Annotated in this window: 49 protein-coding genes and 1 other annotated feature (1 of these 50 running past the window's edge); of the genes, 31 read left to right on the top strand and 18 right to left on the bottom strand. The window is 40.0% G+C overall.

What is annotated here, in order from left to right; translation table 11 throughout:
• Window positions 1–175, bottom strand: partial view of an inosine/xanthosine triphosphatase gene (yjjX, locus tag PSF31_RS13560; RefSeq protein WP_004914743.1) — the 5' end (the start) only. 362 nt of this gene lie to the left of the window's left edge; the window shows 175 of its 537 coding nt (coding positions 1–175); it begins with the start codon at window positions 173–175; its stop codon lies off the left edge, out of view.
• Between the two features lie 52 nt (window positions 176–227).
• On the opposite strand from yjjX, the gene gpmB reads away from it, so the two are divergent.
• Window positions 228–875 (top strand): 2,3-diphosphoglycerate-dependent phosphoglycerate mutase GpmB, encoded by a 648-nt coding sequence (gene gpmB / locus PSF31_RS13555; RefSeq protein WP_004905690.1) that lies wholly within the window; start codon window positions 228–230, stop codon window positions 873–875.
• Window positions 876–918: 43 nt separating this feature from the next.
• Here the strand turns inward: gpmB and robA are convergent, their stop codons facing one another.
• Window positions 919–1,833 carry an MDR efflux pump AcrAB transcriptional activator RobA gene (robA, locus tag PSF31_RS13550; protein ID WP_096864541.1) on the bottom strand — a complete coding sequence of 305 codons (915 nt, stop codon included), beginning with the start codon at window positions 1,831–1,833 and terminating at the stop codon, window positions 919–921.
• A 185-nt stretch (window positions 1,834–2,018) separates the two neighbouring features.
• On the opposite strand from robA, the gene creA reads away from it, so the two are divergent.
• Window positions 2,019–2,495 carry a protein CreA gene (creA, locus tag PSF31_RS13545; protein WP_004905686.1) on the top strand — a complete coding sequence of 159 codons (477 nt, stop codon included), beginning with the start codon at window positions 2,019–2,021 and terminating at the stop codon, window positions 2,493–2,495.
• A 63-nt stretch (window positions 2,496–2,558) separates the two neighbouring features.
• Here the strand turns inward: creA and arcA are convergent, their stop codons facing one another.
• Window positions 2,559–3,275 (bottom strand): two-component system response regulator ArcA, encoded by a 717-nt coding sequence (gene arcA / locus PSF31_RS13540; RefSeq protein ID WP_004905684.1) that lies wholly within the window; start codon window positions 3,273–3,275, stop codon window positions 2,559–2,561.
• Window positions 3,276–4,364: 1,089 nt separating this feature from the next.
• Here arcA and thrL point away from each other — a divergent pair.
• The 4 genes from thrL to thrC all read left to right on the top strand — a co-directional run bounded on the left by thrL (window position 4,365) and on the right by thrC (window position 9,209).
• On the top strand, window positions 4,365–4,433 hold the full coding sequence (gene thrL / locus PSF31_RS21115) for a thr operon leader peptide (protein WP_071548816.1): 69 nt from the start codon (window positions 4,365–4,367) through the stop codon (window positions 4,431–4,433).
• Window positions 4,372–4,493, top strand: a sequence feature (Thr leader region). It overlaps the preceding gene by 62 nt.
• Before the next feature lie 24 nt (window positions 4,494–4,517).
• On the top strand, window positions 4,518–6,977 hold the full coding sequence (gene thrA / locus PSF31_RS13535) for a bifunctional aspartate kinase/homoserine dehydrogenase I (protein WP_096864560.1): 2,460 nt from the start codon (window positions 4,518–4,520) through the stop codon (window positions 6,975–6,977).
• Between the two features lie 3 nt (window positions 6,978–6,980).
• Entirely contained in the window at window positions 6,981–7,910 is a 930-nt protein-coding gene (gene thrB / locus PSF31_RS13530) for a homoserine kinase (protein WP_004905678.1), read from the top strand.
• Between the two features lie 3 nt (window positions 7,911–7,913).
• Window positions 7,914–9,209, top strand: coding sequence for a threonine synthase (gene thrC, locus PSF31_RS13525; protein WP_096864540.1), 1,296 nt, complete (start codon window positions 7,914–7,916; stop codon window positions 9,207–9,209).
• Between the two features lie 126 nt (window positions 9,210–9,335).
• Here the strand turns inward: thrC and PSF31_RS13520 are convergent, their stop codons facing one another.
• From PSF31_RS13520 to PSF31_RS13500, 5 genes are all read right to left on the bottom strand, one after another.
• On the bottom strand, window positions 9,336–10,004 hold the full coding sequence (locus PSF31_RS13520; protein ID WP_096864539.1) for a hypothetical protein: 669 nt from the start codon (window positions 10,002–10,004) through the stop codon (window positions 9,336–9,338).
• Between the two features lie 61 nt (window positions 10,005–10,065).
• Complete coding sequence (locus PSF31_RS13515) at window positions 10,066–10,305, bottom strand: hypothetical protein (RefSeq protein ID WP_096864538.1); 240 nt, start codon at window positions 10,303–10,305, stop codon at window positions 10,066–10,068.
• A 787-nt stretch (window positions 10,306–11,092) separates the two neighbouring features.
• On the bottom strand, window positions 11,093–11,557 hold the full coding sequence (locus tag PSF31_RS13510; protein WP_164561221.1) for a hypothetical protein: 465 nt from the start codon (window positions 11,555–11,557) through the stop codon (window positions 11,093–11,095).
• A 107-nt stretch (window positions 11,558–11,664) separates the two neighbouring features.
• A complete protein-coding gene (locus PSF31_RS13505; protein WP_004905667.1) occupies window positions 11,665–13,053 on the bottom strand; it encodes a Cu(+)/Ag(+) sensor histidine kinase in 1,389 nt (462 codons plus the stop codon).
• Entirely contained in the window at window positions 13,046–13,729 is a 684-nt protein-coding gene (locus tag PSF31_RS13500; protein WP_004905666.1) for a heavy metal response regulator transcription factor, read from the bottom strand. The genes PSF31_RS13505 and PSF31_RS13500 overlap by 8 nt, the downstream gene beginning before the upstream one ends.
• 154 nt (window positions 13,730–13,883) lie before the next feature.
• Here PSF31_RS13500 and PSF31_RS13495 point away from each other — a divergent pair, with 154 nt between their 5' ends.
• The 5 genes from PSF31_RS13495 to PSF31_RS13475 are packed head-to-tail and all read left to right on the top strand — an operon-like array spanning window position 13,884 to window position 20,523.
• Window positions 13,884–15,278, top strand: coding sequence for an efflux transporter outer membrane subunit (locus tag PSF31_RS13495; protein ID WP_096864536.1), 1,395 nt, complete (start codon window positions 13,884–13,886; stop codon window positions 15,276–15,278).
• Between the two features lie 8 nt (window positions 15,279–15,286).
• Entirely contained in the window at window positions 15,287–15,628 is a 342-nt protein-coding gene (locus PSF31_RS13490; RefSeq protein ID WP_232062915.1) for a copper-binding protein, read from the top strand.
• 17 nt (window positions 15,629–15,645) lie between these two features.
• A complete protein-coding gene (locus tag PSF31_RS13485; protein WP_096864534.1) occupies window positions 15,646–16,914 on the top strand; it encodes an efflux RND transporter periplasmic adaptor subunit in 1,269 nt (422 codons plus the stop codon).
• A 3-nt stretch (window positions 16,915–16,917) separates the two neighbouring features.
• Window positions 16,918–20,055, top strand: a complete 3,138-nt coding sequence (locus PSF31_RS13480) for an efflux RND transporter permease subunit (protein WP_164561220.1) — start codon at window positions 16,918–16,920, stop codon at window positions 20,053–20,055.
• 45 nt (window positions 20,056–20,100) lie between these two features.
• Complete coding sequence (locus PSF31_RS13475; RefSeq protein WP_004905661.1) at window positions 20,101–20,523, top strand: DUF411 domain-containing protein; 423 nt, start codon at window positions 20,101–20,103, stop codon at window positions 20,521–20,523.
• A gap of 48 nt (window positions 20,524–20,571) precedes the next feature.
• Here PSF31_RS13475 and PSF31_RS13470 read toward each other — a convergent pair whose 3' ends face one another.
• On the bottom strand, window positions 20,572–21,564 hold the full coding sequence (locus PSF31_RS13470; protein WP_094961928.1) for an aldo/keto reductase: 993 nt from the start codon (window positions 21,562–21,564) through the stop codon (window positions 20,572–20,574).
• A 191-nt stretch (window positions 21,565–21,755) separates the two neighbouring features.
• Window positions 21,756–22,532 (bottom strand): peroxide stress protein YaaA, encoded by a 777-nt coding sequence (gene yaaA / locus PSF31_RS13465; RefSeq protein WP_004905658.1) that lies wholly within the window; start codon window positions 22,530–22,532, stop codon window positions 21,756–21,758.
• 385 nt (window positions 22,533–22,917) lie between these two features.
• Here yaaA and tal point away from each other — a divergent pair, with 385 nt between their 5' ends.
• Window positions 22,918–23,871: a transaldolase gene (tal, locus tag PSF31_RS13460; protein ID WP_036958561.1), complete on the top strand. Its 954-nt coding sequence runs from the start codon at window positions 22,918–22,920 to the stop codon at window positions 23,869–23,871.
• Window positions 23,872–24,061: 190 nt separating this feature from the next.
• A complete protein-coding gene (gene mog / locus PSF31_RS13455; RefSeq protein WP_004905653.1) occupies window positions 24,062–24,643 on the top strand; it encodes a molybdopterin adenylyltransferase in 582 nt (193 codons plus the stop codon).
• Window positions 24,644–24,721: 78 nt separating this feature from the next.
• Here the strand turns inward: mog and satP are convergent, their stop codons facing one another.
• Window positions 24,722–25,288 (bottom strand): acetate uptake transporter, encoded by a 567-nt coding sequence (gene satP, locus PSF31_RS13450; protein WP_096864559.1) that lies wholly within the window; start codon window positions 25,286–25,288, stop codon window positions 24,722–24,724.
• A 336-nt stretch (window positions 25,289–25,624) separates the two neighbouring features.
• On the opposite strand from satP, the gene dnaK reads away from it, so the two are divergent.
• Together dnaK and dnaJ are read left to right on the top strand one after the other, a co-directional pair.
• Window positions 25,625–27,541, top strand: a complete 1,917-nt coding sequence (gene dnaK, locus PSF31_RS13445) for a molecular chaperone DnaK (protein WP_004905650.1) — start codon at window positions 25,625–25,627, stop codon at window positions 27,539–27,541.
• 111 nt (window positions 27,542–27,652) lie between these two features.
• Window positions 27,653–28,786, top strand: a complete 1,134-nt coding sequence (gene dnaJ / locus PSF31_RS13440; RefSeq protein WP_004905648.1) for a molecular chaperone DnaJ — start codon at window positions 27,653–27,655, stop codon at window positions 28,784–28,786.
• A gap of 67 nt (window positions 28,787–28,853) precedes the next feature.
• Here dnaJ and PSF31_RS13435 read toward each other — a convergent pair whose 3' ends face one another.
• Together PSF31_RS13435 and PSF31_RS13430 are read right to left on the bottom strand one after the other, a co-directional pair.
• The gene (locus PSF31_RS13435; protein WP_094961931.1) at window positions 28,854–30,254 is read right to left on the bottom strand and encodes an amidohydrolase; all 1,401 of its coding nucleotides are present in this window, start codon (window positions 30,252–30,254) and stop codon (window positions 28,854–28,856) included.
• Between the two features lie 121 nt (window positions 30,255–30,375).
• A complete protein-coding gene (locus tag PSF31_RS13430) occupies window positions 30,376–31,224 on the bottom strand; it encodes an EamA family transporter (RefSeq protein ID WP_004905644.1) in 849 nt (282 codons plus the stop codon).
• 389 nt (window positions 31,225–31,613) lie between these two features.
• Between PSF31_RS13430 and nhaA the strand changes: the two genes are divergently transcribed.
• Together nhaA and nhaR are read left to right on the top strand one after the other, a co-directional pair.
• Window positions 31,614–32,789, top strand: coding sequence for a Na+/H+ antiporter NhaA (gene nhaA / locus PSF31_RS13425; protein ID WP_004905642.1), 1,176 nt, complete (start codon window positions 31,614–31,616; stop codon window positions 32,787–32,789).
• A 189-nt stretch (window positions 32,790–32,978) separates the two neighbouring features.
• On the top strand, window positions 32,979–33,899 hold the full coding sequence (gene nhaR, locus PSF31_RS13420; protein ID WP_004914690.1) for a transcriptional activator NhaR: 921 nt from the start codon (window positions 32,979–32,981) through the stop codon (window positions 33,897–33,899).
• Between the two features lie 55 nt (window positions 33,900–33,954).
• Here nhaR and rpsT read toward each other — a convergent pair whose 3' ends face one another.
• A complete protein-coding gene (rpsT, locus tag PSF31_RS13415) occupies window positions 33,955–34,215 on the bottom strand; it encodes a 30S ribosomal protein S20 (protein WP_004914688.1) in 261 nt (86 codons plus the stop codon).
• Window positions 34,216–34,803: 588 nt separating this feature from the next.
• On the opposite strand from rpsT, the gene ribF reads away from it, so the two are divergent.
• The 9 genes from ribF to PSF31_RS13370 all read left to right on the top strand — a co-directional run bounded on the left by ribF (window position 34,804) and on the right by PSF31_RS13370 (window position 47,758).
• Window positions 34,804–35,742 carry a bifunctional riboflavin kinase/FAD synthetase gene (gene ribF / locus PSF31_RS13410; RefSeq protein ID WP_096864532.1) on the top strand — a complete coding sequence of 313 codons (939 nt, stop codon included), beginning with the start codon at window positions 34,804–34,806 and terminating at the stop codon, window positions 35,740–35,742.
• 28 nt (window positions 35,743–35,770) lie between these two features.
• Window positions 35,771–38,581 (top strand): isoleucine--tRNA ligase, encoded by a 2,811-nt coding sequence (gene ileS, locus PSF31_RS13405; protein WP_094961934.1) that lies wholly within the window; start codon window positions 35,771–35,773, stop codon window positions 38,579–38,581.
• The gene (lspA, locus tag PSF31_RS13400; protein ID WP_004905631.1) at window positions 38,581–39,084 is read left to right on the top strand and encodes a signal peptidase II; all 504 of its coding nucleotides are present in this window, start codon (window positions 38,581–38,583) and stop codon (window positions 39,082–39,084) included. Before ileS ends, lspA begins: the two co-directional genes overlap by 1 nt.
• An 82-nt stretch (window positions 39,085–39,166) precedes the next feature.
• A complete protein-coding gene (gene fkpB / locus PSF31_RS13395) occupies window positions 39,167–39,637 on the top strand; it encodes an FKBP-type peptidyl-prolyl cis-trans isomerase (protein ID WP_004905629.1) in 471 nt (156 codons plus the stop codon).
• Entirely contained in the window at window positions 39,618–40,571 is a 954-nt protein-coding gene (ispH, locus tag PSF31_RS13390; RefSeq protein WP_004905626.1) for a 4-hydroxy-3-methylbut-2-enyl diphosphate reductase, read from the top strand. Before fkpB ends, ispH begins: the two co-directional genes overlap by 20 nt.
• A gap of 291 nt (window positions 40,572–40,862) precedes the next feature.
• Entirely contained in the window at window positions 40,863–41,684 is an 822-nt protein-coding gene (gene dapB, locus PSF31_RS13385; protein ID WP_004905622.1) for a 4-hydroxy-tetrahydrodipicolinate reductase, read from the top strand.
• Between the two features lie 445 nt (window positions 41,685–42,129).
• Window positions 42,130–43,293 carry a glutamine-hydrolyzing carbamoyl-phosphate synthase small subunit gene (gene carA, locus PSF31_RS13380; protein WP_153673989.1) on the top strand — a complete coding sequence of 388 codons (1,164 nt, stop codon included), beginning with the start codon at window positions 42,130–42,132 and terminating at the stop codon, window positions 43,291–43,293.
• A 14-nt stretch (window positions 43,294–43,307) separates the two neighbouring features.
• Complete coding sequence (gene carB, locus PSF31_RS13375) at window positions 43,308–46,529, top strand: carbamoyl-phosphate synthase large subunit (protein ID WP_004905617.1); 3,222 nt, start codon at window positions 43,308–43,310, stop codon at window positions 46,527–46,529.
• Window positions 46,530–46,732: 203 nt separating this feature from the next.
• The gene (locus tag PSF31_RS13370) at window positions 46,733–47,758 is read left to right on the top strand and encodes a MerR family transcriptional regulator (RefSeq protein WP_096864531.1); all 1,026 of its coding nucleotides are present in this window, start codon (window positions 46,733–46,735) and stop codon (window positions 47,756–47,758) included.
• A 39-nt stretch (window positions 47,759–47,797) separates the two neighbouring features.
• Here PSF31_RS13370 and PSF31_RS13365 read toward each other — a convergent pair whose 3' ends face one another.
• Both PSF31_RS13365 and metC read right to left on the bottom strand, forming a co-directional pair.
• Window positions 47,798–48,475, bottom strand: coding sequence for a DedA family protein (locus PSF31_RS13365; RefSeq protein WP_004905610.1), 678 nt, complete (start codon window positions 48,473–48,475; stop codon window positions 47,798–47,800).
• A 158-nt stretch (window positions 48,476–48,633) separates the two neighbouring features.
• Window positions 48,634–49,818 (bottom strand): cystathionine beta-lyase, encoded by a 1,185-nt coding sequence (metC, locus tag PSF31_RS13360; protein ID WP_096864530.1) that lies wholly within the window; start codon window positions 49,816–49,818, stop codon window positions 48,634–48,636.
• Between the two features lie 413 nt (window positions 49,819–50,231).
• Here metC and exbB point away from each other — a divergent pair, with 413 nt between their 5' ends.
• The 4 genes from exbB to yedF all read left to right on the top strand — a co-directional run bounded on the left by exbB (window position 50,232) and on the right by yedF (window position 54,591).
• Window positions 50,232–51,176, top strand: a complete 945-nt coding sequence (exbB, locus tag PSF31_RS13355) for a tonB-system energizer ExbB (protein ID WP_004905606.1) — start codon at window positions 50,232–50,234, stop codon at window positions 51,174–51,176.
• Between the two features lie 5 nt (window positions 51,177–51,181).
• Window positions 51,182–51,610, top strand: coding sequence for a TonB system transport protein ExbD (exbD, locus tag PSF31_RS13350; RefSeq protein ID WP_094961939.1), 429 nt, complete (start codon window positions 51,182–51,184; stop codon window positions 51,608–51,610).
• Between the two features lie 1,530 nt (window positions 51,611–53,140).
• A complete protein-coding gene (yedE, locus tag PSF31_RS13345; protein ID WP_096864529.1) occupies window positions 53,141–54,355 on the top strand; it encodes a selenium metabolism membrane protein YedE/FdhT in 1,215 nt (404 codons plus the stop codon).
• Window positions 54,352–54,591 (top strand): sulfurtransferase-like selenium metabolism protein YedF, encoded by a 240-nt coding sequence (gene yedF, locus PSF31_RS13340; protein ID WP_004905598.1) that lies wholly within the window; start codon window positions 54,352–54,354, stop codon window positions 54,589–54,591. Before yedE ends, yedF begins: the two co-directional genes overlap by 4 nt.
• A 304-nt stretch (window positions 54,592–54,895) precedes the next feature.
• On the opposite strand, the gene PSF31_RS13335 is transcribed toward yedF, so the two are convergent.
• On the bottom strand, window positions 54,896–55,411 hold the full coding sequence (locus PSF31_RS13335) for a GNAT family N-acetyltransferase (RefSeq protein WP_096864527.1): 516 nt from the start codon (window positions 55,409–55,411) through the stop codon (window positions 54,896–54,898).
• A gap of 236 nt (window positions 55,412–55,647) precedes the next feature.
• Window positions 55,648–56,553 (bottom strand): recombination-associated protein RdgC, encoded by a 906-nt coding sequence (rdgC, locus tag PSF31_RS13330; protein ID WP_004905595.1) that lies wholly within the window; start codon window positions 56,551–56,553, stop codon window positions 55,648–55,650.
• Between the two features lie 203 nt (window positions 56,554–56,756).
• Here rdgC and mak point away from each other — a divergent pair, with 203 nt between their 5' ends.
• Window positions 56,757–57,662 (top strand): fructokinase, encoded by a 906-nt coding sequence (gene mak / locus PSF31_RS13325; protein WP_096864526.1) that lies wholly within the window; start codon window positions 56,757–56,759, stop codon window positions 57,660–57,662.
• Window positions 57,663–57,671: the final 9 nt, after the last annotated feature.

Below are 57,671 nucleotides of genomic sequence, written 5' to 3'. Positions count from 1 at the left end.
CGCGCTGTCTAGCCCCAGTACGGGTTTCATTATTACCGATAGGTTGCTGTGGAACACTGCTATCGACATTAATATCTTCAATTTGATAACTGCCAGCCCCAAAAACAGCATCGAAAGCAAGATGAATCGCTTTAATTTTGGCAGGATTAGTCGTTGCAGCTATAACTTGGTACATTAATTATTTTCCTTTGAACACATACTTCGAAAAGTAATAACGGAACACATCTATGTTACAGGTTTATCTTGTTCGCCATGGCGAAACTGAATGGAATTTAGCTCGTCGCATCCAGGGACAATCCGATAGCCCCCTGACCGCCACTGGACGACTGCAAGCAAGGCAGGTGGCTGAGAGGATAAAGTCAGAAGGCATTACCCATATTATCACTAGTGATATGGGACGCACACTGGAAACTGCACAAATAATTGCAAGTGTATGCGAGTGTGAAATTACCACAGAACCGCGTCTACGTGAACTAAATATGGGCGTTCTTGAACAAAGAGCAATAGAGTCGTTAACGCCAGAGGAAGAACAGTGGCGCAAAAGCTTAATTGATGGGACTCGTGGAGGACGAATTCCAGAGGGTGAATCAATGGAGGAGCTGTATACACGTATGTTTGCAGCACTAAATAGCTGTTTAGATTTGCCTGAAGGTAGCCGCCCACTGATTGTTAGCCATGGTATTGCGCTAAGTACGTTAATTAGCCGTATTATGGGGGTTCCTGCCTATTCAGAACGCCGTCTACGTTTACGTAACTGTTCGTTATCTCGTGTTGATTACCAAAATAGCCCATGGCTTGCGAATGGTTGGATAGTTGAAACAGCCGGTGAGGTTACACACTTATCGCAGCCAGCTCTCGATGAGCAACAAGGTTAACTATTTAGAAAAAGGAGTTTCAACAAACTGAAACTCCTCTGCTTTAAGGGGTTGCGGTCGAACCTGTTTTGATTGGTACATAATAATCAAAGGTATCGATGTGTGTCTTGGGGTCATCATTTTCTGGGGTGATATGACGTAAGTCGATGTTTTTTAATCGATAATGTTCGATATCATAACCTGGTCGACGCGTTAAATTCAGCTTAGGCAAATATACGCCATAAATTTGGTACAAAAACTCTTGTAATGCATCTCGAGTTGGCGTCCCATTGAACGAAAATTTAACATAATGGCCACTTGGTAGCGTTAAACTCGTGTACTGGTCAGTGTTAAAACTCGCATCCTCAGGTTTTACCGCAGTGGTATAGAATACCGTTTGTTCATCTTCTTTTTCTGGATTATGAATGGCATGGTGCAAGCCAAAAACTTCAGACGCAATAGTCGTCGTATTATCCAAATAGTAGTGCCAAAATGTTTGGCGCATTTGGGAACAAGCGGTCGACCACTCTTCTAGCGCATAAGAGCAACTTTGTTCCAAGCCAACCAGCTCTTGTGCTGGCATTTGTAGGAATTCATGTTCAATATTGGTGTGATTATCTAAAATAATCGGTGGACAAATACCTGCAGCGCACCATTCTTCACTCCGACGATAAAACGCTGGAGTTAGGTTAAATTGCTTTTTAAAGGCTCGAGTAAAAGTTTGTTGCGAATCAAATCGATACTGCAGAGCAATATCAAGAATTGGTCGGCTTGTTAGCCGCAATGCAACCGCTGCACGAGAAAGCCTTCTAGCTCGAATATAAGCCCCAATCGCTTGGTCTGTCACCTCTTTGAACATTCTTTGTAAATGCCACTTAGAGTAGCCCGCTTTTGCGGCAACATTATCTAGCGAGAGTGGTTTATCCAGATTGTCATCTATCCAGCGAAGCAAGTCGCGAATAATATTAGTTTGATCCATGTATATCCCCAGCCAATGCGACTTATAGAACAGATATAATCTATCAATGAATTGCTATTCTATATCAAGTTATCTTTTTCGTTTATAGTAAATGAGTTGTATTTGATAATTAGTTAAGAAAGTGAATAATAAATCTTGTGCTACTACGAGGTTTTATCGATTTTTAGTTGAATAGGAAATTCAGTATGCGTCGTTCCAGATTAAAAAATATCGTACTTGCAGCATTATTATCAGCGTTGCCGAGCATCACATTTGCTGAAGAAATCGGTTCAGTCGATACTGTTTTTAAAATTTTCGGCCCTGATCATAAAATTGTTGTTGAAGCATTTGATGACCCTGATGTTGACAATGTGACTTGTTATTTAAGTCGTTCAAAAACAGGGGGGATCAAAGGGGGTTTAGGTTTAGCAGAAGACACCTCTGATGCAGCCATTTCATGTCAGCAAGTTGGGCCAATTGAGCTAAATGACCGTGTCAAACGCAAACCGACGAAAGGGCAAGTTGTCTTTCAAAAACGAACGTCTTTAGTCTTCAAAAAATTACAAGTTGTACGCTTTTACGATCCAAAACGTAATGCATTAATTTATTTGACTTATTCAGATAAGATGATCGACGGCTCACCAAAAAATGCGTTAAGTGCAGTACCGATTATGCCTTGGTGATTAATTAAGATGATAAAAAAACCGGCTATTTAGCCGGTTTTTTGAATATCAATTCAAAATTGATTATTCGTCTAAATCACCGCAAAAGCGATAGCCTTCACCGTGGATGGTTGCAATGATTTCTGGCGTATCAGGTGTTGATTCAAAATGTTTACGAATACGACGGATCGTTACGTCAACAGTTCTATCATGTGGTTTCAATTCACGGCCTGTCATTTTCTTCAGCAGGTCTGCGCGAGTCTGAATTTTTCCTGGGTTTTCACAGAAATGTAGCATCGCACGGAATTCACTACGTGGTAATTTGTAGTGTTCACCAGCAGGGCTGACTAATGAACGGCTGTTGATGTCTAATTCCCAACCATTAAACTTATAGCTTTCCACTAAACGACGTTCTTCCGTACCACCCGCTAAATTCATAGTACGAGACAGTAGGTTGCGCGCACGAATAGTCAGTTCACGTGGGTTAAATGGTTTAGTGATATAGTCATCAGCACCAATTTCAAGGCCAAGGATTTTATCGACTTCGTTATCACGTCCTGTTAAGAACATTAACGCAATGCTTTCTTGTTCACGAAGTTCGCGAGCAAGTAGTAAACCGTTTTTACCTGGTAAATTAATATCCATGATGACTAAATTGATGTCATGCTCAGAGAGAACATTATTCATCTCTTCGCCATCAGTTGCCTCATGAACCACATAGCCTTCCGCTTCAAATATGCTTTTAAGCGTATTGCGTGTGACAATTTCATCTTCAACAATCAAAATGTGTGGGGTCTGCATAGTTGCTACCTAAAGTATTAAAATAAAAATACTGAACTCACAAGCCGTTTCCAGTTAGGTGGTTATTGATATTTTTCTCTGGAAAAACACGTTTATGAGTATAAATTTGTTTTGAAATTCAATAGTGCCATTATGTTGCCATCTTGGGCAAAAGACTTTAACAACAAGCCAAAATATAAGCACTTTCCCAATATTGTACTGTTAACAGCAATATAACAGCTAATACTGCATTTACCACCTAAAAAACTAACTTTTGTTGATACATATCAAAATCAATTGTAGCACGTTAACAAAAATTGTTAGGTAGATAATTATATAAATTAATGCAGTGTTTAGGAATCAGATAGCGTCTAAAAAAGGGGAATAGTTGATACCCAAGGGGGCTTCGGCTGGGTATTAATGAATATAGTCTTCAATGGGTTAAATATACCATCATAAATAATGTTTAATTTGTGACCTACCTCCAATTTTGAAATGTTATTTTGCTACAAAAAAAGGTGAAAAATTTATCTTGTTAGAGATAACGGGATGTAAATATTTAGTCTGTAATTTTTTGTTTCATTTAATTAGGAAAAATGCTTATTTTGTTTTGATGTGACTAATTTTTAATAACTCCATAACATTTGTTTGTAATTTAAACGAATGAAAAAATCATGAGGCTAAGTATCAATACGTACCTGTGTAATCTGTTGCTATTGGCGCTCATGTATTGATGAGCATGGGGGTAAATGATAAGAAATATAGCTGCTAAATGCATCAATTAACCTGGTCGTTGTTGCTCATCTTCTCATCTTGATTCTCTTCACAGGAAATTACTGAAGGCTATCTCTATTGCCTATTTAATAGTCATTTTGGTTTTTTATTGAGTAAAAAATTATTAATCTTTAAATATTTGTTATCTTGGTTTTTAACACTGAATTTGATGTAATGAGTGTCTTTTTGTGGATGAGTTTTTCGTGCTGGTAGATAATTTATCGAATAAAAAAAGGGAGATAAAAGGGATGTTTTGCAAATAAATTTGACAAAATATACCAATTGCTTTAACCGTATAGAGAGAAACTTAAAGAATCTAAGAGACAGACAGAATCTATGCGTAATATCAGCCTGACTATTATTATTACCACCACCACCGTAACCACAGGAAACGGGGCGGGCTGACGCATCCAAAAAATAAAAATGAAAAAGCCCGCATACTTAACCGATGCGGGCTTTTTTTTGGTGTTAATTCAGGAGAGAAATACCATGCGTGTGCTTAAATTTGGCGGTACTTCGGTTGCAAATGACGAACGAGTACTGAATGTTGCTGACATCGCTGAAAGTAAACTAGCAGATGGACAAGTGGCTTTGGTGCTATCTGCACCAGCAAAAATCACAAACCATCTGGTTGCTATGATTGAAAAAACGGTTGCAGGACAAGATGTCATCACGCATGTTAATGATGCTGAAATGATTTTTGCTAACCTTTTAAAAGGATTAAAAGAAAAACAACCTGGTTTTGAATATGATCGGTTAAAAAAACTGACAGAACAAGAATTCGCACAAATCAAACAAGTACTGCATGGTATTACTCTTCTCGGGCAATGTCCGGACAGCATTAACGCATCAATTATCTGCCGTGGTGAAAAGCTCTCTATCGCCATTATGGAATCAGTGCTAAAAGCACGCGGCCATAATGTGACGGTTATTAACCCAGTTGAGAGCTTACTCGCGAAAGGTCATTATCTTGAATCTACGGTTGATATAAATGAGTCAACTAAACGTATTGCCGATTTAAATATACCGAAAGATCATTTTGTTTTAATGGCAGGTTTCACAGCGGGTAATGAAAAAGGTGAATTAGTAGTATTAGGCCGTAATGGGTCTGATTATTCTGCTGCGGTTTTAGCGGCCTGCTTACGTGCTGATTGTTGTGAAATTTGGACTGATGTTGATGGGGTCTATACTTGTGACCCGCGTTTGGTGCCTGATGCGCGTTTGTTAAAAGGTATGTCATACCAAGAGGCCATGGAGTTATCCTACTTCGGAGCCAAAGTCCTTCACCCTCGTACCATCGCCCCAATTGCTCAATTCCAAATCCCTTGCCTGATAAAAAACACCACTAATTTAAGCGCTCCAGGTACTTTAATTGGTGATGGGCAAACCGATGAGAGCACGCCAGTGAAAGGGATCACCAACCTGAATAACATGGCGATGATCAACGTATCCGGCCCCGGAATGAAGGGGATGGTGGGGATGGCTGCTCGCATTTTCTCCGTCATGTCTCGCAAAGGGATCTCTGTCGTTCTGATCACACAGTCTTCATCGGAATACAGTATTAGTTTTTGTGTTCCGCAAAATGAGTTAGTGAGAGCTCGCGCTGCACTGGAAGAAGAATTTTACTTAGAGCTGAAAGATGGCGTACTTGATCCACTGGATGTGATGGAGCAGTTAGCGATTATTTCAGTTGTGGGGGATGGAATGCGCACTTTGAAGGGCATTTCGGCGCGTTTCTTCTCGGCTTTAACTCGCGGTAACATCAACATTGTCGCTATCGCACAGGGGTCTTCTGAACGTTCTATTTCTGCCGTTATTGCCAATGAGTCTGCCACAACAGCGGTACGCTTATGTCACCAAATGCTATTTAATGCAGAGCAAGTTATCGAAGCCTTTATCATCGGTGTGGGTGGTGTTGGTAATGCATTAATTGAACAAATTCACCGCCAGCAACAATGGTTAAAACAAAAGCATATTGATCTGCGTGTATGCGGTATTGCAAATTCACGCGCAATGTTAACGGATATGCAAGGGATTGATTTAGATAACTGGAAAGCGGAGCTAGCGGAAGCGAAAGAGCCATTTAGTTTAAGCCGTTTAATTCGCTTAGAACGTGAATACCATTTCTTGAACCCTGTCATTATTGATTGCACATCAAATCAGGAAATCGCAGAGCAGTATGTCAATTTCTTGAAAGACGGCTTTAATGTGGTTACACCGAATAAAAAAGCCAATACATTATCGATGGATTACTACCATCAATTACGTGCGGCAAGTGAAACCTCGAAACGTAAATTCCTCTATGACACTAACGTAGGTGCAGGGTTGCCAGTTATTGAAAACCTACAAAACTTACTGAATGCAGGGGATGAACTGGTTCACTTTAGCGGAATTTTATCAGGCTCTTTATCATTCATTTTTGGTAAATTAGACGAAGGTATGTCTTTATCAGAAGCCACAACACTTGCGAAAGAAAAAGGTTTCACAGAACCAGATCCTCGTGATGATTTATCAGGTATGGATGTTGCGCGTAAATTATTAATTTTAGCGCGTGAAGCGGGTTATCATTTAGAATTGCAAGATATTGAAATTGAACCTGTTTTACCTTCGGACTTTGATAGCAGTGGCCCTGTTTCTGAGTTTATGGCACGTTTGCCACAACTGGACGAGCAATTTGCACAGCGTATAAAAGCCGCAGAAGCGGAAGAAAAAGTGTTACGCTATGTTGGGCTGATTGAAGAAGGGCGCTGCCAAGTGAAAATCGTCGCTGTTGATGGCAATGACCCACTCTTCAAGGTTAAAAATGGTGAAAATGCACTGGCTTTCTATACACGCTATTACCAACCAATTCCTTTAGTATTAAGAGGTTATGGCGCAGGTAATGATGTTACTGCTGCTGGTGTATTTGCGGATATGCTGCGTACCCTTTCATGGAAATTGGGAGTTTAATAAGTGATTAAAGTTTATGCACCGGCTTCAATTGGTAATGTGAGCGTCGGGTTTGATGTCCTTGGGGCAGCTGTTTCGCCTGCTGACGGTTCACTATTAGGTGATTGTGTAACAATTGAAGCTGCGGATACTTTTTCCCTGACGAATCAAGGAAAATTCGTTGCTAAGCTGCCGAAAAAAAATGAACACAATATTGTTTACCAGTGCTGGCAGTTGTTTTGTGAGCGCCTTGGTAGGCCATTAAATGTCGCGATGACGCTTGAAAAAAATATGCCAATTGGTTCAGGGCTCGGTTCTAGCGCCTGTTCTGTTGTCGCTGCACTGATGGCGCTTAACGAATTTGCAGAGAAACCATTCGATGATACTCAACTGCTTGGCATGATGGGGGAGCTCGAAGGGCGTATTTCAGGAAGTGTGCACTATGATAACGTCGCACCGTGTTTTTTAGGTGGTTTGCAGCTGATTATCGAACAAAATGGCATTATTTCTCAGCCTGTACCTGCATTTGAAAATTGGTATTGGGTTATGGCTTACCCTGGAATTAAGGTATCGACAGCAGAAGCGCGTGCGATCCTGCCTGATAGCTATCCACGCCACGATATAGTAAACCATGGCCGATACTTATCAGGGTTTATTCATGCATGCCATACAAACCAGCCGTTACTTGCCGCAACGATGATCCAAGATGTTGTCGCAGAACCTTATCGTACACAATTATTACCCGGTTTTGCGGCAGCACGTCAAAATGCAAAAGAAATCGGTGCATTGGCTTGTGGTATCTCTGGCTCAGGGCCAACATTGTTTGCTATTTGCGATGAGAAACATATCGCTGAAAAAATGGCGAGCTACTTGCAACAACATTATATTCAGAATGATGAAGGCTTTGTGCATATCTGCCGTTTGGATCTGGCCGGGGCAAGGACAATAGGGTAAATAATGAAACTGTATAATTTAAAAGATAACAATGAACAAGTAAGTTTTGCACAAGCGGTTAAGCAGGGGTTAGGTAAGCAACAAGGTTTATTTTTTCCTCAAGACTTACCTGAGTTTACAGCGGCTGAAATCGACGAATTATTAAAATTAGATTTCGTCACACGTAGCAGCCGAATTTTAAGTGCCTTTATTGGTGATGAAATTCCACAAGAAGAATTAGCTGCACGTGTTAAAACCGCGTTTGCTTTTCCTGCGCCAGTTTCTAAGGTTGAAGATGATGTAGCAACGTTGGAGTTATATCATGGGCCAACACTCGCATTTAAAGACTTCGGTGGCAGATTTATGGCTCAGGCATTGGGCCAAGTAGCTGGTGAGCAGCCGGTGACCATTTTGACTGCTACTTCTGGGGATACAGGAGCCGCGGTTGCACACGCATTCTATCGTCTTAAAAACGTGCAAGTTGTTATTCTCTATCCAGAAGGAAAAATTAGCCCGCTGCAAGAGAAACTCTTCTGCACGCTGGGTGAAAATATTCATACGGTTGCGATTAAAGATGACTTCGATGCATGCCAGGCATTAGTAAAACAATCATTTGATGATGAAGAGCTGAAAAAGGCGTTGTATTTAAACTCGGCGAACTCGATCAATATCAGTCGTTTGTTAGCTCAAATTTGTTATTACTTCGAATCCGTCGCGCAGATCCCAGCAGAAAAACGTGATCAATTAGTGATCTCGGTTCCGAGTGGTAATTTTGGTGACCTTACGGCAGGTTTATTAGCTAAATCAATGGGCCTACCGGTTAAACGCTTTATTGCAGCAACTAACGTAAATGACACTGTGCCGCGTTACCTTGTTGATGGGCAATGGAAACCAAAGCAAACTGTGGCAACATTATCGAACGCCATGGATGTTAGCCAGCCAAACAACTGGCCTCGTATTGAAGAGTTATTCCGCCGTAAAGGTTGGTCCCTTGATGAATTAGGCTATGGAGCGGTGAGTGACGACGTGACTAAAGAGACAGTACGTGAATTAGATAAAAAAGGGTATTTATCTGAGCCACATGCTGCGGTTGCTTATCGTGTGCTTCGTGACCAGTTGCAAGAAGGTGAATACGGGCTGTTTTTAGGCACGGCACACCCAGCTAAGTTTAAAGAAAGTGTTGAAGAAATTCTTAATAAGGCAATACCTTTACCGAAAGAGTTAGCAGAGCGTGCGGAACTACCACTCCTCTCACACTTTTTACCATCTGACTTTGCACAATTACGCGCATTTTTAATGAAATTAGCACCTAAGCAATAAAAATTGCAAGTGTACGAAAAACGGAAGCGAAAGCTTCCGTTTTTATTGGTAATACCATCTTTTATAAAGATAATTATATGGTTTCATATTGCCACATCACTTATTCACTTCTAACGGATTTATTTGTCACATTGAGCTAATGCTAATACCATCGTGCCCATCTCTACCGCCATCAGGTCCACCGCGTCCTCCTTTTCCTCCTTGGCTACCATTGCCCCCATTTCCACCATTACCACTACCAGAGCCGTTGCCCCCATTACCTCCGTTACCGCCATTAGTTCCACCATGTCCCCCATTTCCCCCATTTCCCCCATTGCCATTTACAGTTCCATTCCCGCCGTTCCCACCACTACCACCACCATCTCCATCACCGCCATTTCCGCCATCACCTCCAGTTACACTGCCATTACCGCCATTTCCTCCATTGCCATTACTGCCTTTTTCTGCGTTTCCGCCATTGCTACCATTACCGTTATTTGATCCTGTTCCGCCATTCCCTCCATTTTGGCCATCACCACCGTGTCCACCATGACCACCGTTACCACCATGGCCACCTTGACTATCATTTCCAGCGTGACCCGAATTTCCGTTTTGTCCATAACTTACAAAGCTAAAAATTTTAGAATAGTAATATTGGCCATGGAGTATCGAACATACTTTATTATTAATTTCATTAATATTGAGTTCATTTTTTAATAAACAGTTAGATGGAGTATTAAATAAGGAGTGAGAGTATGCTGAAAATGAAATAGAACTAATTAATAAGACGCCAAGTGAAATGTAATTTTTATACATGGTAAATTCCTCCGTTCCCCCCTCATCGAGTGAGGAGGGAAATATTTAGTGACGAGATATATTATCTACCGTTGCCGCCATTACCGCCATTACCGCCGTTACCACCATGGCCGCCATTCCCTCCATTACCACCATTTCCTCCATTACCACCGTGACCGCCATTCCCTCCATTTCCTCCATGGTTTTGTTCATAAATAGTAGAATAAGTCGAAGTATTGTCAGAATGTTTTTCTTGGAAAGAAGTTGCAGATGCTAGAATTGGGAATAATAAAGATACTATGACAATAGATGCTTTATACATATAAAATCCTCGATTAAAAGTTTAAATTGGAGTGAACTGCAAGGAAATTGTAATTCATGATTTTGAATAAGTAATTAATATTTTCATCTAAGAGTGAAATTAAATTTAGTCCACTGTTAATATAAAATAACATTATTTATTTTTTTTGTGCGTATTTTAAATGATTTATTAATAATGAATCATTTGAGATAATTAATTAATAATTTGCCAGGTAATGTTTTGTTTTAAAATTAATTATCATAAGATTAGGGTTTTATGGGGTAGGATAGTAAAGTGGAATATATTAAAATACAATTCCACTTTACCATTGATTTTAACAGCATATAGGCCTATGTTTCCTAATGTAGTATATTAAAAGGATATAAGGCTATATATTATGAAGGGAATTACCTTAAGCTTTGTTTGATGTCTTCTGAATTTTATTTGATGTTCAGCCAAACATCATCATCATCTCCGTTATAGGCTACGTTTACGTCTATATCTAGGATAGGTGGCTCTGGTGGGAAAGGAAGAATAGGAGTAGCGAAAGAGAGAGTTGGAAATAATAAAAATGCAAATATGATTGACTTTTTAAACATATAATCACCTTTTAAAGTTAGTATTGAAATGAACTGCCTAGAAATAATAACTTATTTTTCTTGATGTTCAATAAATATTCAATCAATTTAGTAATAAAAAATGAAATTGGTCAAATAAAATCTATTTGTTGTGTCTATAACTAAATTTTATTTTTTTTAATTTAAAACCATATTAATATTTATTTAATAATATGGTTTTAAAGTTCTAATTAATTATTTTTTGAATATCCTATTATTTTACTTTGTATAGAAGCAGATGAACTATTTTTATGAAAGTTTAACATGGTGACGGCTTTTTCATTTTCATTCATATCGGAAAATGGATTTGCAACTTTTACCATCGATTTTTTATAGTTAGGTGATTGGCTTTGGTGGCTACTGATCATATTCTGCATTACTGGGGAGGTACTATTTTGAGTAAAATTCAATGCGGTAGCAGCTTGAGTATGTCTATCTAATTGAAGAAATGATTGGGTTGAGTTGATATTATCGTTGACTGAAATACCCGCCTTACTCAAGTGGTCATTAATCGATTTTTGATTAGAATACGATGTATTGTTCTCAGTGAAATTTAATGCATTCGCTGCATTATAATGTATTTCTTTTTCTGTTTGAGCGGTTGCTACATGTGTTGTTACAGTCACAAGTGTTAAAGCAAAAATAATTTTTTTCATTACAAATCCTTATTAAGTTAGATAATTTATCTTGTAACTATAATAAGGCTTTATTTCTGTCTGAATACTGACAACAAGATGACAAAATTGCCATTTATGGTAGATATTTAATTTGGTTCCTTAGGTAAAAATACAGTAAAACGTGTTGAAAAATCATCTGATGTTACAGTGATTCTTCCCTTATGCGCTAATATGATTGATTTGACGATAGCTAACCCAATTCCGCTCCCTTCATTTTTTCTTTGCCTTGATTTATCTACTCGATAAAATCTGTCAAAGAGTTTTGCTAAATGTTCTTCTGGTATTTTTATGCCGGGATTGCTGATAATTAATTCAATACCATTTTTTACATTCGAAATATTAATACTGACAGAATCCCCCTTTGGGGTATAGCGGATAGCATTTGATATTAAGTTAGTAATTGCTCTTCTTAACATATCTTTATCGGCCATAATAGGGTCTGTATCACCAATCAGTTTAAGCTTTATTTCATTCTCTTCCGCGAGATATTCAAAATAATCAAATATGAGCTCTATTTCAGTTTTAATATTAATAACTTTTTTTTCAGGGATAAGCCTATTATCATCTGCTTGAGCAAGAAAAAGCATATCAGAGATCATTCGTGATAGACGGTTATATTCTTCTAAATTAGAATATAACACTTCAACGAGTTCTTCTTTACTGCGATTTTTACTCAAAGATATTTGGGTTTCAGTCATTAAATTAGTGATAGGTGTACGCATTTCATGAGCTATATCTGCTGAGAAATTCGTTTGTCTTACGAAAACATCTTCAATTTTGACTAACATCTGATTAAATGATTTTGTTAATTGTTTTAATTCATTAGGTACAGAATCAGGGTCTAAACGCACACTTAAGTTTTCGGAAGTGACATTTTTGATTTCATCGCTCACATCTTTAAGGGGTTTTAATCCTTTAATTACAAGGAAATAAACGACAAGAATAGTAAATAAGCACAATATAATAGCGCTGACAATTAAGTTATTTATTAATGAACTCAGATAATCATGATGAAAATTTAATGATAATGCAGTAACTAATCGGTATTGTTTAGACTCTGAGGGGGAATCTACCTGAATAATAATTTCAGATAGGCGATAATTTTTAAGCTCTTCTTGGTTATTTTTATGAGGATCATAATTTTTTAAGTACGTAATGAGCTTATCTGTTGCATTGGGAGATATTAATTCATTTCCTTTTTTATCAATGAGATAAATAGTAATGTCTTGGTGCTCATTAATAATGGTTTTAATACGTGCATATTGTTCACTTTGTGAGTCTGTATTGTTATTTAACAAGCTACGGATCGTTAGGTTCAACTGGTTAAGTGTGTATTCATCTTGCTGTTTAAAATGCAACATAACCGAATTGATCATGATCGAGCTAAATAGTAACAAGGCGAGGGAGAGAGTAATACTGATCAAAACAATAAGACGAATTGAAATTGAGACAGGAGATCGAAAAAATTTAATCATTTTCAGGGATCTCAAGTAAATAGCCCATTCCCCTAATGGTATGGATCAATTTAGGCTCATAGCCTTGATCTATCTTAGCTCTTAATCTTTTCACTGCTACATCAATCACATTGGTATCACTATCAAAATTCATATCCCACACTTTTGAAGCGATAAGAGAACGAGAAAGTACTTCACCTTGGTGAAGAATAAAAAATTCCAATAAAGAAAACTCTTTACTGGTGAGTATAATTTTATCATTTTCACGGGTAACGCGTCGCTTAATCAGGTCAACATGCAAGTTAGCAATGGTAAACTGTGTTTTTTGGATGCTGCTGTTGCCTCTGCGTAATAAAGTTCTTACTCGAGCGAGTAACTCCGAAAAATCAAATGGTTTAACGAGATAATCATCAGCACCTAACTCTAGTCCTTTGACTCGATGCTCAACATTACCTAATGCAGTGAGCATCAGTATTGGTGTATTTTTTCCTGAATTGCGTAAGCTCTTTGCAATTTCCCAGCCGTTAATATCAGGTAACATCACATCAAGAATAATTAAATCATAGTCTTCAGTTGTGGCCATATGCAGGCCTGTAATACCATTTTCGATTGCATCAACAATAAACCCGGACTCACTTAAGCCTTTAGACAAGTATTCTCTCGTTTTATGTTCATCTTCAACAATAAGTAATTTCATCTCAGACCTATCAGCTGGGTAAATAATGCAGCCATTCTAAGCACTACAGCAACGAAATGTAAAATGACAAATTTGTCATTTTCATGTCATCAATCTAACAGGAGGTCTTTTTTACTATAGCTCCAATTTTAATTACTAGAGGCATGGCTATACCATGTATTCCCCAAAAATATTAATAATAGCTTATGCCTTAACTTTGACGGGCTGTGTTTCGCTCGCTCCTGAATATCAACGCCCTAACCTTAATTTACCTCATCAATTCAATAGTCATTTTTCTGATGCAGCAAAGCAGGCTCAAACTGAATTATTGATCCCTAGTTGGGAACAGTTTATTCAAGACCCTCAAATGAAAAACGTGATAGAAATTGCACTAGAGAAAAACAGCGATTTATACCTTGCTGCGTTAGATGTAGAGGAAGCTCGTGTACGTTTTGGGCTCGCGGGGGCAGAAAAATATCCTCAAGTTAATTCATCGATGAGTGGTGATTATAGTCAGTCGTTAGAGACCGGGTCATCCCTTAATAAGAAATACAGCGTAGGCATTGATATCAGCTATGAGCTGGATTTTTTTGGGCGTATCAAAAATTTATCTGATGCAGACAAAGCAAAGTTTATTGCTTCTCAAGAGATGAGCCGTGCGACACAAATTATCACGATTAAAACGGTAGCAGAAGCGTACTTAGATGTGGTGTATAACCAAAAGCTATTATTAATTGCACAAGAGACGAAACAAAGTTATCTCAATAGTCAATCAATTGTAATGCAAAAAGTGGCGGCAGGAAAAGCCGCGCTATCAGACCTAGAACAAGCTAAAGGGCAAGTACAGTCTATTTCTATTAATATCGAAAAAATTGAAAGTGAAATTGCAAAAAATGAAAATTTACTGAATTTTTTGACAAATGACTATGCAACAAAAATAAACTTAGATCTAGGACGCTACGAGCCAAACTATCCTTTAATTACGACACCTCCAGATATTCCTTCTGAAATATTGCTAAAGCGCCCAGATATTATGGCTGCGGAGCAAAACATTATTTCTGAGAATGCCAACATAGGTGTAGCGAGAGCAGCTTTCTTTCCTTCTATTTCCTTTAATACGGGAATTGCAAATAGTAATGATTCTTTAACGGGGTTATTTGACTCTTCAAATGGTATTTGGAATGTTATTCCTAAAATTACGCTACCTATTTTTACTGGGGGGACAAATAGCCGAAATTTAGAGTTGGCAAATATTAGAAAAAATAAAGCGATTGCTAATTACGAAAAAAGTATTCAAGTGGCATTTCGCGAAGTGAAAGATGCCTTAGTGATCAAATCGAGTTTAGAAAAACAACTTATTTCCCAAGAACAATATGTCAACACGCTGCAAAACGTCTTAACACAGAAACAAGCAAGTTATCGATATGGTGGTTTGAGTTATCTCGACGTTCTCGAAGCACAGCGTAGCTTATTTACAGAACAGCAAAATTTATTGATGTTGAAAATAGAACAGCAGAAGAATGAAATAAATTTATTCTCTGCACTAGGTGGCGGATTAATCAGATCATGAGGGTAAAAATGAAAAAACTAAATACGGTATTTTTTGCAATTTCAATGGCGATGTTAACAGCAACCAGCTATGCAAATGCTACTGAACATAATCACTCTATTTATCCAGAAAAAGCGGCGGAACCAACAATTAACACTGAAGGAAAGCTAATCTCGATTGACAAAGATAATAAAAAATTAACGATAAATCATAAAGAAATAGAAAGCATTGGTTGGCCACCAATGACGATGCGTTTTACATATGAAGATGAAAATATGATCAACGGTTTACAAGAAAATGATGAATTGAAATTTTCATTTGTACAACAAGGTAATCTTTCAATGTTGAAATCCGTCGAAAAAATAAACTAAATAGGTAGAGAGATGTTATGTCATTAGTTAACCTGACCAAATTGCTATTGGTAATTATTTTATCGAGCGTTATTTCAATTTTATTTTACCGTTATTTTTTCGTTATAGAAAATAATAGCCAATCAGTTGAAAAACAAGAACGCACCGTATTGTATTGGTATGATCCCATGTATCCCAATACCAAGTTTGATCAACCAGGGAAATCCCCTTTTATGGACATGGATCTTGTTCCTAAATATGCGGATGAAAACTTGGCTTCAGCGAATAGCAAAGGGGTAACAATTAACCCAACACAGACACAAAATTTAGGGCTTAAAACGGTGGATGTGAAGTGGGGGAAATTAAACTATGACTTAACATTTCCAGCCGAAATTGCGTTTAATGACCATCAATTTGCTATTGTACAAGCACGCGAAAATGGTTTTGTTGAAAAAGTTTATCCATTCACAGTAGGTGAGAGGATCCAAAAAGGTGTTCCTATTGCTGAGCTAACGATCCCTGCATGGGTTGAAGCACAAAGCGAATATCTTGCGCTTAAACAAATGAATGCGAGCCAACAAGATCTTAATAGTGTCATTGAGCGTTTACGTTTAAATGGCATGCCAGAAGGCGCGCTTTCTCAGTTTATTAAAACAGGAAAAGTGCAAACACGTTTTACTATTCAAGCTCCTATTTCCGGGGTAATTACTGCACTTAATCTACGTTTAGGGATGAATGTATCCAAAGAAGTCGTTATCGCACAAATACAAGGAACAGATCCATTATGGATTAATGCATCTGTTCCTCAGTCAGTTGCTGAATTACTTAATCAACAAACACAATTTACAGTTTCTATTCCTGCCTATCCTTCGCAGTTATTTACTGTAAAAAACTGGTTGATATTACCCAGTGCAGATCAAGCAAGTCGTACAATTAATATTCGTACAGAAATTGCTGATCCTAACCATTTATTAAAATCAGGTATGACAGCATATTTAAATTTAGTTGCAGAAGGTAATGAAAGTTTATTGATCCCTTCACAAGCCATTGTGGACTCAGGGAAAGAACAGCATGTTATTGCTGTTGGTGAGAATGGTGAATTTATTCCCAAAAGAGTACGAGTGCTGAGTGAATCTCAACAAATGACAGCAATATCTGAAGGCTTACAAGTGGGTGAGCATATAGTGACTCAGGGTATTTTCCTGATTGATTCTGAAGCGAATATTGCTGGTGCATTAGCCAAGATGGAAGCGCTTCCTGAAGTATCAGCGTCATCTAATCATTCATCACATAAATCTCAGGAGTAGAGTATGTTGGAATGGATTATAAGACGCTCGGTTGCTAACCGATTTCTAGTGTTAATGGGAGTCGTGTTTTTAGTCATTGCGGGTATTTGGAGCATTCGCAGTACACCAGTTGATGCATTACCTGACTTATCTGATGTACAAGTGATCATCAAAACCACTTATCCAGGGCAAGCGCCGCAACTGGTCGAAAACCAAGTTACCTACCCGATAACGACGACGATGCTATCTGTGCCGGGAGCAAAAACGGTGCGGGGGTTTTCTGCATTTGGTGACTCATATGTTTATGTTATTTTTGAAGATAATACAGATTTATACTGGGCTCGTTCACGAGTTTTAGAATATTTAAATCAAGTCCAAAACCAATTACCCAAAGGTGCAGTAGCCTCCATTGGCCCTGATGCGACAGGTGTTGGTTGGATTTTTGAATATGCTTTAGTGGATAAAACTGGAAAACATAATCTAGCAGAACTACGTTCATTACAAGATTGGTTTTTGAAATATGAATTGAAGGCTTTGCCTAATGTTTCAGAAGTGGCAACCGTTGGCGGTGTGGTTAAATCTTACCAAATCTTAGTTGACCCACTCAAGCTCAGCCAATTTTCAGTGACATTACCTGAAATAAAACAGGCCGTTGAAATGGCTAACCAAGAAGCTGGTGGTTCATCGATTGAAATTGCTGAAGCTGAATATATGGTTAGAGCAAGTGGTTATCTTCAATCTATTGATGACTTCAATAAAATCTACCTAAAAACGCCAGAAAATGGTGTACCTATTTACCTACAAGATGTTGCTCGAATACAGGAAGGCCCCGAAATGCGTCGTGGGGTTGCTGAGCTAAATGGAGAAGGTGAGGTAGTTGGGGGAATTATTCTGCTTCGCTCTGGTGAAAATGCACGTAATGTGATTCAGGATGTAAAACAGAAACTTGAAGATTTAAGTGCTAGCTTGCCGGAAGGCATCGAAATTATCACGACTTATGATAGAAGCATTCTTATTGATAACGCGATTGATAATTTAAGTTATAAGTTACTAGAAGAATTTATTGTTGTCGCATTAGTGTGTGCCGTTTTTTTATGGCATTTCCGTTCTGCTCTCGTGGCAATTATTTCTTTGCCCCTTGGATTATTTATTGCCTTTATCGTCATGCGCTACCAAGGAATAAATGCAAATATTATGTCGTTAGGGGGCATTGCAATTGCGATCGGAGCCATGGTGGATGCCGCTATTGTTATGATCGAAAATGCACATAAAAAATTAGAAAAATGGCAACATGAAAATGAAGATAAAGTCATTGATAATGCCCAGCGTTGGAAAGTTATTACGGATTCCGCTGTTGAAGTTGGGCCTGCATTATTTATCAGTTTATTAATTATCACATTGTCTTTTATTCCTATCTTTACGTTGGAAGGGCAAGAAGGCCGTTTATTTGGTCCACTTGCATTCACAAAAACCTATGCCATGGCGGGTGCTGCGGCTTTAGCGCTGATTGTTATTCCAATTCTAATGGGATATTGGATCCGCGGTAATATTCCAAATGAAAATAAAAACCCACTGAATCGTTGGTTGATCTCACTCTATAGCCCTATTTTAATTAAGGTATTAGCGTGGCCGAAAACCACCTTATTAATTGGTTTCTTATCTTTATTTACGGTGATATGGCCATTAAAAAATTTAGGTGGTGAATTTCTTCCTGCAATTAATGAAGGTGACTTACTTTATATGCCTTCAACATTACCGGGTGTTTCGCCTGCACAAGCGGCATTTTTACTACAAAATACGGATAAGTTAATCAAAACTATTCCAGAGGTGGATACGGTATTTGGAAAAGTTGGTAAAGCTGAAACAGCAACGGATTCAGCCCCGATGGAAATGATTGAAACAACGATACGTTTGAAGCCGCAAGCACAGTGGCGAGAAGGAATGACACTCGAAAAAATTATTGATGAGCTCGATGAAACTGTACGTTTACCTGGGGTTGCAAACTTATGGGTTCCACCTATTCGTAACCGTATTGATATGTTATCTACGGGAGTCAAAAGTCCTATAGGTATTAAAGTATCAGGCAGGGATCTTGAAGAAATCGATGCATTAGCCCAAGAAATTGAAAAAGTCACAAAATCGGTACCGGGGGTGGTTTCAGTTTTGGCTGAGAGGTTGGTAGGCGGACGCTATATTGATGTCAAAATTGATAGAGAAAAAGCGGCTCGTTTTGGTATGAGTGTCAGCGACGTACAAGTGTATATTTCAATGGCCACTGGTGGGGAAATGATTGGGGAAACAGTTGAAGGGATTGAGCGTTACCCAATTAGCATAAGATATCCTCAAGATTACCGAAATAGTGTATCTGCGATGAAGTTATTACCAATTTTAACGCCAAACAAACAGCAAATAGTACTTAGTGATGTTGCAGATGTCTCCGTGAATATGGGCGCTCCCATGTTGAAAACAGAGAACGCCAGACCGACTAGTTGGATTTATATTGATGCACGTGATCGTGATATGGTTTCTGTTATTAAAGATATTGATACAGCAATAAAAGATAATATTCAAATGAGGCCGGGTCTTAGCTATTCCTTTACGGGGCAATTTGAATTACTCGAAAGGGCTAACCAAAAATTAATGTTAATGGTTCCCGCGACCATCATGATTATTTTTGTACTACTTTATTTAGCCTTTAGACGATTTAGTGAAGCTTTACTGATTTTATTAAGTTTACCTTTTGCTTTAGTGGGCGCGATTTGGTTCCTTTATTGGATGAACTTTAATTTATCAGTTGCAACAGGAACTGGATTTATTGCATTGGCAGGTGTCGCGGCTGAATTTGGCGTAGTTATGTTGATTTATTTACGCCATGCAATCGAAGATAAAGAAAAACAGCAAGGAATAAGCAAGCTATCAAACCAAGATTTAGACCGTGCATTATATGAAGGTGCAGTTTTACGTGTTCGCCCTAAAGCCATGACGGTTGCCGTAATTTTAGCCGGTTTATTGCCAATATTACTTGGAACAGGAGTCGGTTCAGAAGTGATGAGCCGTATTGCTGCACCGATGATTGGTGGAATGATAACTGCACCGTTATTATCCCTATTTATCATTCCTGCGGCTTATAAATTAATCTGTCAGTTACGCCATAAAAAATAGACACTTTTTAAGTACTAGTCATTATTATTGATAAGGTAAATAGCAATGAAGAAGATAATTTTAGGTGGAATGTTTTTACTGTCATTTTCTGCATTTTCTCAAAACCAGAGCGTGCAATTGTATAAAGATGCAAACTGTGGTTGCTGCCAATTATGGGGAGAAGGAGTTAAAAAAGCAGGGTATGACGTTGTGGTCAATGAAATCAGTTATGATGAGTTGAACAAACTGAATGATGAGCTGAATGTGCCTTATAACTTACGCAGCTGCCATATCGCTAAATACAAAGGTAAAGTGATTGTTGGCCATGTTCCTGTCAGCAGTCTTGATGCGATTGATGCCTTACCAGCGGATGTGGTAGGGATTTCTGTTCCGGGTATGCCAATTGGTAGCCTAGGGATGGAGCAGCCAGATGGCCGTACTCAGCCTTATTCTGTGGTGCAGTTTAAAGCAAATGGGGAATATCGTTAATTGAGATAAAATTTATTAAGTTGCAGGATATCCTGCAACTTGTGTGTTTTATTCGCCTTCTAATATTAATTCGATGGCTTTGAGCTCTTCTTGCGTAAAATTACGATTTTTTAGTATCCCCATTGCATCATCAATTTGGCTGATACGGCTTGCGCCAATGAGAACGGAAGTGATCCTGTCGTGTCTCAGTAACCATGCTAATGCCATTTGGTTTAGCTTTTGTCCTCTTTTTGTTGCCAGTTCATTCAGTTGTTTAACCTTTGATAAAATGTTTGACGTGAGTCTTTCTGGGGGCAAAGAAGGATTACCTGCAGCACGTGAATCAGCAGGGATGCCATTAAGGTAGCGATCGGTTAATATCCCACCAGCCAATGGAGAGTATGCGATAGAGCCAACGCCTTCTTCTTCCAGTAAATCGAGTAAATCTTCTTCGGGAGTACGTTCTAGCATGGAATATCTAGGTTGGTGAATCAGGCAAGGGGTTCCTAATTCATTGAGAATATTAATGGCTTCTTTGGCTAAATTGGTTGGGTAATTAGAAATCCCCACATACAGGGCTTTTCCTTGGCGAACTATGAGATCCAGCGCTCCCATGGTTTCTTCTAATGGAGTATTGGGATCAGGTCGATGATGATAAAATATATCTACATAATCTAATCCCATTCGCTTTAAACTTTGGTTTAGGCTTGCAACTAAGTATTTTTTACTTCCCCAGTCACCATAAGGGCCATCCCACATAGTGAAACCCGCTTTTGATGAAATAACCATTTCATCGCGATAAGGCAGAAAATCCCGCTGCATAATTTTGCCAAATGTACTTTCGGCAGAGCCTGGTGGTGGCCCATAATTATTAGCAAGATCAAAATGGGTGATCCCAAGGTCAAAAGCATGGCGAAGCATGGCTTGGCAATTATCAAAGGGTTTGTTATCGCCAAAGTTGTGCCATAACCCTAATGAAATCAGTGGCAAGCGTAATCCGCTACGGCCACATAAACGATATTCCATTTCAGTATAGCGCTTTGATGATGCAACATAAGGCATACTTCACCTCCAAAATAGTGGGTAAAACTCAATTTATACTGTCATAAAGCTAAAAAGTAGGCTGAGGAATCAATGCTAATTTGTTCTTGACTAGAAGGTTTATGAGTAAATTGTGATAGAGCCCGAAAAAAGAGTGAAGTATTTTGGCATTCGTGGGTATCGGCTGCGTACCAATCCCCACGTTTTGTATATTAGGCTTGCTCTGAGCGGGTAAATACCAGCTCGTTACCTTTAGATTGGCTTTCATCAAATTGATAGCCTTCTAAATTAAAATCAGCCAGTTGGTCTGTTTTCGTTAATTTATTTTGGATGATAAAGCGGCTCATTAAACCCCGCGCTTTTTTTGCATAAAAACTGATAACTTTATATTTACCATTTTTTTCATCAAGGAAAATAGGCTTGATAATTTGCCCGTCCAATTTCTTTGTATTCACCGATTTAAAATATTCATCTGAGGCAAGGTTGACTAATATTTGATCTTTTTGCTCCGCTAATGCGTGATTTAATTGCTTGGTGATGATGTCTCCCCAAAACTCATATAAATCTTTTCCACGGGTGTTTTTTAATCGAATTCCCATTTCTAAGCGGTAAGGTTGCATTAAATCTAGCGGTCTTAAGATACCGTAAAGACCTGATAATATGCGTAAATGAGATTGAGCAAACGCAAAATCGTCTTGAGAAAAGGTTTCTGCTTGCATACCAGTATACACATCCCCTTTGAAGGCAAGGATCGCTTGGCGTGCATTTTCTGGGGTAAAGTCCGCATGCCATTCTGCAAAACGGGCAGCATTGAGCCCCGCAAGCTTGTCACTAATTTTCATTAAACTGGCAATATCTGCAGGGGTTAATTTACGACAGACATTAATTAATTTTTGTGACTCAGTAAGTAATTCAGGCTGAGTAAACTGCTGTGTCGCAAGTGGGCTTTCGTAGTCTAATGTTTTTGCAGGTGAAATTGTAATAAGCATGACTTGACCCTTTATAAAGAATGATACTGCTTACTTTAGCAAAAATTCTTCCTAATTGGCTAATTGATACGATAAGCCAAACCAATATTATTCTTTATTACAATGACAGCACAATATAACTAGCTAAAAGGATTCAGTTTCTAATTGGCTAGCGAAATCGATTGCCAATCAAATAGTTGCTTTTGACTAGATTTACTTGCTTGCAGCAATATGGATGCATGATATTATCTGTAGACGGTGCGGCGATAGCCACAATTCCTTTATAATACGCAAAGTAATTCAAGTTGCAGTTTGTTAGCCTACACCACAAGAGTCGCAAGAATTGTAGGTAGCTAACCACCGCTACAACTTGGAATATGACGGGTATAACAACGAGATTAAAGAAATGACCGATAAACTAACCTCATTACGTAGTCTGACAACTGTTGTTGCTGATACTGGCGACATCGAAGCGATGAAGCTTTACAAACCACAAGACGCGACCACAAATCCCTCGCTGATCTTAAATGCTGCACAAATTCCTGAGTACCGTAAATTAATTGATGAAGCGGTAGAATGGGCTCGTAAGCAAAGCAATAATCGCGAGCAACAAATTGTTGATGCTTGTGACAAGCTGGCTGTTAATATCGGTCTGGAAATTCTGAAATTAGTTCCGGGTCGTATTTCTACTGAAGTTGATGCGCGTCTGTCTTATGATGAAGAAGCTTGTATTGCTAAAGCGCGTCACTTAATCAAAATGTATAACGATGCAGGCATCAGCAATGACCGTATTCTGATCAAACTGGCTTCAACTTGGCAGGGTATCCGTGCTGCAGAGAAACTGGAAAAAGAAGGCATTAACTGTAACCTGACTTTATTATTCTCTTTTGCTCAAGCTCGTGCTTGTGCGGAAGCGGGTGTATACCTGATTTCTCCATTTGTGGGCCGTATTCTTGACTGGTACAAAGCGAATACAGATAAGAAAGAATTCGCACCACATGAAGACCCAGGTGTGGTTTCTGTTACTGAAATCTACAACTACTACAAAGCTCACGGTTATAAAACTGTGGTTATGGGCGCAAGCTTCCGTAACGTGGGTGAAATCATTGAACTAGCAGGTTGTGACCGTTTAACTATCTCTCCAGGCTTATTAAAAGAGCTGTCTGAATCACAAGGTGAATTAGTACGTAAACTGACTGATACAGGTAAAACTAAAGAGCCAGGCGCTAAGTTGACTGAAGCAGAGTTCTATTGGCAGCACAACCAAGACCCAATGGCGGTTGATAAACTGTCTGACGGTATCCGTAAGTTTGCAGTAGACCAAGAAAAACTAGAAAAAATGATTGCAGACTTACTGTAATTTATTTCATTTTTCCTTAAAACCCAGCCTGTTGGTTGGGTTTTTTTATGCCTATTTTTCATTGAGTTAGTTCTCAATTTCAAGATATAAAATCAAGGGCGCTTTATACAATCGTTCATCATGGTATGATATTGCCCCTGTTTATTATTAAGTGAACAGTTTTTGATTGAATAATTTCTTTGAGGTTTGTATGGATGAATTGCGCATAGGTCTGGTTTCCGTTTCTGATCGTGCTTCGAGTGGTATTTATGAAGACAAAGGCATTCCCGCATTAGAAGAGTGGTTAGCGAAAACGTTGACAACCCCTTTTCGTATCGAAACTCGCCTGATCCCTGATGAGCAAATCATGATAGAGCAAACATTATGTGAGCTGGTGGATGAGTTTGCTTGCCATTTAGTCCTAACCACAGGCGGCACAGGACCTGCTCGCCGTGATGTCACGCCTGATGCAACCCTTGCGATTGCAGACCGTGAAATGCCAGGTTTTGGCGAACAAATGCGCCAAATTAGCCTAAAGTTCGTCCCTACTGCGATACTGTCACGCCAAGTAGGGGTAATACGCAACCAGGCTTTGATTTTAAATTTACCTGGGCAGCCTAAAGCGATCGCGGAAACTCTGGAAGGTTTAAAAGACAAAGAAGGGAATGTGGTAGTTTCTGGTATTTTTGCCAGTGTTCCTTATTGTATTCAATTGCTTGACGGCCCATATGTAGAAACAGACCCTACGGTTGTGAAGGCATTTAGGCCTAAATCCGCAATTCGTCCTGAATAGTTTGCGATGTAATCAGGTGAGGCTTAGCTCACCTGATTAATAATATTTAATGCATAAAATCACATACGTTAGTTAAATTTAACCACGTTGGCCAATCGGTAATACCGTTTTGCCATATTGCTCATTTAATATTTCTGCGACCGCTAAATAAAATGCGCTAGCGCCACAGATAATTCCTTCAAAACCAGCAAATTTTAGTAATGCTGCATTTCCCGTAATATTGCCAATCGCTAATAAAGCGAATAATACAGTTAAGCTACCAAAGACAAATTGCAAAACAAAATTAGCTTTGAAGGTTCCTAAAAACATGAAAAAGGTAAAAATTCCCCAAATAGCGAGGAAAACACCTAAAAACTCAGGTGAAGTTGCTTCGGCTAATCCCATTGAAGGCAAAAATAATAACCCCACTAATGCAATCCAAAACATACCGTAAGAGGTAAATGCAGTTGCACCGAATGTATTGCTTTTTTTGTATTCAATCAGACCTGCAATAAATTGAGCAATACCACCATAAAAAATGCCCATACTTAAAATAACGGATGAAAGAGGGAAAAAACCTGCATTATGAATATTCAGCAGGATGGTTGTCATACCAAAGCCTAGTAAACCAAGTGGGCCTGGATTTGCAAGAGAGCTAGACTGCATATAACCTCTGGTAAAATATAAAAAATTCAAATAGATAAAAAACAAAAAGGTTTTGCCAAAGTGACAGCGGCGGCGCATCATACGCAGTTTTAATTGTTTAAACCATGATCACAAGACAGGTTTTTTTGCAATAAATGCAAATTTTTTTGATTCTCCCCCTTGATGAATGAATTTGTGACCCCATCTTAAAAGCATCAACTGATATCAATCCAAATTATTGCGTATTGAAAAATAATTTAGGCTCAGAGTGAAAACTCCCTTGAAAATGAAATATTGAGCCTCATATAGATTGATATCGAAATCATAGTGAAAAGAATTCCTTTGGAGGCGTTTTAGATGGGTAAAATTATTGGTATCGACTTGGGTACAACTAACTCATGCGTTGCAATTATGGATGGTACTACAGCTCGTGTTCTGGAGAACAGCGAAGGTGATAGAACTACTCCTTCCATCATTGCGTACACTCAAGATGGTGAAATTTTAGTTGGTCAGCCAGCGAAACGTCAGGCAGTGACTAACCCAGAAAATACTTTATTTGCAATTAAACGTTTGATTGGTCGTCGTTTCCAAGACGAAGAAGTTCAGCGCGACGTTTCTATCATGCCATATAAAATCATTGCGGCTGATAACGGCGATGCTTGGTTAGATGTGAAAGGCCAAAAAATGGCTCCACCACAAGTTTCAGCTGAAGTTCTGAAAAAAATGAAGAAAACAGCAGAAGACTATTTAGGTGAGCCAGTAACAGAAGCAGTTATTACTGTACCAGCTTACTTTAACGATGCTCAGCGTCAAGCGACTAAAGATGCTGGCCGTATTGCTGGTTTAGAAGTAAAACGTATCATTAACGAACCAACAGCAGCTGCATTAGCATACGGCTTAGACAGAGAAGTTGGTAACCGTACTATCGCGGTTTATGACTTAGGTGGTGGTACATTCGACTTATCAATCATCGAAATCGATGAAGTTGATGGCGAAAAAACGTATGAAGTTCTGGCTACCAATGGTGACACACACTTAGGTGGTGAAGACTTTGATACACGTTTAATCAACTACTTAGTTGAAGAATTTAAGAAAGAACAAGGTGTTGACCTGCGTAACGACCCGTTAGCAATGCAACGTCTGAAAGAAGCTGCAGAAAAAGCGAAAATTGAGCTGTCTTCTGCACAACAAACAGATGTTAACCTGCCGTATATTACAGCAGATGCAACAGGTCCTAAACACATGAATATCAAAGTGACTCGTGCGAAATTAGAGTCACTGGTAGAAGATTTAGTTAAGCGTTCTATGGAGCCAGTTAAAGTTGCTCTGCAAGACGCAGGCTTAAGCGTGAGCGAAATCAACGATGTTATCTTAGTTGGTGGTCAAACACGTATGCCAATGGTTCAAAAAGTTGTTGCTGATTTCTTTGGTAAAGAACCACGTAAAGACGTTAACCCAGATGAAGCGGTTGCAATGGGTGCGGCAGTTCAAGGTGGTGTTTTAGCGGGTGATGTTAAAGACGTTCTGTTACTTGACGTAACTCCTCTGTCTTTAGGTATCGAAACCATGGGTGGCGTGATGACTTCGTTAATTGCGAAGAATACCACTATCCCAACTAAACATAGCCAAGTGTTCTCAACAGCTGAAGATAACCAAGCAGCGGTAACTATCCATGTTCTGCAAGGTGAGCGTAAACGCGCAAGTGACAACAAATCACTGGGGCAGTTTAACTTAGATGGTATTCAACCTGCACCACGTGGTATGCCACAAATCGAAGTGACTTTTGATATCGATGCGGATGGTATCTTGCATGTTTCTGCTAAAGATAAAAATAGTGGACGTGAGCAAAACATCACCATTAAGGCTTCTTCAGGCCTGAATGATGAGGAAATCGAAAAAATGGTACGTGACGCAGAAGCAAACGCTGAAGCTGACCGTAAATTTGAAGAGCTAGTTCAGGTTCGTAACCAAGCTGACCAATTAGTTCACGGTACTCGTAAACAAATCGAAGAAGCCGGTGATAAATTACCAGCTGAAGATAAAGCGAATATCGAAAAAGCAACTTCTGAATTAGAAGCAGCAGCAAAAGGTGAAGACAAAGCGGATATTGAAGCGAAAATCCAAGCTTTAGTCACGGCATCTGCAAAACTTCTGGAAATCGCACAGCAACAAGCTCAAGCGGGCGGTGCAGCTGGCGCTGGCGCAGAAGCGAAAAAAGATGATGATGTTGTTGATGCTGAATTCGAAGAAGTTAACGACAAAGACAAAAAATAATGCCCTTAGCGGGCGCAGTAGCTATAGCAAATGATAGTTAATGGTTACTGATACCGGATACGGGCGTCGAGGCAACTCTACGCCCGTTCCGCATGTTAAGGGTAAAATTAAATGGCAAAAAGAGATTTTTATGAGGTATTAGGCCTCGAAAGAAATGCATCGGATAAAGATATTAAGCGTGCTTATAAGCGCTTAGCGATGAAGCATCACCCTGACCGTAATCAGGGTGATAAAGGTTCAGAAGATAAATTTAAAGAGATCAAAGAAGCTTACGAAGTTCTTTCTGACGAGCAAAAACGTGCGGCTTATGACCAGTATGGTCATGCTGCGTTTGAGCAAGGTGGAATGGGCGGAGGCGGTGGCTTCGGTGGTGCGGACTTTAGTGATATCTTTGGTGACGTCTTCGGTGATATTTTTGGAGGCGGCCGCAGACAGCAGCGCCCAAGCCGTGGTTCTGATCTACAGTACAACATGGAACTGACTCTCGAAGAGGCTGTCCGTGGAGTGACCAAAGAAATCCGTATTCCAACCTTGGAAACCTGTGACGTTTGTCATGGTAATGGTGCGAAACCAGGAACTAGTGCGGATACGTGCTCAACCTGTCACGGTATGGGCCAAGTCCATATGCGCCAAGGCTTTTTCTCTGTACAACAGCCTTGTCCAACGTGTCATGGTCGCGGTAAAGTTATCAAAGATCCATGCAACAAATGTCATGGCCATGGCCGTGTTGAAAGATATAAAACACTGTCAGTTAAAATTCCAGCAGGTGTAGATACAGGTGACCGTGTTCGCTTGTCAGGAGAAGGTGAGGCCGGAGAAAACGGGGCACCAGCAGGAGATTTATTCGTTCAGGTTCATGTGTTGCCTCATAATATTTTTGAGCGTGATGGTAATAACCTGCACTGTGAGGTTCCAATTAACTTTGCTGATGCAGCACTGGGTGGCGAAATTGAAGTACCAACCCTTGATGGCCGTGTAAAACTGAAAATCCCAGCAGAAACCCAAACCGGTAAAATTTTCCGTATGAAAGGAAAAGGTGTGAAATCGGTACGTGGTGGTCTGCAAGGTGATTTAATGTGCCACATTGTTGTTGAAACCCCCGTTAAACTCAATGAGAAACAAAAAGAGTTGCTCAAAGAGTTTGGTGAATCATTAGGTGGAAAGAGCGGTGAGAAGAACAGCCCGCGCTCTAAAAGCTTTTTAGATGGCGTTAAGAAATTCTTTGATGATTTAACTAATAAATAATTAGTTAATAATTGGAAAAGCTAGAATGGCTGACTGAGCATATTGCCAAGTCAGCCATTTTTTTATCTTATTTTACGACTTCACCACTAGCAACCACAGTTTCGCGGACTTTACTGGCAAAATCTTGAGCTTCTTTGATAATTGTATTTTCATCAGCAGTCAGTATTTTACGGTCTTGCATCAATACCTTGCCATCAACAATAGTATGGCGAACATTGGCTCCATTTGCGCCATAGACTAATGCGGCATAGGGGCTATACATAGGAACCATATTTGGTGATTTGGTATCAATAACAATGATATCAGCTAATTTCCCTGCTTCGAGAGAGCCGAGTTTGTCTTCCATATGTAATACCCGCGCAGAGCCCATGGTCGCCATCTCAACAACAGTGATTGGTGGCATCGCTGCTCTATCTTTATTGGCTAGTTTGTGAATTTTACCGACTAAATTTAGCTCATTTAACGTCGTTAGCGTATTACTCGACATTGGTCCATCCGTTCCCAAACCAACGCGGATCCCCTTTTCCAGCATGGTTGTCACAGGGGCAACACCTTTAGCAGACTTAGTATTCGCACTGATATTATGCGCAACGCCGACATCATACTGCTTGAGTAGATCCATATCCTTTTCATCAACCATAATGGCGTGCGCTGCAATAACTTTATTATTCAGTGCGCCAATGTCAGCCATATATTGTACAGGGCTTTTCCCTCCTGTACGTTTGGCTATTTCTTCTTGTTCACGGTCAGTTTCCGCCAGATGGATCATTACTGGAACATTAAGTTCTTGAGATAATTTTGCTATTTTCTGTAAATGCTCTGTTGTATTGGTATAAGGCGCATGAGGCGCAAAAGCAGGGGTGATACGTGGGTGATCTTTGTATTGATTGATAAAGTTGACTGCATAATCGATACCTTCATCTGCATTTTTTGCATCAGCGACGGGAAATTGAATCACTGATTCCCCAAGAACCGCTCTTAGTCCAATTTTATCAACGGTTTTAGCCACTTCATCTTCAAAGTAATACATATCAACGTAAGTTGTGACGCCACCTTTAATCATTTCAATATTCGCAAGGTTGGCCCCAACTCGTACCATTTCACGGGAAACCATTTTATTTTCTAATGGGAAAATATAACGGTGTAAACGGTCTGGCACATCATCGGCTAAGGAACGAAACACGGTCATAGATGCATGTGTGTGAGTGTTAATTAGCCCTGGCATGACAATATCGCCATTAACATTCAGGACATTAGGTGCTTGATAATTTTGAGCAAGTTCAGGGCCACCAACCGCAATAATTTTATTGCCTTTGATGACAACCGTGCCATGGTCAATAACCTGTTTTTTAGCATCCATTGTTAAGATGGTTCCATCTACGATTATGGTGTCCGCGGGGATAGCTGAAAAACTAGGAAAAGAAGCACTAATAATGGAAATAGCCAGTAAAGATTTTAAAAGCGACATTTTGGCCTCATATCTGGTGAGAAAATATAACAATTATGGGTAAATAAAAAGCAATAATACGATTTTGAATAAAGCTAAATTAGTTGCTTGATAACCAAACATTCAAATAATAACAATTTTATTAATGACTTAATTTTGCTAATAAAACACCAAAAACAATAACAACACAGGCAATGACTCGCATGACGTTGAATTTTTCTTTAAGAAAAGCAATGGATAAAAACATGGCAAATAGTACGCTAGTTTCTCTAACTGCGGCGACCATGACAATCGGTGCTTGGCTCATCGCCCATATGGCAATGCCATAGCTAATGAGTTGCATTAACCCACCTAGCAACCCTGAACGCCAGTATTGTTGAATTCCAACAAGTAAGGCACCACGATATTTGATAAGGCCAGGTACAGCTAACACAATCCCATTTAAAAGAAACAACCAAAGTGTGTACACGACAGGGTCTTCACTTGCTCTGGCACCATAGCCATCGGATAGGGTATAGCAAGCCGTAAAGAAGGCGGTTGATAAGGCAAAAACTAGTGCTTTTCCCTTAATATTCAATGTGAATTTTTTACCTGCAAAAGCAATGAGCACTACGCCACTAATAATGCACAAAACACCAATAAGACCCATTAGTGGAATTAGCTCATTAAATAGCAAAGCACCTAGTACTGCTGTCATTAATGGCGCAGAACCACGTGATATTGGGTAAATTTGGCTTAAATCGCCATGTGTATAAGCCTGACTTAAAAAATAGGTATAGCCAATATGAAACAGTACCGATAACGCTAACCAATGGATAGCTTCTGGTGATGGTAGGCCTAACCAAAGTATTGCTGGTATCGCTAAGGCGCCAGAAAAAACAGAAATCATGACTAGGCCGAAAAAACGGTCATTACCAAATTTAACTATAGCGTTCCAGCTTGCATGGCAAAAAGCTGCAAACAGCACAGAAAGTAATACGTAAGTTGTCATCGTTAAATTGTAATCATTAGTATTTTATTAGCAATCTAAACACATTGTTTTGCGAAACGTTTGGCAAATATTTTGTAAATAGTCTTCCATATTTATCGTTTTTACAAAAGGTATCGAAGAAAGAAACAGGCAAGTTTTTCTTGTGCAAATAAAAGGGATAAATTTTGATGTACTAGAAAAGTTGAATTTATAAAGTCTGTTTATCACAAAATTTATTATTTGTTTTTATAAAAGTTGTCTATAGTAAAATTAACGTTTTTTTCTCATTTGCCGTGATCTCTAACCCAAATAAGTCGGTAATTCCGAGTGTTAAGCGATAAATAAACGATTTTTTACGAATTAATAATTAGCATAGTATTAACATTCAAAAAAACATTGGGGTTAACTATATGACAGCAATTATTCGTAAATTTTTAAGGTTAGAAGCAGCAGGGGGCTTACTTCTGATTATTGCTGCCATAGTCGCTTTAATAATGGCTAACTCACCATTACAAGGGGCTTATCAGCAATTTTTAGATATTCCTGTATCCATTAAAATATCAGAGTTTGGTTTAGATAAGCCGCTGATATTATGGATTAATGACTTCCTAATGGCGATTTTCTTTTTGGTGGTCGGCCTTGAAGTAAAGCGCGAATTATTAGAAGGATCCCTTGCAGGACGTGATAAAGCGATATTTCCAGCAATCGCAGCTTTAGGAGGGATGATTGCCCCAGCATTAATTTACTTATTATTTAATGGTGGAGATGCAGTTACCCAGCAAGGTTGGGCAATACCTGCCGCTACAGACATTGCTTTCGCGCTAGGTGTGATGGCCTTATTAGGTAAGCGAGTACCAACAGAACTTAAGGTGTTCTTATTAGCATTAGCTATTATTGATGACCTTGGTGTTATCGTGATTATTGCCTTTTTCTATACAAGTTCTGTTTCCTTGGTTGCATTGGGGTTGTCAGCACTGTGCATTGCCATTCTCTGTATGATGAATTGGCGTAGAGTAGAGAATACAGCGGCTTACTTAGTTATTGGGTTAATATTATGGGTGTGTATTTTGAAATCTGGAGTGCATGCCACATTAGCAGGGGTCATTGTTGGCTTCTTGATCCCTTTACATGGTACTAACCAGACCAAACCTTCAGAAGAATTGGAACACGTTTTACATCCATGGGTTGTTTACTTAATTCTACCTATTTTTGCGTTTGCTAATTCGGGTGTGCAACTTCAAGGTGTGACTTTTGAAGGTTTGTTGAGCCCACTGCCATTAGGAGTCGCTGCGGGGCTAATTTTGGGTAAGCCAATTGGGATTTTTCTGTTTAGTTGGATTTCGGTAAAACTTGGGTTTGCAAAATTGCCAGAGTCGATTAACTTAAAACAAGTTTTTGCCGTTTCTGTACTGTGTGGGATCGGTTTTACTATGTCTATTTTTATAACCGGCCTCGCATTTGATGGGTTGGATGAGGTGTATAGTACCTATTCACGTCTAGGAATCTTGATTGGTTCTACGTTAGCTGCATTTTTAGGTTACTTTATGTTAAGAGTAGTGTTACCGAAACAAAAAGAACTAACCTAGTACAAGTTTATTGTGTAATTTTGCAAATTATTAGTAAGAATTTCCGAACTAATAATCTATGATATACCGTAGTGTGTTTTTTAATACACTACGGTATTCATTTTAAAGGCTCTGAAAAGTATGAGCTGCGGGTAAATGTGTATGGTCAATAGCGGTTACATAGCTAGTGACGGTACCGAAGGAATCGATATGCGGGTTTCACATCTTAATTTTAACCATCTTTACTACTTCTGGCATGTATGTAAAGAAGGCTCTGTCGTCGGAGCAGCAGAAGCGCTTTACCTGACTCCTCAGACAATTACAGGGCAAATAAAAGCATTGGAAGAGCGATTAGGTGGAAAGTTATTCAAAAGGCAGGGGCGAGGTTTGGTGCCATCTGAGCTTGGGCAATTAATTTTTCGCTATGCAGATAAAATGTTCATGCTTAGCCAAGAAATGCTAGATATCGTCAATTACAGCCGTGAATCTAATTTATTGTTTGATGTTGGGGTCGCAGACACGCTCTCAAAACAGCTAGTTAGTAAAATATTAGAGACTACGGTTGTTGAGCATGAACAAATTCATTTACGTTGTTTTGAATCAACGCATGAATTACTATTAGAACAGCTTAGCCAACATAAATTAGATATGATTTTGTCTGACTGCCCTGTGGACTCATCACAACAAGAAGGCTTGTTCTCGGTGAAGTTGGGCGAGTGCAATATGAGTTTCTTTTGTCGTCAGCCGATCCCTAAAAAGCCATTTCCTGAATGTTTAGAGGAACGTCGCTTATTGATTCCAGGGCGGCGATATTTGTTAGGTAGGCATATCTTAGCTTGGATACGAAATAAAAACCTGCAAGTAGAAGTGTTAGGTGAGTTTGATGACGCAGCGCTTATGAAAGCATTTGGCATGCATTATAACGCGATTTTTGTTGCTCCATCGCAGTATACACCTGACCTTTTAGGTGGCGAAGATATTGTAGAGTTAGGCCGTTTAGAGAGCGTAAAAGAAGAGTACTACGTTATTTTTGCAGAAAGAATGATCCAGCACCCAGCCGTGCAGCGAGTGTGTAATAAAGATTTCTCAGATTTATTTTCAGTTCCGCTTGATAGCTTAGATAAAAAATAGTAACAAATAAAAAACCGGCATAAGCCGGTTTTTTTAAGCTAATCAAGAAGCAAAATTACATTGCTTTGATTTGAGCAACTAAGTTAGCTTTATGACGTGCTGCTTTATTTTTGTGGATCAGGCCTTTAGTAGCATGGCGATCAACAATAGGTTGCATGTCATTGAATGCTTTCTGAGCAGCTTCTTTATCGCCTGCAGCGATAGCAAGGTAAACTTTCTTGATAAAAGTACGTACCATAGAGCGACGGCTAGCGTTATGCTGGCGACGTTTCTCTGACTGAACGGCACGTTTCTTAGCTGATTTGATATTAGCCAAGGTCCAACTCCCAAATGTATTCTATTGAGGACAATTCAAAGGTCGAGGAATATGCCCTTTCGCCCTTCATTTGTCAATGGATTTGTGCAAATAAACATCGTGTACTTCGATGCTCATGCGTTGTGAATGGTGCAAGATTCTATCAGCAAATATAAGAAGAATACAGATCTTAGCGTGAAAAAATGCATAATTGATGGCAGAAATTTAAAAAGAACTAAGGGTAAAAATATTTTTTAGTCTGTCAATCAGTGGGTAGTATGAAAATTAAACATGTTGTGGTTGTTTTTTGTTCTTTTTAATCGTTTGGTTATAACCATTGAAGTGTAAAACATAAAAATATAATATTTTTAGAGACCTTGGAACAAATTTGTTGTATTGATAATCCATTGGTTACCCCAAAGTTTTTGATATTCGAATCCAATAGCTCTGCTTGGGAGCGTAATAACCCACTAATTGCATAAAAATAGTGCGGAAAAAATCGTGTAGAGATCAAAAAAATAGGGTTTAATGAAACCTTTTGCGAACTAAGGTTAACCTTATGCGTCGTACAAGGTATAATCCTGCAATTTCCTCGGTATTGAGCCTGTTATGGAGCTAATTCGCGGTATACAGAATATCCGGGCGTGCCACCATGGTTGCGTGCTGACTATCGGTAATTTTGATGGTGTTCATCGTGGGCATCAGGTTTTACTTCAAAATTTGAAACTTAAGGGTGCGCAGTTAGGGTTGCCAACTGTCGTGATGATATTTGAGCCACAGCCCCTTGAATTTTTTATTGGTGACAAAGCGCCAGCGCGTTTGACGCGTTTGCGAGACAAAGTTAAATACCTTGCAGATAGTGGTATTGATTACCTCTTATGTGTTGAATTTAACCAGCACTTTGCGTCATTAACACCTGCTGAGTTTGTTTCTGACTTACTTGTCAGTAAGCTTGGTGTAAAGTACCTCGCTATAGGTGATGATTTCCGCTTTGGGAAAAATCGCATGGGGGACTTTGCTTTTTTACAACAAGCGGGTAGTGAATTTGGTTTTGAAGTTGCAGATACAGAAAGCTTTTGTGATTCAGGGCTCCGTATCAGCAGTACAGCGATACGAAAAGCCATTCAAGAAAATAATCTTGAATTAGCAGAAAGCCTATTAGGGCACTCTTATCGTATTAGCGGGCGAGTGGTTCATGGTAACCAACTTGGTAGAACAATAGGTTTTCCAACGGCAAACCTACCGTTAAAACGTTTAGTCACACCAGTAACTGGTGTATATGCTGTAGAAGTTTACGGTTTAGGTGATAAGCCTTTACCGGGTGTGGCAAATATTGGCACACGTCCGACTGTATCTGGAAAAGGAACACAGTTAGAAGTTCATCTGATTGATGCAAATATGGATTTATATGGGCGTCATATCGATGTAGTGTTACGTAAGAAATTACGTGATGAGCAGCGGTTTGCTTCGTTGGAAGCGCTTAAGGAGCAAATTGCTAATGATGTAATTGCAGCGAGAGAGTATCTTACTGCAATAGGAATCAGATAATTTAGCGGAAAATTGGAACTGAGAATCGATGAGTGACTATAAAAATACCCTGAATCTACCGGAAACAGGGTTCCCAATGCGTGGCGATCTCGCTAAACGCGAACCACAGATGTTAGAGCGCTGGTACAAAGAAGGTTTGTATCAGGCAATCCGTAAAGCAAAATCGGGCAAGAAAACCTTTATTCTGCACGATGGTCCTCCGTATGCTAACGGCAGTATTCATATTGGTCACTCAGTTAACAAAATTCTCAAAGATATTATTATTAAGTCCAAAGGGTTGGCGGGTTATGATTCTCCATACATCCCAGGTTGGGACTGCCATGGATTACCGATTGAACATAAAGTTGAACAAATCGTCGGTAAGCCAGGGGAAAAAGTTTCCGCTGCTGAATTTCGTGCACAATGCCGTCAATACGCTAAAGAGCAAATTGAAGGGCAAAAAGCTGATTTCATGCGTCTTGGTGTTTTAGGTGAGTGGGATAAACCTTATCTAACAATGGATTTTAAAACCGAAGCTCATATTATCCGAGCATTGGCTAAAACCATTGCAAATGGCCATTTAGTGAAGGGGGCAAAACCTGTTCACTGGTGTACTGCTTGCGGTTCTTCATTAGCGGAAGCTGAAGTTGAATATTATGATAAAACCTCGCCATCTATCTATGTTCGCTTCCCAGCCGTAGATGGCAAAGCTGTGTGCGAAAAATTTGGCATTGTTAGCGAAAAAACACCTTCGTTAGTCATCTGGACAACAACGCCTTGGACTTTGCCAGCTAACCGTGCGATTTCTTTAAACCCTGAGTTTAAATATGATTTAATCGAAGCAAATGGTGAGTTACTCATTTTAGCTGCTGACCTTGTCGAAGAGGTAATGAAAACGATAGGGGTTGAAGCGTGGGCAGTTCTAGGGGAGTGTGAGGGTTCTGCACTTGAACTTTTACGTTTCAATCATCCATTTATGGGCTTTGATGTGCCTGCAATTTTGGGTGACCATGTGACATTAGACGCGGGTACTGGTGCTGTTCATACTGCACCAGGCCACGGTCCTGAAGACTATGTGGTCGGTCAGAAATATGGCTTAGAAACAGCGAACCCTGTAGGGCCAGATGGTTGCTTCTTACCAAATACTTACCCAACATTAGATGGCGTGTTTATTTTTAAAGCTAATGACCTTATCGTTGAATTATTGAGCGAAAAAGGCGCATTACTATACAAACAAGCGATTCAACACAGCTATCCATGCTGCTGGCGCCATAAGACTCCAGTTATCTTCCGTGCTACGCCACAGTGGTTTATCGGTATGGATAAAAACGGTTTACGTGAACAATCGCTGAAAGAAATTGATATTGTTCAATGGATCCCGGGTTGGGGGCGCGCACGTATTGAATCAATGGTTGAAAACCGCCCAGACTGGTGTATTTCTCGTCAACGTACTTGGGGTACCCCAATGTCGTTGTTTGTTCATAAAGACACTGAAGAGTTACACCCTCGTACATTAGAATTAATGGAAGAAGTGGCTAAGCGTGTTGAAGTGGATGGCATCCAAGCATGGTGGGATCTTGACCCTGCTGAGCTGTTGGGTGATGAAGCTGAAACATATCGTAAAGTACCTGATACCTTAGACGTATGGTTTGACTCAGGTTCAACGCACTTTGCGGTTGTGGACGCACGTCCTGAATTCCATGGTAATTCAGCGGATATGTACCTTGAAGGGTCAGATCAACACCGCGGCTGGTTTATGTCATCATTGATGTTATCAACCGCAATGAAAGGTAAAGCACCTTATCGCCAAGTATTGACACATGGCTTCACTGTTGATGGCCAAGGCCGCAAAATGTCTAAATCTTTAGGCAACACAGTGAGCCCTCAAGATGTCATGAATAAACTGGGTGCAGATATCTTACGTTTATGGGTTGCATCAACGGATTACACTGGCGAAATCGCTGTTTCAGATGAAATTTTAAAACGCGCGGCTGACTCATACCGCCGTATTCGTAATACTGCACGTTTCTTACTGGCTAACTTAAATGGTTTTAATCCTGAAACCGACATGGTGAAACCAGAAGATATGGTGGTTTTAGACCGCTGGGCGGTGAGCCGTGCTTTAGAAGCTCAACAAGAGATTGCCAAAGCTTATGATGAGTACGATTTCTTATCTGTTATCCAAAGATTAATGCATTTCTGCTCCATTGAAATGGGGTCATTCTATCTGGATATCATCAAAGACCGTCAATACACCGCGAAAAGTGATAGCTTAGCACGCCGTAGCTGCCAAACTGCGTTATTCCACATTGTTGAAGCATTAGTGCGTTGGATGGCTCCGGTTCTGTCGTTTACTTCTGATGAAATTTGGAATGAGTTACCAGGAAAACGCGCTCAATTTGTTCTTACCGAAGAGTGGTATGACGGCTTATTTGGTTTAGATGAATCAAATGAAATGAACAACAGCTTCTGGGCTGAGTTGTTAGCGGTTCGTGGTGAAGTGAATAAGGTGTTAGAACAAGCGCGTACTGATAAGCTTATCGGGGGCTCATTAGAAGCCGCTGTGACTTTGTATGCGGATAAAGCTCTAGCTGAAAAACTACAAAGCCTTGGTGATGAATTACGCTTTGTTTTACTGACATCACAAGCCCATGTCGCTGATATTGCAACGGCTCCAGCAGATGCGCAAGAAAGCGAATTGAAAGGCCTAAAAATTGCTTTCAGTAAAGCGGCGGGTGAAAAATGCCCTCGTTGCTGGCATTATGCAAGTGATATCGGTTCTTCGAGCGAGCAACCAGAAATTTGTGGTCGCTGTGTCACTAACGTAGCCGGTAACGGCGAAACGCGTAAGTTTGCTTAATGAAGACGCCAGTTTGTTCTACCGGTTTGCGTTGGTTATGGTTGACCATTGTGATCATCGTTGCGGATTTAGGCATTAAGCAATTAGTGCTTAGTGATCTAAATCTGTACGAGCCACACCCGATAATGCCATTTTTCAACATAATGTACGCACAAAATTTCGGAGCGGCATTTAGTTTCTTGGCTGATGAAGGTGGTTGGCAACGTTGGTTCTTTGCGGGTATTGCAATTGGGATATCTGTAATTTTGATGGTTATGATGTATCGCCAAAGTGCACAAAAACGCCTATCAAATATTGCTTATGCATTGATTATTGGCGGTGCTATCGGTAATTTAAGTGACCGTTTAGTCCATGGCTTCGTTATCGATTACCTTGATTTTTACGTTGGTAATTGGCATTGGCCGACATTTAACCTAGCGGATATGGCGATATGTATTGGTGCGGCACTTGTCATTTTTGAGGGTTTTTTACCTGATAAATCAAAGCAAGAAAAAGCCAAATAAGATGGCAGCGTACTAGGTTAGAATGTAATAACTCACAGCCCAGATTTTCTGGGCTGAATTTTATGATAAATAGGTTTGGTTTATGTCTACTCAAATACAGGCACAGAGCTCTGTTTTACTGCATTTCACATTGAAATTGGAAGATGGCTCTACGGCTGACTCCTCGCACGCACAAGGAAAGCCTGCGTTATTTGTTTTAGGGAATGACTCCTTATCGCCAGAACTTGAAGCCCAATTGATTGGCCTTAATGAAGGTGAAAAGAAAAGTTTTTCACTGCCCGGAGATACTGTTTTCGGGAAACATAACCCTGACTTAGTTCAATATTTTTCATTGCGTGATTTTATAGAAACAGGCATTCCTGAAATTGGTACGATAATGCTATTTACGGCGATGAATGGCAGTGAAATGCCAGGTGTAGTAAAATCAATTGAAGGTGAGTCGATTACTATTGATTTTAATCACCCTCTCGCAGAGCAGCAGATTAGTTTTGATATCGAAGTGCTTGAAGTAGACCCGCAATTGGAGAATCACAATGCAAATATTAATGGCTAACCCTCGTGGGTTTTGTGCAGGCGTAGACCGCGCAATTAGCATCGTAGAAAGGGCGTTAGAAATATATGGTGCTCCGATTTACGTTCGTCACGAAGTGGTTCATAACCGTTATGTTGTTGATGATTTACGTCAACGTGGTGCTATCTTTATTGAGGAAATCTCAGAAGTACCAGATGGGTCTATTTTGATTTTTTCTGCGCATGGCGTTTCCCAAGCTATTCGTCAAGAAGCTCGCTCTCGCGATCTCACCATGTTATTTGATGCGACTTGTCCTTTGGTTACGAAAGTTCATATGGAAGTTGCACGCGCTAGCCGTAAAGGCAAGGAGGCTATTTTAATTGGCCACGCTGGGCATCCAGAGGTCGAAGGTACGATGGGGCAATATAGCAACCCTGAAGGTGGGATGTATCTTGTTGAAAGCCCAGAAGATGTTTGGAAACTGAAAGTGAAAGATGAAAATAATCTCTCTTTCATGACACAAACAACGCTTTCTGTTGATGATACTTCTGATGTCATTGATGCGCTGACATCTCGCTTTCCAAGTATCGTTGGGCCCCGTAAAGACGATATTTGTTATGCAACGACTAACCGCCAAGAAGCAGCGAGAGAGCTTGCAGAACGCGCTGACGTTGTTTTAGTCGTCGGTTCTAAAAACTCATCAAACTCAAATCGTCTTGCGGAGTTAGCTTCGCGTATGCAAAAACCTGCCTATTTAATTGATGGTGCGGAAGATATTAAAACGGAATGGTTAGCGGATAAAAATATTATCGGCTTAACAGCAGGGGCATCTGCTCCAGATATTCTAGTTAGGCAAGTTATTGATAGACTTAAAGAATTAGGGGCTGATTCTGTTGTTGAATTGCAAGGGCGTGAAGAAAATATCGTCTTTGAGGTCCCTAAGGAATTAAGGGTTGAGGTTAAAGAGATTAATTAATCATTTGATTTCAATTATAGGAACAGCCGCTTTATGATTTATTCCTTAGCGGCTGTTGTAACCTATCAGTTCATATAGTCCCTTTCATCGTTTCTTTCCATTAAAACTTTTACTGATAATCCTCGTGTTCTCTACGCTTTTGTTAATAACGATGCATTTTTGCTAGCAGAATGGGGGCAGGATAGTTAATCTGTATCACAATCATTTCTTAACTATGGGTAAAAAACAGTTTTTTTATCCTAAACAACAGTTCAAATTTATCGATTTGCATTAATTAAAAAAGGATAAGCCATGGCAAATTCAATGGTACGAGTCGCAATAGTTGGTGCCGGTGGGCGTATGGGGCGCCAGCTAATTCAAGCCGCGCAACAACAAGATGGAATTCAATTAGGTGCCGCGATTGAGCGCGAGGGCTCATCACTTATCGGGACTGATGCAGGGGAGCTCGCAGGTATCGGTAAGCTAGGTATTGCCATTGTTGATTCACTTAATCAGGTTGTTAATGATTTTGATGTTGTCATTGATTTCACTCGCCCAGAAGGGACTTTACACTATCTTGCATTTTGTAAAGCTAACCAAAAAGCCATGGTAATTGGAACAACAGGGTTTGATGAGCAAGGTAAGCAAGCTATTGCCGAAGCGGCGAAATCTATTCCTATTGTCTTTGCAGCAAATTTCAGTGTTGGCGTTAATGTAGTGCTGAAATTACTGGAAAAAGCAGCAAAAGTGATGGGAAATTACACTGATATTGAAATTGTTGAAGCACATCACCGCCATAAAGTGGATGCGCCATCAGGTACGGCTTTAGCGATGGGAGAGTCTATTGCTAGTGCACTGGGGAAAGACTTAAAAGAGTGTGCGGTATATACCCGTGAAGGTTACACCGGGGAACGAGAACCTGGAACTATTGGCTTTGCAACTATCCGTGCTGGGGATATTGTGGGTGAACATACTGCAATGTTTGCAGATATTGGGGAGCGAGTTGAAATTAGCCATAAAGCCTCTAGCCGTATGACCTTTGCAAATGGCGCAATAAAAGCCTCAGGGTGGGTTTGTGCTAAAAATAATGGGTTATATGATATGAAAGATGTGCTTAATCTAGATGGTTTGTAGTTTTTTTATTTTTTATTTTTCTTTTAAATTATAATCTTAAAATTAATTTTTGTTATTATGATATCGATTTGAATTATTTTTATTCAAATCGATATTAATTTATGTTTTAATGGTTTTTATCTTCAGTTTTGCTCGTTAATTATCCTTTCTTCCTTCTTTTAGCTGGGTTATTATCAATAAACTAGTTATCTTGCTTTGCAACCGTTTACTTATTCATATTTACTGCTATTTATACTACTCATCCAACTAAAAGTGAGGTAGTTAAGTAAAAAAGTAAGATAAAAGTGAAAAAAATGCATTTTTTTCTAGACAAGACCCTATCTCATCATTAGAATGCGCGCAATTTGCCAAAAATTTGCTTAAAAACTCATTTTGGCATTGATTTAGATCGCAAAATCTGAATTAATATGCAAAAAACGTGATTTATTATTCTCCGGAGGGTGTTTTGATTAAGTCAGCTATATTGGTTCTGGAAGACGGAACCCAATTCCACGGGCGTGCTATCGGTGCAGAAGGCGCTGCAGTTGGAGAAGTCGTTTTCAACACGTCGATGACCGGATATCAAGAAATAATTACAGACCCTTCCTATTCCCGCCAAATTGTTACTCTCACTTATCCCCATATTGGTAATGTCGGCACTAATGCTGATGACGAAGAATCCCCAAATGTTCATGCACAAGGCTTAATCATTCGTGACTTACCATTGGTTTACAGTAACTTCCGCGGGCAAGAAGGGTTATCCGAATATCTAAAACGCCATAATGTCGTGGCGATTGCGGATATCGATACACGTAAATTGACACGTTTACTGAGAGAAAAAGGCGCTCAAAACGGTTGTATCATTGCGGGTGATAACCCTGATGTTGCACTCGCATTGGAAAAAGCGCGTAGTTTTTCAGGTTTGAATGGGTTGGACTTGGCAAAAGAAGTCTGCACTAAAGAGATTTATAACTGGTCCCAAGGTTCATGGACGCTGGAAAATGGCCAGCAAGGCGCGAAAACTGCGGAAGAACTCCCTCTACATGTTGTTGCTTATGACTTCGGTGCAAAGCGTAATATCTTACGTATGTTAGTTGACCGTGGTTGCCGTTTAACGGTGGTGCCAGCAACTACACCAGCAGAAACCGTATTGGCGATGAACCCCGATGGTATTTTCTTATCGAATGGCCCTGGTGACCCGGCTCCTTGTGATTATGCAATCAAGGCAATTGAAACATTCTTAACCACAGAAATCCCAGTATTTGGTATTTGTTTAGGGCACCAATTACTCGCTTTGGCCAGCGGTGCTAATACCATGAAAATGAAGTTTGGCCATCATGGCGCTAACCATCCGGTTAAAGATTTAGACAAAGATGTGGTGATGATCACGGCGCAAAACCATGGTTTTGCGGTTGATGAATCGACACTTCCCGACACACTGCGCGTGACTCACAAGTCACTGTTTGATGGAACATTGCAAGGTATTCACCGTACGGATAAACCAGCATTTAGTTTTCAAGGCCACCCAGAAGCAAGCTCAGGGCCACATGATGCGGCAAATTTATTCGACCATTTTATTGAATTAATTAATGAATACCGTCAAAACACACCTCGTCAAAACGCACAATAATCGGGAGCAAAAAAATGGCAAAACGTACTGATATAAAAAGCATTCTGATTTTAGGTGCCGGCCCAATTGTGATTGGCCAAGCATGTGAATTTGACTATTCAGGTGCCCAAGCGTGTAAAGCACTGCGTGAAGAAGGTTACCGCGTAATCTTAGTTAACTCGAACCCTGCGACTATTATGACAGACCCAGAAATGGCAGATGCAACTTACATCGAGCCGATTCACTGGGAAGTTGTGCGTAAAATCATCGAAAAAGAGCGCCCAGATGCAGTATTACCGACCATGGGTGGCCAAACCGCATTGAACTGTGCGCTTGAATTAGAGCGTAAAGGCGTTTTAGCCGAGTTCGGTGTCACCATGATCGGGGCGACTGCTGATGCAATAGATAAAGCAGAAGATCGCCAACGCTTTGATAAAGCAATGAAAAAAATCGGCTTGGGCACTGCACGTTCAGGTATCGCACATAATATGGAAGAAGCATTTGCTGTTGCCGATGCAGTAGGCTTTCCCTGTATTATTCGCCCATCATTTACGATGGGAGGTACCGGTGGCGGTATCGCCTATAATCGCGAAGAGTTTGAAGAAATCTGTACTCGCGGTTTAGATTTATCCCCGACTAACGAACTATTGATTGATGAATCGTTAATTGGCTGGAAAGAATACGAAATGGAAGTTGTCCGCGATAAAAAAGACAACTGTATTATCGTTTGTTCCATTGAAAACTTCGATGCCATGGGGATCCACACAGGTGACTCTATCACCGTAGCACCCGCTCAAACACTGACTGATAAAGAATACCAAATCATGCGTGACGCATCGATGGCAGTATTGCGTGAAATCGGCGTTGAAACAGGTGGCTCTAACGTTCAATTTGCGGTAAACCCTAAAGATGGGCGCTTAATTGTTATTGAAATGAACCCGCGGGTTTCGCGTTCATCAGCGCTTGCCTCTAAAGCAACAGGCTTCCCAATTGCAAAGATTGCGGCAAAATTAGCCGTGGGCTATACCCTTGATGAGTTAATGAATGATATCACTGGTGGCCGTACCCCTGCATCATTTGAACCTTCCATTGACTACGTTGTGACAAAAATTCCGCGCTTTAACTTTGAAAAATTTGCGGGCACGAATGACCGACTCACAACGCAAATGAAATCGGTTGGTGAAGTGATGGCTATCGGTCGCACATTCCAAGAATCAATGCAAAAAGCGTTACGTGGGTTAGAAGTGGGCGCAACAGGCTTTGACCCGAAAGTGGCTCAAGAGGACCCTGAAGCTCTGACTCGTATCCGTCGTGAATTAAAAGATGCTGGTGGAGAGCGTATTTGGTTTATTGCGGATGCATTCCGTGCGGGGCTTTCTGTTGATGGTGTTTTCAATTTAACCAATATTGACCGCTGGTTCTTAGTGCAAATCGAAGAACTGGTACGTTTAGAAGAAGAAGTGGCTGAATTAGGTATCAATGGCCTGACCAAAGACTTCTTACGTGTACTCAAACGGAAAGGTTTTGCAGATGCCCGTTTAGCTAGTCTAGTCGGGGTTTCTGAAGCAGAACTGCGTAAATTACGTCAAGGCTATGATTTACATCCTGTATATAAACGTGTTGATACCTGTGCGGCAGAATTTGCAACAGATACGGCTTATATGTATTCCACTTATGAAGATGAGTGCGAGTCAAACCCAAATAATGCTAAACCGAAGGTGATGGTATTAGGCGGTGGGCCAAACCGGATTGGGCAAGGGATTGAATTTGACTATTGCTGCGTGCATGCATCTTTAGCGTTACGCGAAGACGGCTATGAAACCATTATGGTCAACTGTAATCCTGAAACCGTTTCAACTGACTATGACACGTCAGATCGTCTCTATTTCGAACCTGTCACCCTTGAAGACGTACTTGAAATTGTACGTATCGAGCAGCCAAAAGGCGTGATTGTGCAATATGGTGGTCAAACACCATTGAAATTAGCGAGAGCGTTGGAAGCTGCCGGTGTTCCTGTTATTGGTACGAGCCCAGATGCCATCGACCGCGCAGAAGATCGTGAACGTTTCCAGCAGGCCGTTAATCGCTTGAACTTGAAGCAACCACAGAACGCAACTGTCACAGCGATTGAGCAAGCAGTTGAAAAAGCAGCTGTTATTGGCTACCCACTGGTTGTTCGTCCATCCTATGTACTAGGTGGCCGAGCAATGGAAATTGTATATGACGAAATCGATTTACGTCGCTATTTCCAGACCGCGGTAAGTGTCTCTAACGATGCGCCAGTGCTACTTGACCGTTTCCTAGACGATGCGGTTGAAGTTGACGTAGATGCGATTTGTGACGGTGAGATGGTACTGATCGGCGGTATCATGGAACACATTGAGCAAGCGGGTGTGCACTCTGGTGACTCCGCATGTTCTCTACCTGCTTATACGCTTAGCCAAGAAATCCAAGATGTAATGCGTGAACAAGTTCGTAACCTTGCCTTTGAGTTACGTGTGCGTGGCTTGATGAACGTGCAGTTTGCAGTCAAAAATAATGAAGTTTACTTAATTGAAGTCAATCCACGTGCGGCAAGGACTGTGCCTTTTGTCTCTAAAGCAACGGGTGTGCCATTAGCGAAAGTTGCAGCGCGTGTGATGGTAGGGCAAACCTTGGCACAGCAAGGGGTGACGGAAGAGGTTATTCCACCATATTACTCTGTGAAAGAGGTGGTATTGCCATTCAATAAATTCCCTGGTGTTGACCCAATTCTTGGGCCTGAAATGCGTTCAACAGGCGAAGTAATGGGCGTCGGCCGGACATTTGCTGAAGCCTTTGCTAAAGCGATGTTAGGCAGTAGCTCGACGATGAAAAAATCAGGCCGTGCACTGTTATCTGTTCGTGAGGGAGATAAAACTCGCGTGGTTGATTTAGCTGCTAAGCTGTTAAAACACGGCTTTGAGCTGGATGCTACTCACGGCACTGCGATTGTGTTAGGAGAGGCTGGTATTAACCCACGCCTCGTCAATAAAGTTCATGAAGGTCGTCCACACATTCAAGATAGAATTAAGAATGGTGAATATGATTACATTGTGAATACCACCGCAGGGCGTCAAGCCATTGAAGACTCAAAATTAATTCGTCGCAGTGCATTGCGTTATAAAGTCCACTATGACACGACGTTGAATGGTGGGTTTGCCACTACGATGTCGCTCAGTGCAGACCCAACCGATACGGTAATCTCTGTACAAGAAATGCATGCATTAATTAAGTAATAATTTAACGTTATCTATATAAGCCTCAGTATTCAATCTACTGGGGCTTTTTTATTGCTATTCTATAAAGCCATCTCCTGACGAGAGAGAAATTGTCTGCTGATATAATGGATAAAATGGAATTTTAATAAAAAGTACAAAGTGGTGATTGACTCTCACGTAACGTGAGGCACTAACCTTAGTCGCAATTACAGGAGGAACATATGCTATTTCAAGTTGGTGAGATCGCGGAAAAAACAGGATTAACCATCCGTACACTTCATCATTATGAAGAAATTGGCTTATTGGTACCAACTGCAAGAACCGATGCAGGTTATCGGCTTTACAACATGCAATGCATAGAGCGTTTAACGCAAATTCAATTGTTACGGCAAGTTGGAGTCAAACTGAAAAACATCGGTGAATTACTGGATGGCCAGAGTGGAGATATGACGAGTTTGCTGCAAGAGCGAATTGCATTATTAACGGAACAAATGGAGCAAATGGCGACATTACGTAATCGATTAGAGCAATTACACAGGCAAATGCAAACGGGGAATACTTTAACTCAGGCTGATTGGTTTTCTGTATTGGAGATGATGTCGATGTTTGATAAATATTTTACCCCTCAAGAATTGGAACAATTGCCATTATATACGGCGCATACGCTGAAAAACCAAGAGTGGCAACAGCGAGTAGCAACGGTAAGCAAGCTGATGGAACAAGGTGCAACACCTCAATCTACAGAGGTGCAACAAATTGCACATGAATGGATGACAGCGTTAGAAAGAGATACCGGAGGAAACCCTGATTTCTTTGCACGACTGAATCAAATTCATTTATCGGATAACACGTTAGCTTATTCATCAGGCATTTCTGTCGCAATGATCCAATTTGTTGCAGAGGGTTTTAGTGAATACCAATTATCACTGTTTAAACCCCATTTAACCGCGGAGCAATTTGCTTTTGTTCAGCAACATTATTTTGCTTCAGGGCAGGTGTGGCCTGAGTTAATTGCGGGTCTCTATAATGCATTAAAAGCCCAAAAATCCTCAGATTCACCTGAAGTACAACAATTAGCACAAACATGGTTAACGATGTTCAACCAGTTTACGGGGGGAGATCCTGAGCTACAAGAGAGAATTCGGGCTATTTATCGTGAAGATCCCAAAATTTCTCAAGGGACATGGATGACAGCAGAAATTGGTCAGTATTTATTTTCTGCTATTAGCAGTTTGATGACTGAATAAACCAAATGGCCGCTGACTAGCGGCCATTTCTCGGTCATATTATGATTTCTCTTTGCTACTCGAGAGTGCTTTGCGGTGTTTCCAGTACATTACAATTGAGCCAATTAGGCCACTAATCAGTAGGATAACTGGGATAATCATCAACGCACTAATCACAATTTGCTCGTGTTCTTTCACAAAAGGAATTTGGTTTAGGGCATACCCTAAGGTGACAATCAAGCCAACCCATAACAAACCACTTAACCAGTTAAAAAACTGGAAACGGCGGTGGCTTAATTCAGATAACCCAGCAAGCAAAGGTAATATCGTTCTGACAAATGCAAGAAAGCGCCCTATAAGTAGCGCGTATAAACCTTGCTTATTAAACATATTGTTTGCTTTGGTGTGATATTCCTCAGGGATTTGCGCTAACCAGCGCTTCACAACCTTAGTTTCACTTAACCATCGGCCTTGCAGAAAACCCAACCAGCAACCTAAACTGGCTGCGGTTGTTAGCAATAATATCGTGGGTATAAAGTGCAAAACCCCTTTGGCAATTAATGCACCAGAAAGGATCAACAAGGTATCACCGGGTAAGAAAGCGGCGGGAAGGACGCCATTTTCTAAAACAATGACAACAAAAAGTACGGTATAAATAACCCAAAGCACTTCAGGGTTGGAGAGTTTAAGGAAATCGTGGTGCCAAAGTGCCAGTACGATTTCGCGTAGGACTTCCATAATCATTCCTGTATCTGCGTAAAAGCGAATTTCTTTATTATCTATATTACAGGAAAAAAAGGGTTCAAGTTTGATTTGTTTGAAGAATTAATCATTTAGTGAAAAAATTGCAGGAAACATTTAACGCAGCTCCTGCAATTAATATATTGATTTTTAATTTAAATTCTTTCGAAAGCTAATTGTAAGTCGTGAATTAAATCATCGGTGTGCTCTAGGCCTATATGCACTCGGAAGAAGGTTCCTTCTTTTGGTGAAAAATCATACTGCCGCATATTGAGTAAATCTTCTTTTTGGTATCCCAAAATTAGCGACTCAAAACCACCCCATGAATAACCCATTTTAAAATGATTAAAATTATCAAGAAAAGCGGTAAATTGCTCAGTGGTTAAGCGTGATTTTAGTTGGAAAGAGAAAAGGCCATTAGCACCTGTAAAATCACGGATAAAGAATTCATGGCCAGGTGAATTCTCTAGTGCAGGGTGAAATACCTGTTCAACTTCAGGGCGTTGTTGTAACCAGTTAGCGACTTGTAAGCTATTAATTTGATGCTGCTTTAAGCGAGTCGGCAATGTATGTAGTCCTCGATTAGCCATATAAACGGTGTCTGGATCAGCCGTTTGGCCTAAGAGATATGAATTTTCGCGCAATGTTTCAATACAGCGTTGGTTTGCCACAGCAAGGCCGAGCATACCGTCGGAATGGCCATTGATATATTTAGTTGCTGATTGGATTGATACGTCAACATCAAATAATAAAGGTTTAAGTAAAACACCAGCAGCCCAAGTGTTATCAATCATAATCACAATTTCAGGGGATTTCGCACGTATTGTCTTTACGATTGTCGGTAAATCATGAACTTCCATGGTGATAGAACCGGGGGACTCTAAGAATACAATACGCGTATTAGGCTGAATTAAATCAGCGATACCCGTTCCGATGAGTGGATCAAAATACGTGGTTTGGATATTTAACTTAGTGAGAATATTGTCGCAAAAATTTTGAGTTGGGTCATAAGCTGAGCCTGTAACAAGGATATGTTCGCCAGCAGAAATAAACGACAAAATGGCATTTGTGATAGCTGCTGCGCCTGATGGGTAAAGGACGCATCCAGCACCTGATTCTAATTCTGTCATGGCCTCTTGAAAAGCGAAATGAGTTTGCGTACCACGACGCCCATAAAATAATACGCTATTTGCACGATAGCGAGTTGCATGACGTTTCTCTTCGAGCGTATCAAAAATAATAGATGATGCTCTCTGAATTACGGGATTTACCCCTTTTTGCGTGTACTTAGGGTTCCGACCAATATGGACTAATTGTGTTTCAGGTTTTATTTCTGCCATGATTTTTCCCTACACAGAGTGTGAACTTGCTAAATTCAAAGGTGATTTATACTAAGACGTTAAATGATCCTGATAGAAATGTAACCTGAGTATTCTTCAACTTTCAATTCATAGGTAAGTCTCATTTTCTCAGGTTGCGTATGAACACTTAATTGAGCTATGAATTATTAAGGAAAATAACCGCATAATAGAGAAGGACATGTTTGTCTAAACGCAAAAAAACACAAAAAAATCGCGAATACTAATGATAATTACTATCAATTCGCGCTGTGTTTGATATCATCAGCACCGTCTTTTTGAAAAGAGACGGACAGCGCGAGTCAAATTTCGCTTTTAAAGGTTAGTCGATGAATGGCACAATCATCGATATGAATTTTATTATACAACACTAAAAAGAGAGTAAAGGCCAACTGATGCGTAAACTAACAGCTTCTATTCTATTGGCGTTCGGCTTGATGGGTACGGCAGTCGCTGAAACCACACCTGCAACAACACCAGCTGCGTCTCAAAACACACCATCAACACAACCGGCAGTAAATTCAGCCGCACCAACAACAACGACACCAAGTGCTGAAGTTGCATCAGTACCTGCTGAGCCTGCGCAAGGCGAAGCCGTGAACACAACAGTTGTTAATGAAAACATTGAAATTGCAACAGAAGCACCAACAGGGGGTTTTGATCAAGACTTATCTGTTTGGGGAATGTACCAAAATGCAGATAACGTGGTTAAAACCGTTATGATTGGTTTGGTGATTGCTTCTGTCATTACATGGGCTCTATTTTTCTCAAAAGGTTTGGAAATATTAGTCGCTCGTCGCCGCTTAAAAGCAGAAGCAAAAGCGATTGCTGAGGTGAAGTCACTTGATGAGGCGGTCAGTATCGCAGAAGGCTTCAAAGCAAATAGCATTACACGTATGTTATTAAATGAAGCTGTTACTGAGCGGGCTTTATCCGCCAATAGCTCTGATTTATCAGGCACAAAAGAGCGCACATCATTCCGTTTAGAAAGAGCTGTTGCTGCGATTAGCCGTTATATGGGGCGTGGTAATGGCTATTTGGCGACTATTGGTGCGATTTCTCCATTTGTCGGTCTATTTGGGACGGTCTGGGGGATCATGAACAGCTTTATCGGGATTGCCCACTCGCAAACGACTAACCTCGCTGTTGTTGCCCCTGGTATTGCAGAAGCATTATTAGCGACAGCAATTGGTCTTATTGCCGCTATCCCTGCGGTTGTGATTTATAATATTTTTGCCCGTATGATCAACAACTATCGTGGTCAAGTAGGAGATGTCGCTGCTCAGTCCGCATTGTTACTGGGGCGTGATCTTGATCTGGCAAATAGCAAAGCAAGGTAATTATTATGGCAATGCGTTTAGGTGACGAACAAGACGATAGCGGTGAAATGCATGAAATTAACGTAACACCTTTTATCGATGTTATGTTGGTTTTATTGATTATCTTTATGGTTGCGGCACCATTGGCAACAGTTGATATTAAAGTCGACTTACCCGCCTCGACAGCGAAGCCGCAGCCGCGTCCTGAAAAACCTGTATTTCTAACGGTTAAATCGGACAGCCAGCTTTTTATTGGTGACCAAGCTGTGACAAAGGAACAGCTTGCTTCTACACTTGACCAAGCAACGAGTTCCAATAAGGAAACAACAATCTTTTTCCAAGCGGACAAGAGTGTTGATTATGAAACTATGATGGATGTAATGAATGCATTGCGTCAATCAGGGTACTTGAAGATTGGTTTAGTGGGAATGGAAGCGACATCATCCTCAAAATAAGCTGATTAAGCCATATAAACGCGTTTTATCATTGAGGGTAAAACGCGTTTTTTTATGATCTAACCATGCCCCTAAGATAAGTTCGTGTCTTACTAACCTCCCTTAGGTACTATTTGTGAAAATCCAAGCGCATTTATTTATCTAATTAATTTTTTTTTAAAGAATTTTATTCTTATTTGACGCTTTTTATTCGCAATTTGATAAGGCAGCTTGACCATTGTGCCCATTTTTTTACTCTATTTTGGATGTTTTCGCTTGTATTCCCGATAAGTAATAAATATTTTCATTAATTTTTATAATGAATTATTATGTGTTTTTCCTTTCTTATCATAGTAATTTCTATTGATATTACCTTTTTTTCTACCTACTCATTAGTCATATTGATTCATTTTCTTAGTTTTTTAATTTATAAATACGAGTTAAATGACCTATTAATTCTGGTTATTTTATCAATGACAATGCAATAATGATGTAAAACTTTATTAAAAATAAACCATGTTACCAATAAGGATTTATATAAGTATTATTTTTAATCTATTTTTGTATATTCCCTTATTAATAGGGAGGTTATTTAATAAAAGAGAGATTGGTCAAAAAATGATTGTTTATCATAGGTCTGGTTGTTTTTATTTTTAATTTTTAGGTTGATAAATCTTAATTACGTAAATACTACTAATAAATTATAATGAAAAATATGTTAATTTTTTTAATGTTCAAAAATCTTTATTATTCCAGGGAATATATTTTTAAAGCTAATTTATATATTTAATTAATATTAAATTTATTTTTAAATTTGAAATGAATTCTTTTTTATAAAAAATGTAAATTGTTTGTAATATCTTAACTATAGGTTAAATATTTTGCCTCATTCTTATGTTTTTGCTGTATCCTTTTGATTTGAATTGATTTTGTGTTTTCTTCTGTATCTTGTCATGAAAATGAAAAAACACTTGCGCAACAAAAGTGTTGCGCTATAATGCAATCAATAACATTTAGAAACACTTTTAAATACTTTATTATACTGAGTTATCTATTTTTATAATTTACTTATGCTAGGGAATTAATAAGGCCAACACTAATTTGGGAATCATACAAAGTTAGTGAATATTTAGGTCTTAACATTAAAAATAGATATAATTACTTAACAGTTAGCTCAGCTAAGTAAATGTATTTAGACCGTGATATAAGTGTTATTACTGGAGTCAAATGGGCTGACTACAGACTACGCATAGCAAGCGTCGCCGTAATACGGCAATTTCATATTATACTCTTCTATAGATAAAATAAGACTACACTTCCAGCGTTATCATTGAGATAGCGCTTTTTTTTTATTCCTAACTATCTCTTTAAATCTGGCTGTGCTCGAGATCAATTTGCCTCTCGTTTTATGGTGAAATAACTTCACGAAAAAATTTATCGGAGTATGATGTTGCCACTTCGCTGTGGGGATCGATATAAATACTTATAACGATAATTATACAACGGCGAGTTTCTCTGCCAAGGTCTGGCGTGAATGAATTGGAAGTAACAATGACTTGGTCTGATTTTAAATCTCGCTATCTCATCGGTTTTTGGAAACCATTACCTGCAGTTATTGCCGCAGGTATCTTATCAACCTATTATTTTGGCTTGACTGGCACGTTTTGGGCAGTTACGGGTGAGTTTACGCGTTGGGGCGGGCACATCATGCAATTATTTGGCGCTGAACCAGAGACATGGGGCTATTTCAAAGTTATTGGTTTTGAAGGTACACCATTGGATCGCATTGATGGTGTGATGATTATTGGTATGTTTGCTGGGTGTTTTGCCGCTGCGTTATGGGCAAATAATATTAAATTACGAATGCCTCAGCACCGTATCCGTATTTTTCAAGCTATTTTGGGTGGTATTATCGCTGGATTTGGTGCTCGTTTGGCAATGGGGTGTAATTTAGCCGCATTCTTTACTGGGATCCCTCAATTCTCATTACACGCGTGGTACTTTGCTGTTGCTACTGCGGCAGGGTCATACTTTGGTGCGAAATTCACACTAATTCCAATGTTTCGCATTCCTGTGAAACTGAAAAAAGTCAGCACCGCATCGCCGTTAACACAAAATCATAATGTGGCGAAAAGACGCTTTAAACTAGGAATGGTGATTTTCACATTAGCACTAGCTTGGGGTTTTTATACTTTATTAGACTCCCCTGTGATGGGTTTTGCTATCTTATGTGGTATTGGCTTCGGGCTACTGATTGAAAGAGCGCAAATTTGTTTTACCTCTGCATTTCGTGACCTGTGGATCACCGGACGCACACATATGGCTAAAGCTATCATTATTGGTATGGCAGTCAGTGCAATTGGTATCTTCAGCTATGTACAGTTAGGCGCAACGCCAAAAATTTTATGGGCTGGGCCGAATGCAGTGATTGGTGGATTACTGTTTGGCTTCGGTATTGTGCTCGCTGGTGGTTGTGAAACGGGCTGGATGTACCGCGCGGTCGAGGGCCAAGTCCATTATTGGTGGGTAGGTTTTGGTAATATCATTGGTGCTACGGTGCTGGCTTATTACTGGGATGATTTAGGTCCTTGGTTGGCGACTGATTTTGACAAAGTTAATTTACTTGAAACCTTTGGACCAGAAGGTGGATTGCTAGTCACTTATGGATTATTAGCGGTAGCATTTGTGTTGATGTTGGTCTGGGAAAAACATTTTTTCCGTAAACGTTCTCAAAAAGCATCTAATGTATCCGTGGAGGTAATATGAGTAATAAAGACATTATCCCTGATTATCGTTTAGATATGGTCGGAGAACCTTGCCCATATCCAGCAGTAGCAACACTAGAAGCAATGCCATCGTTGAAAAAAGGCGAAATATTAGAAGTGGTAAGTGATTGCCCGCAGTCGATTAATAATATTCCTCTAGATGCGAAAAACTACGGTTATACGGTGTTGGATATTCAGCAAGATGGGCCGACTATTCGTTATCTTATCCAAAAATAACGAATACGCGTCATATTTTGCACTGTCGCGGTGTTGGCTTCATGCGTTAGCCCTAGTCACATACTTGTGTATGCTCCTAGGTTCTAACTCATTTGCCGCCTTGCGACAGCACAAACTATTTAGCGTATTGGTATTGGTCATACTTCGCACTGTCGCGGTGTTGGCTTCATGCGTTAGCCCTAGTCACATACTTGTGTATGCTCCTAGGTTCGACTCATTTGCCGCCTTGCGACAGCACAAACTATTTAGCGTATTGGTATTGGTCATACTTCGTGCTGTAGCGTTGTTGACTGCACTTATAGGCTTACTCTTCTTGTTCTTGCCAATTAGTAATATCTAGGACCAGCTCGCATTCATCATCCATATAAGCGCCTGTTGGTACAAAACCAAGTTTTTTGTAGAACTCAAATGGGCTTTCTTCCCCTTCACCACAGCTATTATAAAGGCGTGGATATCCTTTTCTTTTTAAATAATGGATGACTTGAACTAGGGCTTCACGGCCGAATCCCAGCTTTTGGTAGGGTTCACCAATCATAAAACGCCAAAGCATAATACCGTTATATTCTAATTCATCATCATCTAACCCAGAATGCAGCATGATGAAACCGACAGGGACATCATCGGCGTAAATGCCTCGATACCATGCGCAATCAGAAAACTGGGCTTCCACCATGGAATAGGCATTGTCAGCCACCATATTACGTTGTGCTTCACTAAGCGTATGACTTAGTAAGCAAATTTCAGAAAAATTATCGGCGGTGACTTTTTGTAGGGTAACCAGTGAATTTTCATCTAATTCAGGTTCGATGAGCTCTTTCATAACATTTCCTTCGACAGAATATTGACCATAATCATCAGTGATGGGCTATTTTTATTATTGTTGTTGAACATAATTAAATATTAGAAATTTGCGATATGGATATAAATCAATCAACCAGAGATTTCACTACCAGTCAATGACTTAATTGTGGCTATGTAAGCGGGATCTAAAAAGTGATGGCAACTTACTTAAGTGTGAGTTGCCATTGTGAGGGCGATAGAGGGGATAGAAACAAATTAGTGCTCGGCTTCGCCACCTAATACATCAATCAAGCGAGCGATTAATGCACTAAGTTCACCTGTCATTAATACGTAATCAGCATCAAATTTTTGCGCGTAGTCTTCTTTAGCGATGTCGTCATTTTGGTCTTTTAATGTATCGCTAAATTTGAGGCGCTTCAGGGAACCATCATCAGATAACATGAACTGGATACGCTCTTCCCAATCCAAGGCCAGTTTGGTAACGAGTTTACCGGCTTCAATGTGGGTGGCGATTTCATCAGAAATGAGTTCTTGCTTCTTACAACGGATAATACCACCTTCTTCTAAGATAGCTTTTAGCTCCGCTTCATCCATGACGGCAAAACCTTGTGGTAATGAGCCCGAACGGATCCATTCAGTGAGTGTTAGCTCTATTGGATCTTTAAAAGTCAGAGGGACGACAGGTAAGGAACCTAAGCTTTTGCGGAGTAAGGCTAAATTGTCTTCAGCGCGTTTTGCACTTGCGGCATCAACAATAATTAATTGATTTACTGTATCAATCCAAATGTAGGTTTTACTGAATTTACTGAATGCACGAGGAAGGAGTGAGTGAACAACTTCATCTTTTAGTGAATCTTTTTCTGTTTTCTTCAGCTTACGGCCTTGGTCAGCTTCCAATTTTTCGATTTTATCCTGCAATTCTTGCTTAATTACAGGAGATGGCAGCATTTTTTCTTCTTTTTTAGCACAGATAAGAATTTGGTTACCCGCTGCATGTGTCAATGCATCACCACCATTCATAGGGGAAACCCAGCCAGTTTGCATCATATCTTGGCTACCACAAGGGTGATAGGCGAGGGCGGCAAGCTGTTTCTCTAAATCATCTGCGGAGAGTGCCAAATCCCGATTCAGGCGATAGACCAATATATTCTTGAACCACATGAAAAACCTACCTTTGTTGATAAATAGCCAGTTAGAGCAGGGAGCTATGATAGCGAATTGTCTGTTATTAAGCGAAAAAAAATGCGCTATCGTTGAGGGCTGCTATCATTTCATTAGTTAGCTATTGATAATCCCCCTCAAAGCAAGCCATGATAGCTATAGAAGCCCTGACATAAAAACTTTAAATAGTAGAGAACATCATAATGAGAATAGGTATTGACCTTGGTGGAACCAAAATTGAAGTTATTGCATTAGATGACAGTGGCAATACTTTGTTTCGTAAACGTATTCCAACACCTCGTGGTGATTATGATGCGACACTTAAAGCGATAGCAAGTTTAGTGGCAGATGCAGAAACGGCGACTGGGTTGTCAGGTAGTGTTGGTGTGGGGATCCCTGGAACATTGTCTCCTGTGACTAGTAAAGTTAAAAATGCCAATTCCACATGGCTTAATGGTAAACCGTTCGATGCTGATTTGAGTTATTTATTAAATCGTGAAATAAAAATGGCGAATGACGCTAATTGCCTAGCTGTCTCAGAAGCGGTTGATGGCGCAGGAGCAGGCGAGAAAGTCGTGTTTGCTGTTATTATCGGAACCGGTTGTGGTGCAGGAATTGCGATAAATGGGCAAGTGCATTCGGGGGGAAATGGCGTTGCAGGGGAATGGGGGCATAACCCTTTACCATGGCAAGATGAGCAAGATAGGCAGTTTCTAGTATCAGAAAGCTGTTATTGCGGGCTGACGGGTTGCACCGAATTGTTTGTTTCAGGTACAGGGTTTATGGCGGATTACGCAAAAATGTCAGGAAGCCAAAAAACGGGGATGGAAATTGTTGCATTAGCTCAAACAGGTGATAAACATGCCACCATTGCACTGGAAAATTACCTTAATCGCCTTGCAAAAGCCCTTGGACAAGCCATTAATATGTTAGACCCAGATGTGATAGTGCTAGGGGGCGGAATGAGTAATGTTGATTGCCTCTATGAAGAGCTACCAAAGCGTATTCGTCAGTGGGTGTTTGGTAGGGAGTGTGATACACCGATTCGTAAGGCGGTGCATGGCGATTCGAGTGGGGTTCGCGGAGCTGCTTGGTTGTTTTCGTCCTAATTTACGCTG

The organism is Providencia sp. PROV156, from assembly GCF_028480905.1.
Lineage (GTDB): Bacteria > Pseudomonadota > Gammaproteobacteria > Enterobacterales > Enterobacteriaceae > Providencia > Providencia hangzhouensis.
This window is presented reverse-complemented; position numbering and strand designations above follow the sequence as displayed.

Excerpts from the sequence above, each read along its gene's own strand:
- satP (WP_096864559.1), bottom strand. The coding sequence starts at position 25,288 with ATGCAGTCTAGCTCTCTTGCAAATCCAGGCCCACTTGGTTTACTAGGC.
- PSF31_RS13435 (WP_094961931.1), bottom strand. The coding sequence starts at position 30,254 with ATGTCGCTTTTAAAATCTTTACTGGCTATTTCCATTATTAGTGCTTCT.
- carB (WP_004905617.1), top strand. The coding sequence starts at position 43,308 with ATGGCAAAACGTACTGATATAAAAAGCATTCTGATTTTAGGTGCCGGC.
- thrA (WP_096864560.1), top strand. The coding sequence starts at position 4,518 with ATGCGTGTGCTTAAATTTGGCGGTACTTCGGTTGCAAATGACGAACGA.
- PSF31_RS13475 (WP_004905661.1), top strand. The coding sequence starts at position 20,101 with ATGAAGAAGATAATTTTAGGTGGAATGTTTTTACTGTCATTTTCTGCA.
- nhaA (WP_004905642.1), top strand. The coding sequence starts at position 31,614 with ATGACAGCAATTATTCGTAAATTTTTAAGGTTAGAAGCAGCAGGGGGC.
- mog (WP_004905653.1), top strand. The coding sequence starts at position 24,062 with ATGGATGAATTGCGCATAGGTCTGGTTTCCGTTTCTGATCGTGCTTCG.
- exbB (WP_004905606.1), top strand. The coding sequence starts at position 50,232 with ATGCGTAAACTAACAGCTTCTATTCTATTGGCGTTCGGCTTGATGGGT.
- PSF31_RS13365 (WP_004905610.1), bottom strand. The coding sequence starts at position 48,475 with ATGGAAGTCCTACGCGAAATCGTACTGGCACTTTGGCACCACGATTTC.
- thrC (WP_096864540.1), top strand. The coding sequence starts at position 7,914 with ATGAAACTGTATAATTTAAAAGATAACAATGAACAAGTAAGTTTTGCA.
- rdgC (WP_004905595.1), bottom strand. The coding sequence starts at position 56,553 with ATGTGGTTCAAGAATATATTGGTCTATCGCCTGAATCGGGATTTGGCA.
- PSF31_RS13485 (WP_096864534.1), top strand. The coding sequence starts at position 15,646 with ATGTCATTAGTTAACCTGACCAAATTGCTATTGGTAATTATTTTATCG.
- metC (WP_096864530.1), bottom strand. The coding sequence starts at position 49,818 with ATGGCAGAAATAAAACCTGAAACACAATTAGTCCATATTGGTCGGAAC.
- lspA (WP_004905631.1), top strand. The coding sequence starts at position 38,581 with ATGAAGACGCCAGTTTGTTCTACCGGTTTGCGTTGGTTATGGTTGACC.
- PSF31_RS13430 (WP_004905644.1), bottom strand. The coding sequence starts at position 31,224 with ATGACAACTTACGTATTACTTTCTGTGCTGTTTGCAGCTTTTTGCCAT.
- PSF31_RS13505 (WP_004905667.1), bottom strand. The coding sequence starts at position 13,053 with ATGATTAAATTTTTTCGATCTCCTGTCTCAATTTCAATTCGTCTTATT.
- yaaA (WP_004905658.1), bottom strand. The coding sequence starts at position 22,532 with ATGCTTATTACAATTTCACCTGCAAAAACATTAGACTACGAAAGCCCA.
- ispH (WP_004905626.1), top strand. The coding sequence starts at position 39,618 with ATGCAAATATTAATGGCTAACCCTCGTGGGTTTTGTGCAGGCGTAGAC.
- nhaR (WP_004914690.1), top strand. The coding sequence starts at position 32,979 with ATGCGGGTTTCACATCTTAATTTTAACCATCTTTACTACTTCTGGCAT.
- robA (WP_096864541.1), bottom strand. The coding sequence starts at position 1,833 with ATGGATCAAACTAATATTATTCGCGACTTGCTTCGCTGGATAGATGAC.
- tal (WP_036958561.1), top strand. The coding sequence starts at position 22,918 with ATGACCGATAAACTAACCTCATTACGTAGTCTGACAACTGTTGTTGCT.
- dnaJ (WP_004905648.1), top strand. The coding sequence starts at position 27,653 with ATGGCAAAAAGAGATTTTTATGAGGTATTAGGCCTCGAAAGAAATGCA.
- yedE (WP_096864529.1), top strand. The coding sequence starts at position 53,141 with ATGACTTGGTCTGATTTTAAATCTCGCTATCTCATCGGTTTTTGGAAA.
- exbD (WP_094961939.1), top strand. The coding sequence starts at position 51,182 with ATGGCAATGCGTTTAGGTGACGAACAAGACGATAGCGGTGAAATGCAT.
- ribF (WP_096864532.1), top strand. The coding sequence starts at position 34,804 with ATGGAGCTAATTCGCGGTATACAGAATATCCGGGCGTGCCACCATGGT.
- PSF31_RS13520 (WP_096864539.1), bottom strand. The coding sequence starts at position 10,004 with ATGTATAAAAATTACATTTCACTTGGCGTCTTATTAATTAGTTCTATT.
- PSF31_RS13500 (WP_004905666.1), bottom strand. The coding sequence starts at position 13,729 with ATGAAATTACTTATTGTTGAAGATGAACATAAAACGAGAGAATACTTG.
- dapB (WP_004905622.1), top strand. The coding sequence starts at position 40,863 with ATGGCAAATTCAATGGTACGAGTCGCAATAGTTGGTGCCGGTGGGCGT.
- creA (WP_004905686.1), top strand. The coding sequence starts at position 2,019 with ATGCGTCGTTCCAGATTAAAAAATATCGTACTTGCAGCATTATTATCA.
- mak (WP_096864526.1), top strand. The coding sequence starts at position 56,757 with ATGAGAATAGGTATTGACCTTGGTGGAACCAAAATTGAAGTTATTGCA.
- fkpB (WP_004905629.1), top strand. The coding sequence starts at position 39,167 with ATGTCTACTCAAATACAGGCACAGAGCTCTGTTTTACTGCATTTCACA.
- PSF31_RS13515 (WP_096864538.1), bottom strand. The coding sequence starts at position 10,305 with ATGTATAAAGCATCTATTGTCATAGTATCTTTATTATTCCCAATTCTA.
- yedF (WP_004905598.1), top strand. The coding sequence starts at position 54,352 with ATGAGTAATAAAGACATTATCCCTGATTATCGTTTAGATATGGTCGGA.
- PSF31_RS13370 (WP_096864531.1), top strand. The coding sequence starts at position 46,733 with ATGCTATTTCAAGTTGGTGAGATCGCGGAAAAAACAGGATTAACCATC.
- PSF31_RS13510 (WP_164561221.1), bottom strand. The coding sequence starts at position 11,557 with ATGAAAAAAATTATTTTTGCTTTAACACTTGTGACTGTAACAACACAT.
- PSF31_RS13480 (WP_164561220.1), top strand. The coding sequence starts at position 16,918 with ATGTTGGAATGGATTATAAGACGCTCGGTTGCTAACCGATTTCTAGTG.
- PSF31_RS13335 (WP_096864527.1), bottom strand. The coding sequence starts at position 55,411 with ATGAAAGAGCTCATCGAACCTGAATTAGATGAAAATTCACTGGTTACC.
- gpmB (WP_004905690.1), top strand. The coding sequence starts at position 228 with ATGTTACAGGTTTATCTTGTTCGCCATGGCGAAACTGAATGGAATTTA.
- PSF31_RS13490 (WP_232062915.1), top strand. The coding sequence starts at position 15,287 with ATGAAAAAACTAAATACGGTATTTTTTGCAATTTCAATGGCGATGTTA.
- PSF31_RS13495 (WP_096864536.1), top strand. The coding sequence starts at position 13,884 with ATGTATTCCCCAAAAATATTAATAATAGCTTATGCCTTAACTTTGACG.
- ileS (WP_094961934.1), top strand. The coding sequence starts at position 35,771 with ATGAGTGACTATAAAAATACCCTGAATCTACCGGAAACAGGGTTCCCA.
- arcA (WP_004905684.1), bottom strand. The coding sequence starts at position 3,275 with ATGCAGACCCCACACATTTTGATTGTTGAAGATGAAATTGTCACACGC.
- dnaK (WP_004905650.1), top strand. The coding sequence starts at position 25,625 with ATGGGTAAAATTATTGGTATCGACTTGGGTACAACTAACTCATGCGTT.
- PSF31_RS13470 (WP_094961928.1), bottom strand. The coding sequence starts at position 21,564 with ATGCCTTATGTTGCATCATCAAAGCGCTATACTGAAATGGAATATCGT.